Here is a 57,671-nt window from a genome sequence, read left to right on the forward strand (position 1 = left end):
ACTTCGGCGAGCTTGGCGAGCAGGTCCACGTGATCCGCAACGACCAGCTCGATGTCGACGCCATTGCAGCGCTGCAACCCGCGCGCATCGTGATCTCGCCGGGGCCGTGCACGCCTAACGAGGCCGGCGTCTCGCTCGAGGTGATCGAGCGTCTGGGCGCGCGCATTCCCATTCTCGGCGTGTGTCTTGGCCATCAGGGCATCGGCCAGGCTTTCGGTGGCCGGGTGATTCGTGCGAGTCGGATCATGCACGGCAAGACCTCGCCGGTGCATCACCGCGGCAAGGGCGTGTTTGCCGGTCTGCCTTCGCCCTTCGAAGCAACGCGCTACCACTCGCTGGTAGTGGAGCAGGGAAGCCTGCCCGACTGCCTTGAAGTCACCGCCTGGACCGAAAACGCTGACGGCTCGATGGAAGAGATCATGGGCCTGCGCCACCGCGAGCTGCCGATCGAAGGCGTGCAGTTCCACCCTGAGTCCATCCTCACCCAGCACGGTCACGCACTGCTGGCCAACTTCCTCGGCCGGCCGGCCGCGCGCGCCGCCTAAGGCGCAGACCAGAGGCATCGAGCATGCAGGCAGCACGCACCCTCAGCATCACGCCGCAGGCCGCGCTTCAGCGCACCATCGAGCATCGCGAGATCTTCCACGACGAGATGATCGACCTGATGCGTCAGATCATGCGTGGCGAGGTCTCGCCGGTGATGGCTGCGGCCATCCTCACCGGCCTGCGAGTCAAGAAGGAAACCATCGGCGAGATCACCGGCGCCGCCGTGGTCATGCGCGAGCTTTCGGCCAAGGTCGAGGTGGCGGAGTCTCCGAACTTTGTCGACATCGTCGGCACCGGCGGCGACGGCGCGCACAGCTTCAACATCAGCACGGCCAGCATGTTCGTGGTGGCTGCGGCCGGCGGCCGGGTCGCCAAGCATGGCAACCGCAGCGTGTCGTCGAAGTCCGGCAGCGCTGACGTGCTGGAGGCGCTGGGTGCGCGCATCGATCTGCAGCCGGCGCAGGTGGCGCGCTGCATCGAAGAGATCGGCATCGGCTTCATGTTCGCGCCGATTCACCATCCGGCGATGAAGAACATCGCCCCCGTGCGCCGCGAGATGGGCGTGCGCACGATCTTCAACATCCTCGGGCCGCTGACCAATCCCGCCGGCGCGCCGAACATTCTGATGGGCGTGTTCCATCCTGATCTGGTCGGCATCCAAGTGCGCGTGCTGCAGCGCTTGGGCGCCAAGCACGCGCTGGTGGTGTACGGTCGCGACGGCATGGACGAGATCTCGCTGGGTGCGGCGACGCTGGTCGGCGAGCTGCGCGACGGCGTGGTGCGCGAGTACGAAATCGAGCCCGAGGATTTCGGCCTGCAGATGGCCTCCTCGCGCAACCTGCAGGTGGCCGACTCGACGGAATCGAAGGCGCGCGTGATCGAAGCGCTGGAAGGCCATAGCGGCGTGGCCCAGGACATCGTGTGTCTCAACGCGGGGGCGGCCCTGTACGCGGCGGACGTGGCGGCCAGCATCGCCGACGGTATCGCGCTTGCGCGCGCGGCGATCGCTTCGGGCGCGGCCCTGCAGCGCATGCACGATTTCATCGCCACTACGCAGAAGCTGAGTTCGCAGTCCACCTGATTCACGCGTCGATAAAGCATGCGCGAAGCCGCCGCGCAAGGCTGGATTCCTGTCGCACAAGCGGGCACCCTTGCGCCGCCTTGCCGCGGCCCGCGAATTGCAGCGGCTTCTGAACAACCGAACACGCACGCCTGAGCACACAGACCCATGGGCGACATCCTGCACCGCATCCTTGATCGCAAGCGCGTTGAAGTGGCTGAGCGCGCCGATGCCATGCCGCTGGCGGAACTCGAAAAGGCCGCCAAGGCCGCTGCGCCGGCGCGCGGTTTCCACGCGGCTCTGGTCAAACGCGTCGCGGAAGGCGATGCCGCCGTCATCGCCGAGGTCAAGAAGGCCAGCCCCAGCAAGGGCGTGATCCGTGCGGACTTCTCGCCCGCCGAGATCGCGCGCAGCTACGAGCGCGGCGGTGCAGCGGCGCTCTCGGTGCTCACCGACGTCGATTTCTTCCACGGCTCGGACGACTACCTGCGCGAAGCCCGCGCAGCCTGCGCGCTGCCGGTGCTGCGCAAGGACTTCATGGTCGACCCCTACCAGGTGTTTGAATCGCGTGCGCTCGGCGCCGACTGCATCCTGCTGATCGTGGCCGCACTCGACGACGCCCAGCTGCGCGAGCTCTGCCAGCTCGGTACCCGGGTCGGCCTCGACGTGCTGGTGGAAGTGCACGACGGCGAGGAACTGGAGCGCGCGCTGAAGCTGCCGACGCCGCTGATCGGCATCAACAACCGCAATCTGCACACCTTCGCGGTGTCGCTGGACACCACCCTGGATCTCATTCCCGCGGTGCCCAAGGATCGCCTGCTGGTCACCGAAAGCGGTATCCGCACCGAAGATGACGTGATGATGCTGCGCGCCGAAGGGGTGCACACCTTCCTGGTCGGTGAGACCTTCATGCGCGCGCCCGACCCGGGCGCCGAGCTTGAAAAGCTGTTTGGCTGATTCGACGCTGACGGCCGGCCAGCGCGCGGCGGACACCGCCCCGCTGGTGGTGTTCGATTTCGACGGCACGCTGTTCGATGGCGACCTGGGCTTCGAATGGCTACGCTGGCTGCTGTGGCGCTCGCCTCCGCGCTTTGGCCTGCTGCTCCTGCTTCTGCCCCTGTGGGCGCCGCTGTTTCTGCGTCGGCGCTGGGTGCAGCATGGCGTGCGCGCCTGCTTTCTGATCGCCACGCTCGGCCGAGCACACTGTTCTCACTCTGAATTCCTGACGGATCGGGCCGCCGAGCTGCGTGCGCGGCTGTTTCCAGAAGGCCTGGCTGCGCTCGCCGCTGAGCGCGCGTCCGGCCATCGCGTGGTGATCGCTACCGGCGAGCACCCGCCGCTGGTCCATCACCTGCTCGCGCACCTGCCGGGCGGCTGCCCGCCGGTGCTGGGGTCGACAGTGGTCTCGACGCGCTTGGGCCTCGATCTGCGCCATCACCTGCAGGGCCGACGCAAGCTCGATGCGCTGGATGCGGCGGGCTACGGGCGGCGGATTCTGCGCAGCTATACCGACAGCGCCACCGATGCCGCCGTGATTCGCGCCAGTGTTGAGGCGGTGATCGTCAACGTCGCCATCGCACGCCGGCCGGTGTTCGCGGCGCGGGTGGGTTGCCCCGCCACGCCACTGCGCTGGGTGGACTGGGCCGCAGCTTCGGCCTGAGCTTCGATCACGCGGGCTGCTCTCCTGCAGAACGGGCGCGATCTGCCTGCGTTCTGCCCGTGAGTTCCCCGTGAACATCCCGGCTTCCTCCTCGTACCGTCTGCGCTTCGGGTCGAGCATGGCCTCAGAGCGTGTGAAAAAACCCAGACGCCGTAGCGAGGGCGTCTCTGGGCGTTCGCGACAAAGCGCGCGACGTGAATTCAAGGGAGTTTGGCGAGCTAGTGACCGCGGAATTCGCGGAGCGCGCTGCCGCCACGGACGTCCAGAGGCGGCCGCAGTAGGCGGATGGTTCTTTCACATGCTCTCAGCCCGTCGCTGTCGCTGCGGGCTCTGCCATCCACGAGGAGTCGACCATGCTGCGTTGCATCGTTTTCGTCCTGGCGCTTTCCGCCGCCGCCCACGCCCACGCTGTGCCCTGGTGCCATCGAGGGCACATTGTCGAAGTCGCCAACTACAGCCTGGAGGGTGCCCAGCTGACCGCTTTCGCTGCGGCCAATGGCATCACCGATCACTACTGGGCCGGCAGCTTTGCGGCGCATCAGACCTGTCAGGCGCACGTCGGCTGGATCGGTCCGAGCTTCGGCGTACCGGGCGCCGGGACGGTCGAGGGCCTTCCGTATGCGCCTGCGGGCTTGCTGAGCGGCAACGGCTATCACATGAGCCAGGGCGTGGCCTTCCGCTGCATGAAGTGCTTCCCGCTCAGGGTGCTGAAGCAGGTGCGCGATCTGGAGCTGCGTTCAGAGTGAGGGGGGAGGGCACCGCGGCGGTCGCCGCCGGCGCGGTGCCTTCTTGCAAGTCATTGATGTGTATAGCGCTGCGACCCGTGTTCCCGGCTTCTTCCCTGTTTTTTCCTTCGCGCCGGCAGCAGCGCAGCGCTAGCCTGCAGCCACATTCGCCATCGCTGGAGTACGCCAATGAAACTGTCCCTGCTTCTTGCCGGCACGCTCGCCCTGGTGACCGCGGGTGCTGCGCGGGCGCACAGTGAACTGCCCTCGGAAGACTGGTGCGCGCAAGGTCGGCCGGTGCCGGTCGGCAGCTTCGAGGTCTATCCCGAAACCCTGGTGGCCGACCGCGCGCGTGCCGCGACCTGCGGTGCAGGCGGCGGAGGCCTGGCCAAGGACTGCGGGCAGTTCGACGACGATTACGAGACCTCCAGCGATCGCGCGCGGATGATCTGCAGCGCGCATGCCTATGCGGCGACCGGTGATTTCGGTAGCGCGATCGCCGTGGTGCAGTTCCCTGCCACCTACCTGCACGCCGATCACCACCGGCTCTACCGTGCTGAACATGGCCTGCGCGGACTCTGCGTGCGCTGCGAGCGTCCGGTGCGGCCACCGCCGCCATCGCTGACGGCCGAGGAGTGAGGTCGGGATTTAAGGGCCCGACGCCGGCTGCGGGCGCGCGCTCAGCGCGTGTGACAGAGGCCAGACCGCAGCGGGTGTGTCGCCGGGTGTTCGTGGCGAAGCGTTTCGCGGGAGCAAGGGCACTCGGCCGGCGCGTGACATCCGGATTCGCCCAGCGCGCCGCGACCATCGACGGCCACCGTTGGCTGGGACGGGGGCGGGGCGTTCAGTCCTGCTGGCGGGTGTGCTGCAGCAGCTCCTCGACCAGGCCTTCGAGCTGGACGCGATGGCTGGTATCGATGCCGACTTCGGCAAGGAGGAAGTAGGCCGTGCGCAGCACTTCGCGCCAGCGCGGGCGATCGGGAAGGCTGTCGAGGCTCAGGTAGCGGTCCATGGCGCGCACGCGCAGGCGACCGTCGTCGATGGTGATGCGCCATATCCCGCTCGCCTCGGCCAGCTCGACCCGACCCTTGCGGCTGACCCGCTCCCAGGCTTCGAGGGCGGTGCGCATGGTGCGCACAAGCAGGCGCCGGAACACGGTGGGGTCTTCCCCATCCGCCGGTTTCTCGGCGACCGGCGAGGTCTCCTGCGCTGCTGCTGCGGGTGCGGGGGAGTGTGCGGTTCCGGCGCTTTCGATCAACAGGACGCCCAGCTCTTCCTCCATGCTGAGCCGCTGACAGCGAAGGCGCAGCTCGGGCAGCCTCGGGCTGGTGTGCTGCCCGAGGTCCGCTTGAGTTTCGGATTCGCCGGCGAGGCTGGCGGCCTCCACCAGCCCCTGCGCCCAGGTTGAGGTGTCGGCATCCAGCGCGGCTGCGAGCGGCACGCCCTGCAGCGCCTCCGCGCTGCGCCCCAGCGCGTGGGCTGCCGCGGCCGTGGAGGCGCGGATCCGTCCGGCGGCGTCGAACACGATGCAGGCCGACTGCTGGCGATCCAGCAGCCAGGCCATCGAGCGCAGATCGCAGCGCAGCTCTTCGGACGCGCGCCGCGCCTCGGTGATTCGCTGCTCTAGCGTCTGGCGTTCGCGCTCGGCCTCCAGCCGCTGCCGATAGCTGCGGCGTTGCGAGTACAGCGCCAGCAGGGCCAGCGCGAGCAGGCCAATGGCCGCCACACTGAGCGTTTCCAGCCGGCGTCGGGCCAGCTGGAACTCGCGGTGCTCGGCTTCCGCTTCCAGACGTTCGAGATCGAAGCGCACCCGCAGGCTGTCGAAGCGCTCGCCGTGGCGTGCCTCGGCCAGCGCCATCGCTTCCGAATGCAGCTGGCGCTGGTACTGCAGGGCTGCGGCAGGCTGGTCCAGGGTCTCGGCGAGTTCAGCCAGCGCGCTGAGTGCCTGCAGCCGCTGCTGCGGAGGCTGGCCGTCGCCCTGGGTCAGCCGTGACTGCAGCAGGGCGTAACGTTCGGCGCGCGTTTCCCTGCTGGCCAGGCGGGCATCCAGCACCGCGACGTCGAGGCGCTCGGCAGCCTCTTCAGGTGCGGCCGCGCGGGCGCGCGCCAGCCACTCGATGGCCTGAACGCGTGCGCCCGCATCGAACTCCAGCTGCGCGCGCAGCAGGGCCGAGCGCAGCTGATCGCGCGGTGACTGCGCATAGGCCCGCCAGGCTGCGTCGAGCATGGCGCGCGCTTCATCGGTCCGACCGCGGCGCAGGGCGAGCCGCGCCAGTTCCTCCCGTGTGCGTTCCGAGGGCAGCGTGCGACCGTTCACGGCGTGATCCTTGAGCGCTCGCGTCAGGTAGTCCTCGGCGCGCGTGAGATCGCCAAGCTCCAGATACAGGCTGCCGATGTTGGCGAGCAGCGCTCCCAGCGGTGAATGGTCGTTCGCCTCGCGCAGGGCCAGGCTGGCCTCGAAGGCGGCGAGGGCCGATTCGTAGTTGCCGAGGTGCCGATAGACGACGCCAAGGTCGTTCTCGCTGATCGCGCGTGCTCGCGCGTCCTCGGCCGCTCGCGCGCCGGCCAGCGCCTCCAGGAAATACACCAGCGCCTGGCTGGGCAGGCCCTCGCGGTAGGCGTTCAGCCCGCGCCGCCGCGCCAGCCGATGCGCCGCCAGCGGATCGGAGACGCGCGGCAGCAGCACCACCGCAGACTTGAGCGCGGCCTCCGCGCGGGCGGGATCTCCGAGCTGGGACGCAAGCTCGGATGCGTGCATCCAGGCTTCGAACGCCGACTCCGCTTCATTGGCCGTGGCCAACTGGCGCGCGGCGGCCTCACAGCTGACCATGGCGGTCGCTGGATCTTCGCGGCGCTGCTCGCGGCAGTCCCGCAGCGAGGCGGCGAGGGACGTGGGGCTGATCCCCCACAGTCCAATCAGCGCGAGCAAAGCCGCGAGCGACGCGCTGCGGACGGGCGTTGGGGCGTAAGCGGACATGGGCAGTGGTCGGCGGGGGCGACCGCCGAACTTAGCACGCGGGTGCTCTGCGCCAGAACGGTCCGGCGCCAGCGCGCCGACCTGTTCCGGGTCAGACGTCAACCAGGGCGTGAAAGATGAAGTGCTCCACCACCAGGCGCTCGGAGCTTCCGAGTTCCACGAACTGCAGGCCGAAGCGACGGCGCTCGGACTCGCCGAAGCTCTTGATGCCGCGCACTTCGGCCAGCACGCTCAGCACGTGCTCTTCGCCCGCGGCCTCAAGCTTGAAGCCAAGACGCAAACGGTCGCCGCTGTCGGCGATTTCGGGTGGCGCTTCGATCTGGCAGCCGCTGGCGCTCAGGTTCTTCATCACCGCGCCGTGGGGGCGCGGCTCGCCCATCACCGGCCGGCTCAGGTTGACCGCGCTGCAGATGATCTGGGTATCGACCCGCTCATGCGCCCGCATGACGTGGAAGACCACACCCTCCGGATACGAGGCCACCACGTAGGGAAAGGGGGTGAAGTGCACCTTCAGCACCCTGGCCTGGAAGGTCGCCACGCCGCTTGCGGTCAGCACACGCACGAACAGCAGCTCGTTGTCGCGAAAGGGGACGACGCCGCCGTCGGCGTTGACCGCACTGATCAGCACGCCGCCGCCCTCCAGCATGCCGACCAGCCGCAGGGCGACCCGCGGACGATTGGTGGTGCTCAGAAAGTCGACGTAAAGCGTCTTGCCGGGTGAGAGCTTGAGTTCGGAGAGCTTGCGGGTTTCGCGAGCGCCGTCCTCGTCGGTCGACTCCGCCGGGGACTCTGCGGCGTTCGGTTCGGGCACAGAGCCCGCTCGCGCGCTGCGACTCGCATCGTGCTCGGCGAGGTACAGCCCCATCTCATGAAGGGTGTTGAGCTGGCGCTCGGTCTCGATCACCTCGCCCGCCCGCAGCAGAAGCCGCCCCAGTGCGTCATAGACGGGATAAGGCAGCGGGCTGCCGATCTTGATGTCGGTGCGGCGTACGGGCTGCAGTGGCGTCTTCGCCATGGGGAACCGGGCAGACAGGTAAAGGACGGACCCCGCCAGTGGATCAGCCTTGCCGCTGCTTCACAAGCGCCATCGGACCAAGCGCCCGCGCGGCGGTGCTGAGGCCAGGTCAGCGGTCCTGGCGGTATACGACGACCGTTTTGCCGCGGGCGTGCAGCACGCCTTGTTCCTCCAGCTGCTTCAACACGCGGCCAGCCATTTCGCGCGAGCAGCCGACGATGCGCGCCAGCTCCTGGCGCGACACGCGGATCTGCGTGCCCTGCGGGTGGCTCATGGCATCCGGCTCTTCGCACAGGTCGAGCAGAGTGCTGGAGATTCGGCTGGTGACGTCCATGAAGGCCAAGCGGCTGGCCTTGCGACTGGTGTGCATCAGTCGCTTGGTGAGCTGGGCGCCGATCGCGTACAGCAGGCGCGGGCATTCTTCAGCCAGCGGGCCGGCGAACAGGGCATGCAGGCGCTCGTAGCCGATCTCCGCCAGCTCGCACGCAGTGCGCGTGCGCAACAGGACCTCGCGCTGGGGAGCGGCGACGAAGATGCCGGTCTCGCCCACGAAGTCACCCGGGTTGAGGTAGCTCAAGACCAGCTCGCGGCCGTCTTCTTCCTCAGTCATGACGCTGAGCGAGCCCTGCACCACGTAGTACATCGTGCCGGCCGGATCCCCCGGGCGGAACACGTCCGCGCGCGCCGGGTAGCGGCGACGATGGCAGTGGGCCAGGAAGCGCTCGATATGGATGGGCTCGGGAGCCAGCGAAGGGGGCGTCAGCTGGCGCTTGAGCGCGGTCTGCAGCGAGAAGCTGGAGGGGACCATATCCGACCTAAAGTGCGATGGGGCTCAAAGATTAGCGCCCACTGGGCGCTGCTTCAACGCAATATTGCGCCATTTCGCATACGTTTGTCCCCCGCTGTCACGTTCGCGTTGCGATTGCCCGCGCAATCGAACGCATTCAGAGCGTCTCGCTTCCGATCGGCGAGTACACATCCGTGGGGCCCGAGGTTCTGCCCTACATTTCTTTGGTTCATACTAGTCAGCTGGTCCCAGGCCACTGGTACCAGACGCCTGGCGACCGCGCGATGCGGCCGGCCAGTCCTCCATCCGCCCGCACAGGGGATCCGAAACGTGGTCAAGCCACTGCCGCGCCTGAAGCTTCAGGGCTTCAACAATCTCACCAAGGCGCTGTCGTTCAATATCTACGACGTCTGCTACGCGGTCAGCGAAGAACAGCGCCGCCGTTACATCGAGTACATCGACGAGGCCTACAACGCTGATCGTCTCACGCAGATCCTCACCGAGGTGGCCGAGATCATCGGCGCCAACGTGCTGAACGTGGCTCGCCAGGACTACGACCCGCAGGGTGCGTCGGTGACCATCCTGATCTCGGAAGAACCGGTGATCGACAAGAAAGCGGCTGGCAACGTGCTGTCGGGCGCCGTGCGCGAGCACGAAGAAGTCGACGCCAGCGTCGTCGCCCACCTCGACAAAAGCCACATCACGGTACACACGTACCCGGAAACGCATCCCCACAACGGCATCGCGACCTTCCGCGCGGACATCGACGTCGCTACCTGCGGCGTGATCTCACCGCTCAAGGCATTGAACTACCTGATCGAGAGCCTTGAGTCCGATATCGTGATCATGGACTACCGGGTGCGTGGCTTCACTCGCGATGTCAGGGGCACCAAGCACTACATCGATCACCGCATCAACTCGATCCAGGACTACCTTGCGAAGGGCATCAAGAACCGCTACGAGATGTTCGATGTGAATGTGTACCAGGAGAATATCTTCCACACGAAGATGCACGTTAAGGACTTCGATCTGGATACCTATCTCTTCGAGGAGAAGGCCAAGAACCTCTCGTTCAAGGAGCGCCTGCGCATCGAGGCGCAGCTGAAGCGCGAGATCGAGGAGCTGTTCCACGGCCGCAACCTCGACTGACCTGACCGGCCCGAGAGATAAGCGAAGGGCGCGCTCCGCCAAGGGGCGCGCCCTTCGCGTTTCCGAGACTGCGTCTACGCGCTTGGGTTGGCCTCGCCGCGACGCGGTGGCGAGGGAGCGAGATAGCCGACGACCACCAGCAGCACGCCCACCGTCAGCACGGCGCCGATGCCAGGCAGATTGCCGAGATAGACGCGATCGACCAGCACCAGCTTGAGCAGAACTCCGCCCATGAGCGCGGCACCAGCGAGCCACACAGGCCAGTTGCCGCGCCGCGAGCCGGCGACCCACGCGACGACGCCCGCCAGCGCCCAAAGCACGCTCAGCACGCCTTGGGTCAGCGCGCTGTCGAACAGCGCCGGCGACCAGGGCAGATTGGCGTGGTGATGCAGGCTGCGCAGGGCAGCCAGCGTCAGCAGCAGTAGCGCTGCGGCGGCGAGACCGGCGCGCAGCGGCAGCAGATCGCCTCGCGCCTCGCGCGGAAGCGCCTGCCAAGCCAGCAGCAGCAGGCCCCACTGCAGCAGCTCCAGCGGATTCAGCAGCGGCAGATACGGCAGCGGCTCAGCGTCGGCGCTGGAGTACAGCGCGATGAACCAGGCCCCACCCAGAGCCAGAGTCGCAGCGCCGTGCCACAAGCGCGCGTAGCGCTGGAACCGATCGGCCAGCGGCCAGGCGTAGCGCTCGGGGTTTCGCCACAGCGCCCAAGCCAGCGCGGCGAGCGGCAGCACGGCCAGCGTCCAGATCCATGCGCTGCCGAACTCCGCGCGTTCGGCGCGCTGCGCGAAATCGCTGCCCAGTACCAAGGCCAGGGTGGCCAAAGCGCTCAGATGCGCCGCTCCGGTCAGTCGCATCGGCGGTTCACGCAGGGCCTTGAGCGTCCACGCCGCGGCCACGGCGCACAAGGCCCACAGAGCGAGACCGCGGCCATCAAGCCCAGGGCCTGCCTGCTCGATCAACGCACACAGCCCCAGCAGCGGCAATGCGGCGAGCGGCGTCACCGCCAGCCAGCCCAGCCGCGCCCAGCCCAGCCGGCTGCGCAACAGACTCGCTCCGAGTGCGATCAGCATCGCGGCTCCGAGCAGGGTTTCGAAGTGCGCCAGCGCGAACGGCGGCTTCCAGCCCAGGTGCAGCCAGAGCAGGCCGAGCCAAGCCGCGCCCAAGGCAAAGCCCATCCAGACTTCTGCAGCGCTGCGCGCGAAACGCTCATGAAGCTGGCTCGCGAGGAACCCAGCCGCGGCCAGGATCGCCAGGCTGAAGCGCAGCCCGCTGCTGTAACCGTCAGTGTCGAAGCGGTTTTCGTTGAGTGCTTCGCCCAGGTTGATCAGCAGGCTGCAGCCTGCGCCAAGCTGCAGCAGCCAACCGAAGACCAGGCTGAGAGATCGACGCTGACGCAGCCCCAGCCACATCGCGCCCACGCCCTGCAATGCCCACACCGCAGCGGTCTGCTGCGCTGAAAAGGCGAGCGGCACCGCGACGGTGATGAAGCCGACAGCGACCCAGGCGAAACCCTCGCCCTGCAGACGTGCGCGCGGGTTGCGCAGAAGCAGCGCCGCCAGCGCTGCGTAGGCCGCTGCCGCCAGCAGCGCTGACCACGACAGCGCGCTGTGATCGCCCTCCAACAGGCCGCTCTGCAGGGTGAAGGCCCACAGCGGCAGAGCAAAGGTCAACGAGGCCTGCACGCCGTGGTTGGCAGCCAGGCCGCGGCGCACTGCGCCCAGCACTGCGATGCCAAGATAGAACGCCCAGAACAGCAGCAGGAAGACTTGGCTGCTGGCGTAGTCCTCAGGGACGTAGGAGCGCAGCCCCCACACGCTGCCCACGCCGAAGGTGAACAGAAAGCCCATCAGGTTCAGCGCATGCCAGTGTCGCCACCAGGCGACGACGAACACTGCAGCATTCAGAACGGCGTAGTAGCTGAACAGCGCGACCTGGTCGCCGCTGCCGGTGTTGATCAGTACCGGCCCCAGATAGCCGCCGAGGAAGCCCAGCACCGCCAGTGCCGCAGCGTTCTGCCACACCGCCAGCAGCGCCGCGAGCGCCACCAGAGCGACAACCATGCCGAGGGCGACGCTTGGGAGCAGCAAGTCGTACAGCCGGAAGGCACCGAACACGCAGAGCAGCAGCACGCCGATGGCGCCGCCTTGCAATGACAGCGAGAACGCGGGGCGCGCATGGCGCTGGCGCAGGGCGAACAACAGTCCGGCGACTGCCGCCGCGGCGATGCCGACGAATCGCCAGCCGATCGGCAATTGGAACAATCCCTGCTGCGCCGCATAGCGCAGGGCTGCGGCGACGCCGGCAAAGAGCACCAGCACACCCAGCTTGACCGGCAGGTTGCCGCCGAACAGCCAGCCAAGAAGCGTGCCGAGGACCGAATCGGCGGGCGCTTCGACGCGGGATCGCGCGGTGCGTGGTGTCTCCGCTGGCGATACCGCGCGGACGGTCTGCGTTCGATGTGCCGACGTTGGCAAAGGCGGCGGCACCGGACGGGCGTTGGCCGAGGGCGCCATGCTCTCGCTGCTCTCGGCCCTTGCGTTCGAGGCCGTACGCGCCGAATCGGCAGCGGGCGAGGCTGCGGATCTCGGTAGCGCCGGCTCGGCGGAATCACCCATTGATGCGCGCAGCGGCGCGCTTTGTGCAGCAGCGGGCATCACCCGTGCGCCTGGGGGCTCGGGACTCACGGGTGAAGCGTCGGTGGATCGAGGCGCGGCCTGCTCACGCGCGCCTGTGGTCTGCCGATTCTCAAGCTTGCGCAGCCGCTGAGATAGCTCCTGCTGGCTGCCCAGCAGCCAGCCCGCGAGTGTCGCCAGAAGAACCGAAACCAGCGACTCGCTGGCGAGAGCGAGCAGGCCGAACAGCACAGCCAGAACAATCTTCATGCCGCCTTCTCTGTGCTCTACCCGGATTTTCGCAGTGTAGGCACAGTGAAGGCCTGAGAGCAGCCCCGGCGGTCGGCGCGATTCACAGGCCAGCCCGCAGCCGCGATGCAGCGGCGCTGCGCTCTCAGCGCGCCCGACTGCCGCGCGCTTCCGGCGCGCGCTCGAGAGCGGGTTCGTAGCGCCGCGAGCTCGGGCCCGCGGACTTTGCAGCGTGCCTCGATCAGCAGCGGATCTGCGTCCGCGCGCCTGCGAGGGCGCTCTCGCGGATCAAGCCGGTGAGGCGCTTGATCCAGCGAAAGCGATTCCGGCGACGCTGGAGTCGCGACTCCGGATCAAGGTCGGGATGGACTTGACCCGTGTTGTCCTAAAGTCGATAAGCGCCCAGCTTCATGACTTGGCTGACAAGCCACATCACCGTTGGAATCGGCGTCGGCAGTGCTCGCGCGCCAGCAGCATTGGCCTGATCGGCATGCTCGGCCTCTTCCTCCGCCATGCGCTGCAGGATTCGGCGGCTGCGCTCATCTCCCTCGGGCAGCTGGCGGAGATGGTCTTCGAGATGCGCTTCGACCTGCCGTTCGGTCTCGACCACGAAACCGAGGTTGTAGCCATCGCCAGCGAGGCCTGCTGCCATGCCGATGGCGTAGCTGCCGGCGTACCACAGCGGATTCAGAAGGCTGGGGCGGAAGTCCAGTTCGGTCAGGCGTTGCGCGCACCACGCGAGGTGATCCGCTTCTTCTTGCGCGGCCCGCAGCAAGTGCTCGCGCGTGGCTTCATCGCGAGCGACTCGCGCCTGGCCGAGGTAGAGGGCTTGTGCGCAGACTTCGCCTGAATGGTTGATGCGCATCAGACCGGCGACATGGCGGCGCTGTGTTGCATCCAGCTCGACAGACTCGGCGTCGCCGGCCGGGTTGGGTCGTGCAGCAGGCGTTTGCCGCGCGGTGGCGGTCAGCAGGGCGTGGTCGAGATCGGCGATCAGTCGATCCAAAGCAGAGAGTGTGCGCAGCGTGCTCACGGCAGGGCCTCGGCTAACAGTTCCAGCGGATGCCGGAGTTCGACTCCGGCGAGTTCGGCGGCGCCGCCCAGATGCAGGCGACAGCCGAGATTGGCGGACAGCAGTGTAGTGGCACCGCATGCGATGACCGCGTCCAGCAGCGGCCGGCGCAGACGCTCGGCGCGCTCGGGAAATGCCAGCATGTGCGCACCGCCTGCACCACAGCAGCCCGTATCCGGAAGCTCCACCAGCTGCAGGCCTGGAATGCGTCCGAGCAGGATGCGGGTAGCTCGGGCCGATTTCGGCGCAGCGTGCTGCGTGCACGGCAGGTGCAGTGCGACGCGACGCTCGACGCGGCGGAGCACGACCGCGGCGAAGGCGGAATCGTCGATCAGCAGGCTGGCGAGATCGGTCACGGCTGCGTGGTTCGCCAGCGCGGCTGCGTGGGCGGCCTGGCAGCCGCTGCTTGTGCTGACCACGACATCGGGCGCGAGAGTGCTCCACACGCGTCGACTCTGCGCATGCAGCGCTTCGGCGTGCGTACCGAACCCCGCATGCTGGTCGAGTGCGCCGCAGCAGACCTGCCCGGCAGGAACGAGCACTTCATGCCCGCAGGCTCGCAACAGCCGTGCGGCCGCGTCGAGCGCATTGGCTTCCAGCGCGCGTCCGACACAGCCGAGCAGCAGGCCGACGCGCAGATGGGATGCTCCGACGGGTGCGGTGTCGTCCCGGCGATCAGCGTCCTTGAGCTGCGAATGTCGCTGCAGCTGCTCAAGGTTCGCGCTTGCCTGCAGCGCGCGGCGCTGGCGTCGCGGCAGCAGCGCGCGCAGTGGGCGCGCCGCCCGCACGATCGTCGCGGTTGCGACCGGGTGACGGCTAGCCCACAGCAGCGCTCGAACCCGCACGGAGCGCGGTCGCTGCGGCATCTGCTGCCGCGTGAGTCGCATGAGTTCGCCAAAGCGCACCTTGGCGGGGCACACCTGCTCGCAGCGTCCGCATCCGAGGCAGTGTTCCAGGGCTTCGATGCTGCTGGCATCCACGCCATCGGGATCGCGCGCCAAAGCCTGCGCCAGCAGCACGCGTCCTCGCGGTGACTCCGACTCGCGGGCATCCAAGCGATAGGTGGGGCAGTGCGGAAGACACAGACCGCAGAGCACGCAGGCATCGGCCAACGACAGCAGTCGCTGCAGGCTGTGTTCAGCGGGGGGGCTGGCGCTTCGGCTCATTTGCCGCCAGAATACGCGGCTTCGCCGGGCAACGCCCCAGGCTGATCACCCCGAGGCGCGCAGGCTTGCGCCCCTCGATCAAGGCCGCTATGCTTCGCGGTCTTTCGTCCTCGCTTTCCCTTTGGGAGCTGTCATGAAGACCTTCAGCGCCAAGCCGGAGACCGTCAAGCGCGACTGGTATCTGGTCGACGCCAGCGGCAAGACGCTGGGCCGTCTCTGCTCGGAAATCGCGCTTCGCCTGCGCGGTAAGCACAAGCCCGTGTTCACCCCGCACGTCGACACCGGCGATTACATCGTCGTGATCAACGCTGAGAAGATCACGGTCACCGGCAACAAGCTGCAGGACAAGATGTATCACCGGTTCACCGGCTACATCGGCAACCTGAAGTCTGAAACCCTGGGGCAGGCCTTGGATCGCCACCCTGAGCGCGCCATCGAGATCGGCGTCAAGGGCATGCTGCCGAAGAACCCGCTGGGCCGTGCGATGTTCCGCAAGCTCAAGGTTTACAAGGGTGCCGAGCACCCGCACACCGCCCAGCAGCCGCAGGCGCTGGACATCTGAGACAGGACAGGCATCCCATGGCTCTCAACCAGAATTACGGCACTGGCCGCCGCAAGTCCTCCACCGCCCGCGTGTTCCTGCGCAACGGTAGCGGCGCTATCACCGTCAACGACAAGCCGCTCGACCAGTTCTTCGGGCGCGAGACGGCACGCATGATCGTGCGTCAGCCGCTCGTGCTGACCGAGATGTCCGACAAGTTCGACATCAAGGTCACTGTGGCCGGCGGCGGTACGACCGGTCAGGCCGGTGCGATCCGCCTTGGCATCGCTCGCGCCCTGGTCGAATACGACGAGGGCCTGAAGACCCAGCTGCGCCGCGCAGGCTTCATGACGCGCGACGCTCGCGAAGTCGAGCGCAAGAAGGTCGGTCTGCACAAGGCACGTCGCGCTACCCAGTTCTCGAAGCGCTGATCGCGCTTTATACTTGCCGCCCTGCGCGGCAGGTGCGATCCGGTTCTTGGGGGATCGTCTAACGGTAGGACTGCAGACTCTGACTCTGCCTATCTAGGTTCGAATCCTAGTCCCCCAGCCATTCGAAGGGCTCGCGCAAGCGGGCCCTTCGTGTTTTTGTGGACGGAGCTGGAGCGGCCGCGCTCACGCACTCCCGCGCGAATACGGCGAGCGCGTACGGCTCGGCTTGAGCGCTGCGAAGGAAGAAACCGCGTCCAGGGTCGTTGGCCCAGCGCTGACGAGCGGCACCTTTCGGCGGTCACGGTGGAACAGACAGCGGGCCTATAGCTCAACGGTTAGAGCAGGGGACTCATAATCCCTTGGTTCCAGGTTCGAATCCTGGTGGGCCCACCATCCAAACAACGCCTTGAAGCTCGCGCTGATCTGAGCGGCTGCGGCGCCGAAGGCCTGCGCACTCATCGCCGCGGTTTCGCCACCGGCAGCTGCCAGCCGCGCCGCATGGCAAAGAAGCGCAACGTGAAGCAGGCGACCGCGCCTGCCGCAGCCACTGGCGTTGCCGGCAGACCGAGCGTGTCGCCGGCGACCACGATCAACGCGCCTAGCAGGGCGGCCACCGCGTACAGCTCGCGCTGAAGCACCCCCGGTATCTGCACGACCAGCAGATCGCGAGCGATGCCGCCGCCGACACCACTCAGCACGCCCAGCATCACTGCGCCGAGCGGGCCAACGCCGTGCGCCAGCGCCTTGCCGGTGCCGAGCACAGCGAAGAGCCCCAGACCAACCGCGTCGCTGAACTGCACCGGATTGCGAAGGCGGTCGATCAATTCGTAGCGATAGAAGGTGACCAGCGCGGCCACCGCTGACACCACGAAGTAGTTCGGATTGGTGAGTGCCGCGGGCGGTGTGGCGCCCAGCAGGGCGTCGCGAACGATGCCACCGGCGGTGGCCGCAGCGAAGGCCAATACCAGTACACCAAACAGATCGAGACCCTTGCGCACGCCGGCGGTGGCGCCGCTGATCGCAAAAGCAAAGGTCCCCAGAAGGTCGATGGTGATGATGAAGGGCGTGCTCATCTCTTGAGCTCGAATGGAAGGCGGTTCCAGCGGGTGCTGTTGACGCTAAGCGCTTGATTCAGCGGATGCCGTGCCCGCGTTCCCGCAGTACCTGCCCCGCGTTTTTCAGCGCGCCGACGCCGCGAGCGGAGTCCATGCTGCGCTCGCAAAGCCTTAAGGCAGGCGGCTTCCCGGCGAAAAACCGTTGACTTGTGCGCGCAACCGAAGCAGCCTTCGCAACGCGGAGGGCGTAGCGCCTTCCCATTCTCCCCCTGTTGGGCCTCACGCCCCTCCATGCAAGGAAGTTTCCGATGAACAAGGCTGAGCTTGTTGCTGCGATTGCCGACCACGCCGAACTGACCAAGACCCAGGCGGCCGCCGTCGTTGACGCGTTCACCTCGACTGTCACCAAGGCGCTGAAGAAGGGCGACACCGTGACCCTGGTGGGCTTTGGCACCTTCTCCGTGCGCAAGCGCGCGGCCCGTGAGGCCCGCAACCCGCGCACCGGCGAAACCATCAAGCTGAAGGCGAGCAAGGTGCCGGTGTTCAAGGCCGGCAAGGCGTTCAAGGACGCGATCTGATCCTGCCCGCGTCGCCGCGCTGAGTGCGGCGACATTGGCTGAACCCGGCGGGCCCGTGCGCATGCGCGGGCCCGCTGTCGTTTCTGCAAGGCACGTGTCTGCGCGCGGCAGAAGCCGCGCCGTCTGACAATCCACTGCCCTGCCACAGGAGTGCTTGCTGGCGTTCAGGAGGCCGAGTCCGCGTGCTGGCTCAGCCGGATCTCCAGGCCATCGCTACCTTCGGACGCTGTGGCACCCAGCGCGCGCGCGCGCGCCGCGCTGTCCTCGCGCCAGCGCTGAGGTAGCGGCCCGTCCACGCCGATCTGCAGCCACACCTCGGTCGAAGCCTGCCGCAGCCGTATCCGCAGAGTCTCGCCTGCCGGCGTGGTCTCGGCCATGGCCTGCACCCAGCGGAACAGGCTGATCGCCATCCAGCTGGGCAGGGCCCCTTCGGCTGCACGGCTTTCCACGCTGAAATCGAAGCCGCGCCGCTGCGCGATCTGCTCCAGCGTGGAGCGCAGCGCGGCGTCCAGACCGATCTCATCGAGCAGCGGCGGTCGCAGCTGCAGTGAAAGCGCGCGCACGTGCTGAAGCGCGTCGCGCACGCTCTCGGTGACGCCCTCGACCTCATCGGCGGGCAAGCCGCTCGCAGCGAAGAACTGGAGGCTCAGCAGCGCGGCGGTCAGGTTCTGGCCGACCTCACTGTGCAGCACGTGGGCGACGTGCTTGCGCTCGGCCTCCTCCAGCGCGATCAGCTGGGCCAGCGAAGTGGGTGGTGCAGGTAGCGAGGCATCCATGCGGGCACTCAGGCTGGGGGCTGTGTCTTCAAGCCTAGCAGCGGCGGGCGTGGGAGGCGCCGGCGGTCACTGCGCGAGGTCAGCACTCGACCACGTTGACCGCCAGCCCGCCGCGCGAGGTTTCTTTGTATTTGTCCTGCATGTCGCGGCCGGTGTCGCGCATCGTCTTGATGACCTTGTCCAGCGAGACGTAGTGGGTGCCATCCGACCTCAAGGCCATGCGCGAGGCGTTGATCGCCTTGACCGCGCCCATCGCGTTGCGCTCGATGCAGGGGATCTGCACCAGACCCGCGATCGGGTCGCAGGTGAGCCCGAGGTTGTGCTCCATGCCAATCTCGGCGGCGTTCTCGACCTGGTGCATGGTGCCGCCCAGCGCGGCGGTGAGGCCGGCCGCAGCCATCGAGCAGGCCACGCCGACCTCGCCCTGGCAGCCGACCTCGGCGCCCGAGATGGAGGCGTTCTCCTTATACAGAATGCCCACCGCGCCAGCGGTGAGCAGAAAGTCGAAAACGCCCTGTTCGTCGGCCTTCGGCGCGAAGCGCTCGTAGTAGTGCAGCACTGCGGGCACGATGCCGGCCGCGCCATTGGTCGGCGCGGTCACCACGCGGCCGCCTGCGGCGTTCTCTTCGTTCACCGCCAGCGCATACAGGTTGACCCAGTCGAGCACGCTCAGCGGATCGCGCAGGGCTGCCTCGGGGCGATTGCGCAGGTCGGCGGCCATGGCCGGTGCGCGGCGATTGATCTTGAGCCCGCCGGGGAGGATCCCGCCTTCGCGGATGCCGCGCGCAACGCAGGCCTGCATGGCCTGCCAGATCTCGCGAAGGCCGGCGCGAATCTCGTCTTCGCCGCGCCAGACACGTTCATTGGCGAACATCAGCTGGGCGATGCTGAGGCCATGGGTGTCGCACAGCTGCAGCAGCTCATCGCCACTGTGGAAAGGGTAGGGCAGGGCGGTGGTGTCGGCGACGATACGGTCTTCGGCCGCTTCATCCTGGTTGACCACGAAGCCGCCGCCGATCGAGTAGTAGTCGCGGGTGGCGATCAGACTGTCGTCGGCGGCAAACGCCGAGAAGCGCATACCGTTCGTGTGGTAGGGCAGCTTCTGGCGCTTGTTGAACACCAGGTCGCGCTTTTCGACAAAGTCGATCTCGCGGGTGCCCCCCAAGCGCAGGCGCTGGGCGCTGCGGATGCGCTCAAGCGTGGCCGGAATGCTGTCGGGGTCGATGCGGTTCGGCAGCTCACCTTCGAGGCCCAACAGCACCGCTTTGTCGGTGCCGTGACCGCGGCCGGTGAGCGCCAGCGAGCCGTACAGCTCGACGCGCATGCGTGCCACCCGCGGAAGCTCGCCGGATTCGTGCAGCCAGCGCTCGACGAAGCGCGCGCCTGCGCGCATGGGCCCGACGGTGTGCGAGGAGGAGGGACCGATGCCGATCTTGAACAGGTCGAAAACACTGACGGCCATGGGACGTTGACTGGCGAGAGCGGGGGCGCGCTAGTGTACGGTCGCGCCCTCGCCCGACGATGCCGTACGGACTGACCATGCACCTGCTGACGCTGTTCCAGCGCGATGAATGCCACCTTTGCGACCAGGCCGTGATCGTGCTGGTGCAGGCGCGCGCTGGCGATTTCGAGCCGCGCTGGATTGACGCTGACGTCGAGCTGGAGCAGCGCTACGGCCTGCGCGTGCCGGTGTTGCGAAGGGAGGACACAGGCGCCGAGCTGGACTGGCCCTTCGATGCCGTGCGCGTGCGCCGCTTTCTCGTCGACTGAAGGCAAGAGGGCGCGCGGGGGTGCTCAGCGCCCCAAGCGCCAGCCGAGCCAAGTCGCCGGCAGCAGCCACAGTCCATCCAGCCAGCCCAGCTGCGCGCGCAGGTAGAGCAGAACCAGGCCCGGGCTGAGCGCAGGCAGGGCGTGCTGCGCGGGCATGCCCATGCGCATGCCGATCTGGCTGGCGCTGATCAGCAAAGCCGCCGCGAGCGCGGTGAGCAGGCTCACCACGCCCACCAGCAGCAGCCGCGTCCGCCCCGGCGGCATGCCGGCGAGGCGCAGCAGCAGGGCGGCATCCAAGGTCACGATCAGCAGCATCCACAGGCTGGGGCTGCTGAAGTGCAGTGCGACACCAGCCCAGACCGCGGCAAGACCCAGCACCGCGACGCTGCCGCTGATCAGCGCCAGCAGCCAGGTGCCCAGCCCAATTCGGGCGTGCGCGATGGGGGAGACAGCCTTGTTCACGGAATCAGGGCAGGCCAGGGTGGACAGGGCAGGTAGAATACGCGGCCGTCTCGTTGACCGACCCTGACATTCGTCCCATGGCCTACAGCCGCAGCTCCGAGCCCATCCAGTTCTCCCGCGACTGCGAGGTCGTGATGGTGCCGCAGGGCGATCGCGTCACCTTGCCCGCGGGCACGGCCGGCTACATCACCCAGGGGCTGGGCGGCAGCTTTACGGTGTTCGTGGACGGCAACCTGTTTCGGGTGGCCGGCGTCGATGCCGACGCCATCGGCAAGGAGGTCGTGCCGCCGCCCCAGCTACCCGACAACGCCACCGACGAGGACGTCGAAAAGGCCGTCTGGAACCAGCTGCGCACCTGCTTCGATCCGGAAATTCCCGTCAACATCGTCGACCTCGGTCTGGTCTACCACTGCGAGATCGAAACCAGCGATGAGGGCAGCCGTCGTGCCAGCATTCGCATGACCCTGACCGCGCCGGGCTGCGGCATGGGCGAGGTGCTGGTCGAGGACGTACGCGCGAAGGTCGAGCTGGTGCCCACCGTGATGGAAGCGGACGTCGAGCTGGTGTTTGACCCGCCCTGGAACCAGTCGATGATGACCGAGGCGGCCAAGCTGCAGGTGGGAATGTTCTAGGGAAGCTCTGATTTATCAGAGCTTCCCGTGCGCCATGGATGGCGCGCTCGCGAATCAAGCATGCAAGTGCTTGATTCAGCGCGAGTGAGTCCGGACCTGCGCCGGACTCACGACGTCTGAAGAACTGCAGGATGGAATTCTTCAGACCTTCCCTAGCAGGCTGTCGAAAAACAGCGTGCCAGCTCGGCCGAGGAAGGCCGAGTCGACAAAGCAAGCGCATACGCGATTGTCTTGTCGGCAGGTGGTGCGGACCTGTGCCGGACCGCTGACTCGAAAAGCTCCCAGCAAGGGAGTTTTTCGACAAGCTGCCACGGGAGCTCCGATAAACCAGAGCTTCCCTAGCGCCTGCGTCTGCGCGGCTGTGCGTCGAGCTGCATCCAGTCCTTGCGCGGCAGGCCGAGGAAGCTATCCAAGGCTGTGGGCAGAAGGCCGCTCTGCAGCCGGCATTCGCAGTTCACCAGCACCGCAATGCCGAAGCCGCGCTCCGGCAGAAAGCCAATCAGGCCGCGATAGCCCTGCACGGCGCCGCCGTGGAAAATCAGGGTTTCGCCGGCATAGTCGAAGACCCGCCAGCCAAGTCCGTAATGCGCGGCCTCGAGACGCTCGCGTCGCCACGGCGCCGCCCGCAACTCGGAGGGCGTGCTGACCAGGGGCTTCTGGATCTCCGCCAGCAGCTCCGGCGACAGCACGTCCGGGCGTCGACCCATCTGCGCCAGCAGCCACTGCGACATGTCGCGTGCGGTGGCGTTGACGCCGGCGGCCGGTGGCACGCGGTAGTAGTTTTCCTTGGGGCGTAGCGCAACAAAGCGACCACCCGCCATCACGTGCGGTCGCGCCCAGCGGGCGCTGCCCTCCAGGCCCTCACGGCCATAGGTCGCGCCGTACATGCCCAGCGGGTGAAAAATCTTCTTCTCGACCAGGTGGGTGAAGAAGTCGCCGGTAACGGCGAAAGCCAGATCGCCGATCAGGCTGAAGGCGATGTTCTGGTAGGCGTAGCAGCGACCGTCCGGGCACAGCATCGGCGCCTCGCCCAGGCGCTGCGCCAGCAGTGGATAGGGCTGGTCGTCTTCCAGCTCGCGATCGAAGGTGTGGAAGCCCAAGCCTACGGTGTGGCTCAGCAGATCGGCGGCGGTGGTTTCCAGCGCCGTGTCGGCGCGGGCCAGCGCAAAGGCCGGCAGGTGATCGGCCACGCGGGTGTCCCAGCGGAGTGCGCCTTCCTCCACCAGAAGGCCTGCCAGCGTGCCCGCGAAGGCCTTGGACAGGGAGGCCAGACGAAAGGCGGTGTCGGCGTCGACGTTCTCGCTGCGGCCGGCCTGGGTGTGGCCGAAGCCGCGCTCCAGCAGCACCTGGTCGCCGTGCACCACGCTGACCGCCATGCCGACCACTCCGTATTCGCGCACCAGGCGATCGGCGAGGCGCTCGATCGCGCGAGCTGTCTGCTGGGCGCGCGCGCTCTCGGCCGTGATTTCCACGGTCGGCTGGCGCGTCGGCGCCGCGCTGACCTCGGCGCTCGCTGCCGTCGACAGCCAGCCCAGGGCAAGGCCGAATCCAAGCGCGAGGCGCGATGTCACACGGGGCATGCGGTGGGGTCGGTGCGGCACGTCGGGTCCAGGCTGGCGCGGCGAAGAAAGCGCCCGCATTCTAGCCCGCAAGATCCGGTCGACGACCGCGACGCGCGTCCCCCGTTCATCCCTGGAGGAATCATGTCCATCCTGCTTCTGTTCGTGTTGACCGTGTTTGGCGTCGGCATTGCCCTGGTGCTCTGGGGAGTCGGCATCTACAACGGCCTCGTCACTCGTCGCAATGCGTACCGCAACGCCTTTGCCCAGATCGACGTGCAGCTCACCCGTCGCCATGATCTGATCCCCAATCTGGTCGAGACGGTGAAGGCCTACATGCAGCACGAGCGCGACACGCTGGAGGCGGTGATCCGCGCGCGCAACAGCGCGATCGGCGGCTTGAACGCCGCCAAGGGCAACCCCGGCGATCCGGCCGCGATGCAGCAGCTGGCCCAGGCCGAGGGCGCGCTGGGCGGCGCGCTGGGTCGTCTGTTCGCGCTGTCCGAGGCCTATCCCGAACTGAAGTCGAGCGCAAACATGGCGCAGCTGACCGAAGAACTGTCCTCGACCGAGAACCGCGTCGCCTTCGCCCGCCAGGCCTTCAACGATGCGGTGATGGGCTACAACAACCAGCGCGAGGTCTTCCCCGCCAACCTGCTGGCCGGCACGTTCAACTTCCAGCAGGCGGCGCTGCTAGGCATCGGCGAAGAAGAAGCGCACAAGCGCGAGGTGCCGAAGGTGCAGTTCTGACGAGTGAGGGAGGATGAGTGAGGAGAGCGTGGCGAGAGTTCGCAGCCACGGCGTGTCGGGGCCTGCAGTGGATCTCCCGCTGCTCGCTCCTCACTCCTCACTCCTCACTCCTCGCTTCTCACTTCTCACTTCTCACTTCTCACTTCTCAACATGCCCTTCCCGCAGCCCAGTTCTCATCCCTGCCCCGAAAGCTGCCCATGAATTTTTTCGAACGCCAGGCCCAGGCTCGCAGCCAGTCAAAGCGGCTGGTGCTGCTGTTCATCGCCGCCGTGGTCGCGATCATCACTGCGGTCAGCGGCGGTCTGTTTCTGCTGCTGTGGCTGGGCGCTGACGCGCGCGACCTCGAGCGCGTCGGCGGCCCCATCGGGCTGCTCGCCGAGTTCAGTGGCCTGCTGCTGTTCGCTGCTGCGGTCACCGCGCTAGTGATCGCGGCGGCCTCGCTGTACCGCATCGCCAGTCTGCGCGGGGGCGGTGCGGCGGTGGCGCGGGCGATGGGCGGTCGCGAGGTGTCCGAGGACACTCGCGACCCCGAGCTGAAGCGCCTGCGCAATGTGGTCGAGGAAATCGCGATCGCCTCTTCGCTGCCGGTGCCGGCGATCTTCATCATGGAAGACGAGCCCGGCATCAACGCCTTCGCTGCCGGCTATGCGCCAGGCGATGCGGCGGTGGCGGTCAGCCGCGGCGCACTGATGTACTTGAATCGCGACGAGCTGCAGGGCGTGATCGCCCACGAGTTCAGCCACGTCCTGAATGGCGATATGCGCCTCAACATCCGGCTCATGGGCGTGCTGTTCGGCGTGCTCGCGCTGGGCGTGATTGGCGCCCGCGTGCTGGAACTCACCCGCGGCAGCCGCAGCCGCGATGCCGGGCCCATCATCGGAATCGGTGTGGTACTGATGGTGGTCGGCTATGTCGGCCTGTTCTTCGGCCGTCTGATCAAGGCCGCGGTGTCGCGCCAGCGCGAGTTTCTTGCCGACGCCTCCGCCGTGCAGTTCACCCGCCAGACCCACGGCATTGCCGGCGCGCTGAAGAAGATCGGCGGCCTGCCGGCCGGCTCGAAGCTGGCCTCGGCCGAGACCGAAGAAGTCGCGCACATGCTGTTCGGCGAGGGCATGGGCTTTGCCGGCCTGTTCGCCACGCATCCGCCGCTGCACGAACGGATCAAGGCGCTGGAGCCGGGCTTCAACCCGTCCGAACTCAAGCGCCTGCAGGCGCAGTGGTTGAACGACCCGCCGCGCGGTACGGACGAGGACCTCGCCCTCGGCCTGGCCCAGCGCCAGCGCGGCGAGCTGCCGGCGCGAGAGACCGAGGTCGAGCTGCAGGTCGAGCGCGTGATCGAGCAGGTTGGCGCGCCCGATGTGAGGGATTTTCTCCGCGCGGGCGATGCGCGCGCAGCGATTCCGCCCGCCATCGATCTCGCCCTGCAGCAGCCCGAGCGCGCCCAGGCCCTCCTGCTCGGCTTGCTGCTCGATCACGAGGAGCGCCTGCGCGCGCAGCAGCTGCACGCGGTGCGCGAGCTGCTGGGGGCCGGTGCGGCGGAGGAAGCGAGCGTCGAATCGGCCCTCCTGATCGGACTGCATCCGGCGCTGCGCTTGCCGGTGCTGCTGCTGGCGCTGGGCACAGTGCGTCATCTCGGACGCGCCGGGCAGCAGCGTCTGGTGGATGCCGTCGACGCCCTGATCCACGCCGATGGCGAGCTGGAGCTGTTCGAGCACCTCACCGGCATGCTGCTGTCACGGCAGATCGAGGACAGCATCGACCCGCGCGCCCGCGCCCGGCAGCGCATGATCAAGCTTAGCGAGGCTGGCGAAGCGGCGGCGGATCTGCTGGCCGTGCTGGCCTGGTACGGCCACGAGAGCGAAGCGGAGGCGCGGCGCGCCTATTTGTCGGCCCTGCATGCCGCCCTGCCGCAGATGGCCAAGCCCTACGCGCCGCCGCAGGACTGGCGCCACCGTCTGGATCAAGCTCTGCCCGTGCTCGACCGCATCGACCCACCCGGCAAACGCCTGCTGGTCGAAGCCCTGGTGGTCGCCATCACCCACGACCAGCGCGTGAGCCTCGAAGAAGCCGAGCTCCTGCGCACGGTGTGCGCGTACCTGCGGTGTCCGCTGCCGCCGGTGGCCTAGGGGCCGGGATTCGGGATTCGGGATTTGGGATTCGCAACAGCGCGTAGCTTTGAGACTGAGGCAATAGGCGAAGGCCGCGTCGACAGGATTCGAGGAAGCACAGGATGGTCCTGGCTCTTCAACGAATCCCTAATCCCGAATCCCGAATCCCAACGCGCAGCGGACTTCAGCGCGAAGCGATGAAGTCCGCTGCGCGTTCCGCAATCATCACCGTCGGCGCATTCGTGTTCCCGCCCACAAGCGTGGGCATCACCGAGGCGTCGACCACGCGCAGGGCGTCCACACCGCGCACCCGCAGTTCCGAATCGACCACGGCCTCCGCGTCCTCACCCATGCGGCAGGTGCCGACGGGGTGGTAGATGGTCTCGGCCTTGCGGCGGATGAAGTCGATGATGCCGGCCTCGTCCTGCACGGCTTCGCCTGGCATCAGCTCGTGCCTGCGGTGCGGCTTGAAGGCCGCCTGCGCGAGGATCTCGCGTGAGAGCTTGACGCACTCGACCATCACCTTGAGATCGAAGCCCTCGGCGTCGCTCAGGTAATTGGCGTGGATGCGGATCTTGTCCTGTGGATTGGCCGATGCGAGTTCCAGGTGGCCGCGACTCTTTGGCCGCAGGAAGCAGGCGTGCACGGTGTAGCCGCTGCCCTTCAGGCGATTGCGGCCGTGGTCGTCGAGCAGGGCCGGCACGAAGTGGAACTGGATGTCCGGCCGTTCGTCCTCGGCCAGCCGCGAGCGCAGAAAGCCGCCCGCCTCGGCAACGTTGCTGGTGCCGGGCCCTTTGCGGAACAGGTAGTACTGCCAGGCCACCGCGATGTCCGAGAGCGTGTCGTAGCTCAGGTCGTTGCTGGCCTGGGTGAGCGTGCAGATGTCCAGATGGTCCTGCAGGTTGGCACCGACGCCGGGCGCATCCACGCGCACCGCGATGCCCTGCCTGCGCAGCTGCGCGGCCGGGCCGATGCCCGAAAGCATCAGCAGCTGCGGTGAGTTCAGCGCGCCGCCGCAGAGGATCACCTCGCGCTCGGCGCGCGCCTCGCGCGGGCTTGAGCCCTGCAGGTAGCGCAGGCCCACGGCGCGGCGACGTTCGAAGATCAGGCCCTGGGCCTGCGCGCCGGTGACGATGGTCAGGTTCGGACGGTCGCGCACCGGGTTGAGATAGGCGACTGCCGTCGAACAGCGCGCGCCGTTCTTCTGCGTGACCTGGTAGTAGCCGAAGCCGTCCTGGCCTGCACCGTTGAAGTCCTCAGTGCGCGTGTGTCCCGCCTGCAGAGCGGCCTCGATGAAGGCCTCTGACAGCGGATTGGTGTGGATGTGGTCACTGACGCAGAGCGGGCCGTCGCCACCGTGGAAGGTGCTGGCGCCGCGCGCGTTGCCTTCAGCCTTGCGGAAGGCGGGCAGGGCGCTCTGCCAGTTCCAACCGCGCGCGCCCTGCTGCTCCCAGTCGTCGTAGTCGCGCGCATCGCCGCGGGTGTAGCACATCGCGTTGATCGAGCTGGAGCCGCCCAGCACGCGCCCGCGCGGCCACCACAGGCGACGGCCGCCGAGCTGGGCTTCGGGTTCGGTGCTGTAGTCCCAGTTCGCGTTCTTCTTGCCCACCAGCTTGGCGATGCCGGCCGGCATGTGGATGAAGGGGTGCCAGTCGCGCGGGCCGGCTTCGAGCAGCAGCACCTTGCAGTCGCGATCGGCGGAGAGCCGGTTCGCCAGCACGCAGCCTGCGGAGCCGGCGCCGACGATGATGTAGTCGTACATGGGGATGCCTGATGTTGCGCTGCAGCGAGGCGCAGTGAGGGTTTGCGGGGTTTTCTCGAAGTGCCGGGACCGTAGACCCCATGTCTAGAGCAAAGACTCGATCCGCGCCGCGAAAGGCCCGACGTTCGACTATGGTCGCAGGCCTCACCCCGGATGCAGTATGGTCCGCGCCGCCCGCCTGCCGATCCGCAGAGAAGCCCTTGAGCCAGCGCCACGATTCGTCCAAGCCAGCGAACGCCCGTGCCAACGCCCAGGCGGCGCGCGATGACGCCGGCGCCAGCCTCGGCAAGCTCGCCGGCCTGCGCGATGCGCTGCGCGACTTCCCGCCGCTGCTGTGGGCGGCGCTGTACTTCTTCTTCCTCTTGACCGGCTACTACATCCTGCGGCCGGTGCGCGACGCGATGGGCAGCACCCAGAATCTGCAGCTGCTGTTCACTGGGACCTTCATCTCCATGCTGCTGCTGCAGCCGGTCTACGGCGCCATCGTCAGCCGCTACGCGCGGCGCGTGTTCCTGCCCGTGGTCTACCTGTTTTTCATTGCCTGCCTGGTGGGCTTCTGGTGGGTGTTCAACCAGGACTTCGCCTGGAAGAACACGGTGTTCTTCATCTGGGTCGCGGTGTTCAATCTGTTCGCCGTCAGCGTGTTCTGGAGCTACATGGCGGACGTGTTCCGCAATGTCGAGGCGCGCCGGCTATACGGCTACATCGGTGTCGGCGGTACCGCGGGCGCAATCTCGGGCCCGAGCATCACCAAGGCGCTGGTCGAGAGCGTCGGCGTCGCCAACCTGCTGCTCGTTTCCGCCGCACTCATTGGCCTCTGCCTGTATTGCATCGTCCGACTCGCGCCCTATGCGCGCCGCCGCGAGATCGCGGACGGAACGCGCTCGGGCGAGGAGGCCATGGGCGGCTCGATCCTCGCCGGCCTGCGCCTGGTCTGGGAGCGGCCCGTGCTTCGCGCGATGGCGGCCCTGCTGTTCTTCGGCGTCGGCGTCGGCACCCTGCTGTACAACGAGCAGGCGGCGATCGCGCGCACCTATTTCGCCACTCCGGAAGCGCGCACGAGTTACTTCGCGACCTTGGACCTCGCGATCAATCTCACCACGATTCTGGTGCAGGTGTTTCTGACCCGCATTCTGCTGGTGCGCTATGGCATCGGGCCATTGCTGCTGATTCCCGCCGGCGCGATTTTCCTGGGCTACTGCCTGTTGGCCGCCGCGCCGCTTCCCTTGCTTGTCGCGATCGTGCAGGTGGCGACCCGCGCCGGTGAATTCTCGCTGGCCAAGCCGGCGCGCGAGACTGTCTACACCCGCGTCGACCGTGAGTCTCGCTACAAGGCCAAGGCCGTCATCGACACGGTGATCTATCGTGCTGGTGACCTCACTTTCGTCTGGCTGCACAAGGGCCTGGCTACGCTCGGCTCCACCGCGGTGTTTCTGACCGGAGCGGCCCTGGCGGCGGGCCTGGGCCTCGCGGCCTGGTCGCTGATCCGCCTGCAGAAGCAGCCGCTGCCAGAGGAGCAGGCCGCAGCGCGCGCCGTCGAGTCCCGCTGAGCCGGGCTGATGGCCCGGCATGATCGCATCTCAGCCCGCGTCGTCGTGAAAGTGTTCTTCGAGCGCCCGGAGTTGGTGCGCCTACGCTCCTTGTAGGAGCCTGCTTGCAGGCGATCGCAGCCTGCGCCTCGCACCAGCCCTGCGGGTCGCGAGCAAGCTCGCTCCTACAAAGAGCCGGGAACCTGGAACTGGGAGTCGCAAATCGCAAAGCCGCCCACGGTGAGCGAAACGCGCAGTCCCTCGCTCTTTGCAGTTGCCTGCTCGCAAGCGACCGCAGCCTGCGCTTCGAACCAGTCCTGCGGGTCGCGAGCAAGCTCGCTCCTAAAAACGCCTGTGCACGCGGGGGCGATGACGGATCTCGGGCGGGTGTGTGTTCCTCGCGACGGCGGGCGGAATCTTCCGGCACATTCGCGGCGTCTTCACCGGCCTACAATCGCGGGCTTCCACCCACGCTGCGGAGCCCCCATGCGCCTTATCGCCGCCAGCATCGCGCTCGCGATCGCCTCTCCCTCCTTTGCCGCCGAAGGCATGTGGACGCTCGACAATCTGCCGAAGGCGCAGATGCAGGCCGAGTTCGGCTTCACGCCCACCGAGGCCTGGGTGCAGAAGGTGATGCGCTCCTCCGTGCGCTTGGCCGGCGGCTGCTCGGGCAGCTTCATCTCCGGCGACGGCCTGGTGCTGACCAACCACCACTGCATCGTCGGCTGCATCGGCGATCTCTCCAGCGCCGACCAAGACCTGATGCGCGATGGCTTTCTGGCCAAGACCCGCGCAGACGAGCGCCAGTGTCCGAACTTCGAGATCAACCGGCTGGAGTCGATCAGCGACGTCAGCGGTCGCATCCGCGAGGCCACCCAGGGCCTGTCGGGCGAAGACTTCGCCAACGCCAAGCGCGCCGCGCAGTCGGCGATCGAGTCCGAGTGTGCCGGCGAGGATCGCAACACGGTGCGCTGCGATGTGGTTGACCTGTACCAGGGCGGCGTGCAGCACCTCTATCGCTACACGCGCTTCCAGGACGTGCGCCTGTCGTTCGCGCCGGAGTTCGCGGCCGGCTTCTTTGGCGGCGACCCCGACAACTTCAACTTCCCGCGCTACAACCTCGACATGGGCCTGCTGCGCGTCTACGAGGACGGCAAGCCGGTCGCGCTGGAGGATTTCTTCCCGCTGAACCCGGAAGGGGCGGCGGAAGGCGAGCTGGTGATGATCACCGGCCATCCGGGCTCGACCCAGCGCCTGCTCACCGTGGCCCAGCTCGAAGCCCTGCGCGACAAGTCCCTGATCGATCGCCTGCTCAGCTTGGCCGAAATGCGCGGTGTGCTGCTGCAGTTCGGCGCGCTGGGCGAGGAGCAGGCGCGGCAGGCGCAGAACGACCTGTTCGGCGTCGAGAACAGCTTCAAGGCCCTGCGCGGCCGCCAGAGCACGCTCAACGATCCGGCGGTGTTCGAGGCCAAGCGCAAGGAAGAAGAGGCTCTCAAGGCCTTCGTCGCCGCTGATCCCAAGCTCAGCGAGGAGATCGGCGATCCGTGGTCGGCGATCGCCGAGGCCACTCGCGTGTCGCGCGAGATCGAAACCGCCTACGGCATGCTCGAAGGCGCCGGTGCTTTCCGCACGGGCTACTTCGGCCTCGCGCGCACGCTGGTGCGCGGCGCCGACGAGCGCGCCAAGCCGAACGCCGATCGCCTGCGCGAATTCGGCGAGGCCGGTTTGCCGCGCGTTGAGCAGGGCCTGTTCGCCGAGCGTCCGCTGTATCCCGACTTCGAGATCGTCAAGCTCGGTTGGAGCCTGTCCAAGCTGCGCGAGGAGCTGGGCGCCGATCATCCGGTGGTGCGCCAGGTGCTCGGCAAGGACAGCCCGCAGCAGCTGGCCGAGCGGGTGATCCGCGGCACGAAGCTGGGCGACGCGGCAGTGCGGCGCGCGCTGTGGGAAGGCGGCGCCGATGCCATCGCCAAATCGGACGACCCGATGATCGCGCTGGCGCGCGCCGTCGACCCCGCTGCACGCGAGCTGCGTGCGCGCTTCGAGCGCGAAGTGCAGGCGGTGACCCAGCAGGCTGCCGAGAAGATCGCCCGCGCCCGCTTTGCGCAGCTCGGCACCGGCGTGTACCCCGATGCGACCTTCAGCCTGCGCCTGTCCTACGGCGCGGTGCAGGGCTGGGAGTGGGGCGGTCAGACCGTGCCCTCGATGACTTACATCCGCGGCCTGTATGAGCGTGCGACGGGTTCTGATCCGTACAAGCTGGCGCCGAGCTGGGAAGCTTCGCGTGAGAAGCTGAATCTTGATCTGCCGATGAACTTCGTCAGCACCAACGACATCATCGGCGGCAATTCCGGCAGCCCGGTGATCAATGCCAAGGCGGAAGTGGTGGGCCTGGTGTTCGACGGCAACATCCACAGCCTCGGCGGCGCCTTCTGGTACGACGCCCGCATCAACCGTTCGGTGAGCGTGCATTCGGCGGCCATGATCGAAGCCCTGCGCAAGGTGTATGGCGCGAACCACCTGGCGGACGAGATTCTGGACGGCCGCAAGTAAGGGCGCCTGGAATCGGGAATCGACCGACGGTCGGTTCCCCGAGCCCCTGTTGAAACGGCGGCTGTCGTAGCAAAGCGGCAGCTGCCGTATCGCCCAAGCGAAACCGGGGCGAGTGTGGGGCTTGTGGTGGGTCAAGACCCACCCTATGCGTCTGGCCATCGGGTGACCGGGGCGAGTGTGGAGCTCATGGTGGGTCGAGACCCACCCTATGTGTCTGGCGATCGGGTGACCGGGGCGAGCGTGGAGCTCATGGTGGGTCAAGACCCACCCTATGTGTCTGGCGATCGGGTGACCGGGGCGAGCGTGGAGTTCAGGGTGGGTCGAGACCCACCCAATGCGTCTGGCGATCGGGTGACCGGGGCGAGTGTGGAGCTCATGGTGGGTCGAGACCCACCCTATGGGTGAACGATGCTCGGGCATTCGATGTCGCGCCACGCTCGGAACCGGCGGTCGAATCCCCAATCCCCAATCCCCGCTCTCACATATTCACCGCCCTACCGCCATCCACCCGCAGCACCTGGCCGCTGGTGTAGTCGGCGCGCAGCAGGTAGGCCACGGCTTCGGCCACGTCTTCGGGGGTGCCCGGGCGCTTCAAGGTGGTCTTGTCGAGCAGGGCCTGCTGCTCCGCGCTGGGCTTGCCGCCTTCCGGCCACAGCACCGCGCCGGGGGCGACCGCGTTGACGCGCACCTCGGGGCCGAGCTCCTTGGCCAGCGAGAGGGTCATCATCAGCAGGGCCGCCTTGGCCATGCAGTAGACGGTGTGCTCCGCCAGCGGGCGTTCGGCGTAGACGTCCACCAGATTGACGATGCAGCCGCGCGTCGCGCGCAACTGCGGTGCGGCCGCTTGGCTCAGGAAGAACGGCGCGCGCGCATTGCTGGCGAACAGCTGGTCCCAGTCGTCCTGGCGCGCTTCGCCGATCGGCGTGCGGTAGAAGCTCGATGCGTTGTTGATCAGCGCATCGAGGCGACCGAAGCGCGCCAGCGTCGATGACACCAGCACGGTCTCGGCGCCGGGGTCCGCGAGTTCTGAACGGATCGCCAGCACGCTGCCGGGGCGCGCGGCCAGAAGCTCCTGTTCGAGCGCCAGCATCTCGTCGGTCGAGCTGCGGTAGTGCAGGGCGAGGTCGTAGCCGGCCGCGTGCAGGCGCCGCGCGATCACCGCGCCAACGCGGCGCGCAGCGCCAGTGATCAGCGCGACCGGCGCGCCTGAGAGGGGAGCAGACATCGGGGTATCCTTCGTGCGGTCTGGCCGCAGTGTCGATGCTGGCCGCTGAAGATTCCATCACGAGACCGCTCATGATCCCCCTCGATCTGCCAGCGCCCGCCCCTGAGGCGCAGGCCCACAGCGACCGTTTGCGCGCGCTGATCCACGCCGAGATCGCGCGCAGTGGCGGCGCGATTCCGTTCTCGCGCTACATGGAGTTGGCCCTGTATGCCCCGGGGCTGGGCTACTACAGCGCCGGCGCGACCAAGTTCGGCGCGGCCGGTGACTTCATCACCGCGCCCGAGTTGGGCGGCCTGTTTGCCGCCTGCGTAGCCGAGGCCACGGCGCCGGTGCTCCGTCGCTACCGCGGCGCAGGCTGTTTCTTCGAACTGGGCGGCGGCAGCGGTGCGTTCGCAATGCAGGCGCTGCCTGCACTCGCCGCGCGCGATGCGCTGCCGGCCGAGTACCGCATCCTGGAGCCCAGCGCCGACCTGCGCGAACGCCAGCGCCAGCGGCTAGAGGCCGAGCTGCCGTCCGAGATGTTTGCTCGCCTGCGCTGGCTGGATCGCCTGCCCGAGGACGACTGGGTCGGCGTCCTGTTCGCCAACGAGGTGCTGGATGCATTGCCCGCCTCGCGCTTCGTGCTGCGCGCCGGCGAGGTGATGGAGCAGCACGTCGAGCGCGCCGACGGCGGTTTCCGCTTCTGTGAGCGCCCGGCGGACATGCTCACTGGCGGCGCCGTGCGGCACGTGGAGCGCAGTCTGGGCCGCGGCTTCGGCGAGGGCTACACCAGCGAGCTGCTGCCGCAGCTGCCGTACTGGCTGGACGCGGTGTGCGCGTCGCTGGCCGAGGGCCTGGCCCTGTTCGTCGACTATGGCTATCCGCGTTCGGAGTTCTACCTGCCCGAGCGCTCGGACGGCACCTTGTTGTGCCACTACCGTCATCGCGTGCACGCCGATCCCTTCCATCTGCCCGGCCTGACGGACATCACCGCCTCGGTCGACTTCACCGCGCTGGCCGAGGCCGGTCAGCACGCTGGCTTCGAGCTGGCGGGCTACTGCAGCCAGGCCGCCTTCCTGCTCAACAACGGCCTGCAGCAGCACGTGGAGGCGGGCGCCACCGATGTGATCCGTCAGCAGCGCTTGGCGCTGGAGTCCAAGCGCTTGATCCTGCCCTCGGAGATGGGCGAGCGCTTCCAGGTGATCGGGCTCTCGCGTGACGTCGACTGCGAGGCGCAGTTCGCGTTCGGCGACCTGAGCCACCGGCTGTGAGCACGCTCGCATTCGTGGCGGCGCACCGCTCGCGGCTGCAGCGGCTGTGGGTGGTGGGTCTGGCGCTGTATCTCGCCCTGATCGCGCTGCTGTCGCTGATGCCGCCGCCTGAGCTGCCGCTCGACCCGGGCCGCTTCGACAAGCTCTGGCATGGCCTGGGCTATGCCGTGGCCGGCCTGGCCTGCGTGCCCTTGCTGCGGCGTCCCAGTGGCTTTGTGGCGGCGGCACTCGGTCTGTCGGCCTTCGGGCTGGCGCTGGAGTTCCTGCAGGGCGCTGGCGGCGTGCGCAGCTTCGATCTGATGGATGGACTCGCCAACGGCCTCGGCGCGGGTCTTGGCCTGCTGGCGGGCGTTTCCCCGCTGCGCGGCCTGCTGGCCGCATCGCGCTGACGGACTCGTGCTGACAGGATCGCCCTGACGCAATCGCCCCGACGTAATCGCCCCGACGCAATCGCGCTGACGGAAGCGCGCCGACCGTCAGGCGCATGCGGCGGCGCGCCGCTTGCATCAGACGCGGCGCTGTCCTGTCCCCAGGTGCGCCGCCCGGCCATGATCAAGGCCATCCCCATCCGTCTCGCCCGCCCGGGCATGTGGTTCCATCGCCTCGGCGGCGACGGCACCCATCCCGTGTTCGTCCGGCACTCCTTTCTGCTGACCGCGCAGGAAGTCGATGTGCTGCGCCGTGGCGGCGTGGCGGAAATCCTGATCGACAGCGAGCGCGGGCTGGACTGCCCGGATTGGCCGCCGGCCGAGGCGGACGACGGTGCGGAGGCGCTCGCCGAGGTGGCCGACGCCCACCCTGAACCCGAACCCCAACCCGAACCCGACGCTGTCGAAGACGCGCACGAGCCCGTCGTCGCTGACGAACCGCAGCCGCTCGCCCCCGAAGCGCCAGCTGCGCCGGTCGAGGCGACGCCTGTCGTTGCTCCGTCCTCTGCCGCGAGGCCAGTCGCCACCCGTCGCGCCCAGCGCGCCATCGAGGCCGAGCTGCAGTCGGCGCAGAAACTCTGCATGGCGGCCAAGGACAAGATGGTCGAGCTGTTCAGCGAAGCTCGCATGGGCAAGGCCGTCAGCCCGTCTGCGGTCGAGCCTCTGGTCGAGGAGATCAGCGCTTCGGTGACGCGACACCCCGATGCTTTGATCAGCGTGGCGCGCCTGAAGCGCCACGACGACTACACCTACCTGCACTCGGTTGCCGTGTGCGCGCTGATGATCGCCTTGGCGCGCCAGCTGCGACTGCCTGCCGATCAGATCCGCGAGGCCGGCATTGGCGGCATGCTGCACGACATCGGCAAGGCGGCCATGCCGCTGCAGGTGCTCAACAAGCCGGGCGCACTCACCGACGACGAGTTCCGGATCATGAAGGCGCATCCAGTGCGCGGTTTCGAGATGCTCCAGGAGGGGGGCGGTGCGTCGTCGGCGGCGCTGGAGATCGCCCTGCACCACCACGAGAAGTACGACGGTACCGGCTATCCGCACGGTCAGGCCGGTGAGGGCATCGAGCTGCTCTCGCGCATGGGCGCGGTCTGTGATGTCTACGACGCGATCAGCTCCAACCGCCCGTACAAGAAGGCCTGGAGCCCGGCCGAGTCGGTGCGCCGCATGGCCGCCTGGAAGGGTCACTTCGATCCGCAGGTGTTCAATGCCTTCGTGAAGTCGATCGGCATCTATCCCGTCGGCGCGCTGGTGCGCCTGCAGTCTGACCTTCTGGCCGTCGTCACCGAGCAGAACGACGACTCGCTGCTCACCCCGAAGGTGCGGATCTTCTACAACGCCAAGAAGCGCGAGCCGGTGTTCATCCGCGACCTCGACTTGGCCTCGCCCAACTGCGCCGACCGCATCGCCGGCATCGAGTCGCCTGAGGCCTGGTGTTTTCCGCAGCTGGACAAACTCTGGATGCCGGGCTAGAGCGGGGATTGGGGATTGGAGATTCGGGATTCGGGATTCGGGATTCGCAAGAGCGGGCTGCGGCGAACTCGAGATGAACCTCGATCCGAGCGCTGATCAGGGCCGGAGCGTTGTGCGCGAGGGCCGGGATTCGCAATGGCTGTCCGAGGCGTGAGTCAGGGCGGCGCATCCATCGAAGGGCGTCGTGTCGGGTTGAGGATGTCGCCGCTGTGCAAACGCTGTCACGGATGATCCGGGTTGCGCTGCTCTAGCCCAATCCCTAATCCCTAATCCCCAATCCCCGCTTCACCGCCTCCACCCGCGCGCGCTTCAGCGCCTCGCCCACCTCCGGGCCCTTGAGCCCTGACAGGTCGAGGTCACGCGCCTGCACGCTCAGTGCGGCGCGGTGGCAGCGTTCGAGCAGTTCGCGATTGGGGTAGGGCTGGTCGGCAAGGCCGGCGCGGCCGCGCTTGTCGATCTCGCAGACCCAGCCGATCTGGGCGATGCGCTCGGGCCGGCGGTAGCCGTCGCAGCGCTGGATCAGGGCCTCGACGCTGGCAGCGCGCATCTCGTGCAGGCGATGCACGTTCAAGTGTTCGCGGCAGGCGTGCAGAGCGAGGTCGCGGGCGTCGACGGGCATGCGCAGGCGCTCGCAGACCGCGCGGATGGGCTCAAGCCCGCGCTGCTCGTGGGCGATGTGTTTGGGCAACTCGGTGCTCGGCGTCAGCGCCTTGCCGAGGTCGTGCACCAGCACGGCGAAAGCGATCTGCGCATCGCCCGGCTTGAAGCGGGCGGACTGCTCCAGGCAGAGCTCGATGTGCAGGCCGGTGTCGATCTCGGGGTGGAACTCCGGACGCTGCGGCACGCCGTAGAGCGCATCGACTTCAGGCAGCAGCCGAGCCAGCGCGCCGCAGTCGCGCAGCACGCGCAGCATGGCCTGCGGGGCAGGCTCGGCGAGGCCGCGCGACAGCTCCTTCCAGACGCGCTCCGGCACCAGATGGTCGACCTCGCCCGCATCGACCATCTGTCGCATCAGCGCCATCGTTTCGTCGGCGACGCGAAAGCCCAGCGGTGCGAAGCGCGCGGCGAAGCGCGCCACTCGCAGTATCCGCACCGGGTCTTCCGCGAACGCTGCCGACACATGGCGCAGCACGCGCGCTTCGATGTCCGCGCGGCCGCCCCAGGGGTCGATCAGGCGGCCGTCGGGCGCCATCGCGATCGCATTGAGGGTGAGATCGCGGCGCTGCAGATCCTCGTCCAGCCTGACCGCAGGATCGGCATCGACGACGAAGCCGCGGTAGCCGCGGCCCGATTTGCGCTCGGTGCGCGCCAGCGCGTACTCCTCGCCGCTGACGGGATGCAGGAACACCGGGAAGTCCGCCCCCACCGCGCGGAAACCCAGCGCCTCCATCGCCGCCTGGGTGCTGCCGACGACCACCCAGTCGCATTCGCCGACGGGCAGGCCGAGCAGCTGGTCGCGGACGGCGCCGCCGACCAGAAAGGTGCCGGGCGGCAGGGGAGCTGTGCGTTCGGGAAAGCAGGTCATGGCCCGCATGGTAGCGAGCGCGGCGCCTGTCCTGCGGTGTCAGCGTTTTTCGTAGGAGCAGGCATGCCATCGGCTCGCGGATGTCGTTGACATGCCTTCGACGCCGCGCCTACTTTGCCTTCACGCACGCCGCGTGCCTCACGGGGGTGTCGGATGAACGGTGAACCCGGATCGGGCCACCCGCACGCCAGCTATCGCATCGCCATCATCGGCTCGGGGCCGGCCGGACTGAGCGCGGCCGCGCGCGCGGCCGAACTCGATGCCGCCGAGCGGCCGGGTCAGCCGCCCAGCCACGTGCTGCTCGAAGCTTCGGACGCCCACGCGCGCACCATCCAGCGCTACCAGAAGGGCAAGTTCGTGATGGCCGAGCCCGGCTTTCTCGACTTGCGCAGCCCGCTGCGCTTTCGCGCGGGTACGCGGGAAGCGGTGCTGGCGGCCTGGGCACAGGGCATCGAACGCCTGGGCATCCACGTGCGCTATCGCGCCGAGGTGGTCGCCATCCGCGGCCAGCGCGGCGCGTTCGAAATCACGCTGAAGAACGGCAGCAGCGTACGCGCCGAGCATGTGGTGCTGGCGATCGGGCTCGAGGGCCAGCCGAACCGCATCGGTGCGCCGGGCGAGGATTGCGGTCTGGTCCACTACCAGCTCGACGACCCCGAAGCCTGGCGCGGCGAAACCATCGTCGTGGTCGGCGCAGGCGATTCGGCGATCGAGAACGCGCTCGGTCTGTCGCGCAACAACGCTGTGCACATCGTCAACCGCCGCGACGAGTTCTCGCGCGCCAAAGAAGGCAACCTCAACGCGGTGCTGCGCGCGATCAACGACCGCAGGCTCGACTTCCACTGCCACTACCGCGCCACCGTCGAACGGATCGAGCCTGCGAGCGCGGACGGCCGCGGCGCGATCGTGTTGAACACACCCGAAGGCCAGCGCCGCATCGCCTGCCACAAGGTGCTGGCGCGGCTGGGCGGCACGCCGCCGCGCAGGTTTCTGGAAGCCTGCGGCGTGGGTTTTCCCAGTGACCGTCCCGACGCCCTGCCGGTTCTCGATGCGCAATACCAGAGCAGCGTGCCGGGCCTGTACGTGATCGGCTCGCTGGCGGGCTTTCCGCTGATCAAGCAGGCGATGAACCAGGGCCAGGACGTGGTCGACAGCCTGCTCGGCCGCGCGGTGCGCCCGGTCGATCACGTGCTGCTGGCCCTGCAGTTTGCCGGTCTGCCGTATGTGGCCGAGGTCGAGGAGATCCTCGCCCTGTACCAGCAGCGGGTGCCGATGTTCCGGCGCATGAGCGCGCTGGCCTTTCGCGAGCTGCTGATCGAGAGCCGCTTGATTGTCAGCTTCGGCGACGCCGACAGCGTGCGCTCCGCGCGGGCGCAGGTGGAGAGGGGCGTCGCCGCACGTCGCGCTGAGCAGCGTGCGCGGCGCGAGGCCCAGCTGGAGCAGATGCGCCGCGCCGGCGAGAGGCCCAGCGAAAGCGATCTCGCCGATCCGCCCGAGCCACGCGCCACCGAAGTGCTGGAGGCCGACAGCGCCTTGTTCCGCACCGGCGACTACAGCAACGGCTTCTACACCGTGCTGGAAGGCGAGGTGCGTCTGCGCCACAGCGGCAGCAGCAGCGAGCTGATCCTGAAGCCGGGGCAGTTCTTCGGCGAGATGAGCCTGATCTCGGGACGGCCGCGCAGTGGCGACGCTTTCGTCGGCGCCGACACGATCCTGATCGAGACGCCGCGGCGGACGATGGTGAAGCTGCTCAACTCGAACGACGAGGTGCGCGCCGGCGTCGACTGGATCTTTATCGTGCGCGCCCTGCAGGGGCAGTTCGCGCCGGCGCTGCCGGTGGCCGAGCTGCGCGCCATTGCACAGGCCGCCAAGGTGCGCAGCTTCGCCGCCGGCGAGCTGCTCTACAGCGAAGGCGAGACTGGTGACTGCCTGCATCTGGTGCGCAGCGGCACCATCGCGCTGACCCGCGGCGGCGGCCTGGTTGGGCATGCACAGAGCGGCCAGCTCTGCGGACAGATGGCCTTGATGGGCGATCCGCTGCGCCGAGAGACCGCGCGCGCGGCGGTGCGCACCGAGACCATCCAGCTCGGTCGCGCCGAGTTCCTGGAGCTGCTCAAGAAAGATCCGCAGCGGGTCGGCGCCCTGCAGGCCGAGACCAGCCAGCAGCTGCGCAACTTCTCGGTGCTGGAAGCCCTGCCCGAAGGCGGCGAGCTGGTGTCCTTCCTGATGGCCGAAGGCCTCGGCGAGGCGACCAATGCCCTGCTGATCGACGAATCGCTGTGCGTGGGCTGCGACAACTGCGAGAAGGCCTGCGCCGACACCCACGGCGGGCTGTCGCGGCTGGATCGCCACCGTGGGCGCTCACACGCCGCGGTGCACGTGCCGATCTCCTGCCGGCACTGCGAGCACCCGCACTGCATGAAGGACTGCCCGACCGATTCGATCCATCGCGCGATCGGCGGCGAGGTTTTCATCGACGACCGCTGCATCGGCTGCGGCAACTGCCAGACGCACTGCCCCTACGGCGTGATCCGCATGGAATACGCCGCGCCGAAGAAGCCCAGCCTGCTCAGCTGGCTGCTGTTCGCGACCGGCCATGGGCCCGGCGAAGACATCGGCGCGGCCCCCGACAAGGCCGCCAAAGCAGCCGGCAGGAAGGCGGTCAAATGCGACGCCTGCCAAGGCATCGACGGCGGCCCGGCCTGCGTGCGCGCCTGCCCGACCGGTGCCGCGGTGCGCACTTCGCCGGCGGGCTTTGCCGCGCTGGTCGAGAAGCGCCTGCATGGCTGAGCCCGCCTCCAGCTTTCTGGGGCCTTCGGCGCGCCGGCATGCCGCCTGGGCCACGGGCCTGTGCATGGCTTCGATCGCGCTGTACCTCTCGCAGCCGTCCAGCCTGCCGCCCAACGGCGGCAGCTGGCAGGGCTATGTGCTGGGCTCGCTCGGCGCCCTGCTGATCCTCTGGCTGGCCCTGCTCGGCCTGCGCAAGCGCCGCTACCGCAGCACGCTTGGTTCAATGCAGGGCTGGGTCGCCGCACACGTGATGTTCGGCTTGGCGCTGGTGGTGGTGGCGACGCTGCACAGTGCGTTCCAGCTCGGCTGGAATGTTCACAGCCTGGCTTACGTGCTGATGTGCGTGGTGATTGCCAGCGGGGTCTATGGGCTCTACGCCTATCTGCGCCTGCCGCGACGTCTCGCGGAGGTGCATGCCGGGCGCCGCCGCGAGGACTGGCTGACCGCGCTGAACCGCATCGACGATGAAATGCGCCGCGTCGCCCAGCAGGCCGATGCCACCACGCTGGCCGTGGTCGAAAGCGCGATCGACCGCACCACGCTGGGCGGCGGCGTGCTGGCCCAGGTGCTCGGTCGCGATCACTCGCGCATGCTCGATCCCTCCGCGCAGCCGGCGGGCTCGCGCACCTGCGCCAACCGCTTCCAGCAGCCGCTGCTCGACTACCTCGCCGCGCGCGTGCCGCAGGCGCGCAAGCGTGATGAGGCGGCAGCCCTGCAGGGTCTGCTCGGCCTTGCCGCCCAGCGCGCACGCGCGCTGGCCGTGCTGCGCGTCAGCGTGGCGCTGCAGGCGCGCCTGCAGCTCTGGCTGTACCTGCATATCCCGCTCACCATCGGCCTGATCGCAGCGCTGCTGGTGCACATCCTCGTCGTCTTTCTGTACTGGTAGGCCGCCGTGCTGATCCTGCTGCGCCGGGTATACCGCGATCGCAAGGGCGCCGAGACCCTCGTTGAAGCCAGCCACGAGGGCGGGCTGATCACGCTCGGCCATCGCAATGACCAGACCCTGCCCTTGCACGATCCCTCGATCGCGCCGCGCCACCTGACCCTGCAGCCGCTCAGCGGCGGTCGCTTCTCGCTGCGCTGCGTGGGCGCGTCGCGGGTGCAGCGCGAGGGTGAGAGCCTGCAGCGCGTCGTGCTCAGCCCCGGCGAGTCGATCGACATTGGCGCCCAGCAGCTGCGCGTCATCGAGGCCCCAGCCGGCTTCGATGGCGCCCTGCAGCTGACCCAGATCGAGCAGGACCAGGCCTTCGGGCCGGCCACGCATTTCCAGATCGAACTGAAGCAGACCGGCCTGCCGATGCGCCGCTTGGCTTGGGCCTCGGCGGCGTTCGCGCTCCTGCTGCTGGCGCTGCCGCTGGCGGGCTACGTCCACCCCGCGCTGGGCAGCTGGCTGCGCGCGCATGCGCCGCTGCTGTCGGATGCCGTGTGGTCGAGCGGGCCGCTGGCGAACGCCCACCACACGCTGGAGATCGACGTCGACTGCAATGCCTGCCACCTGCGCCTGTTCGAGACCACGCCCGACCGCGGCTGCCTGGACTGCCACACGGGCCTGCCCGGCCATGTCGATCTGGCGGCGCTGTCGGTGCCCAAGCTCGAAGACGCCCACTGCGCCGGCTGCCACAAAGAGCACAACGAGCCGGCCATGCTGGTGCGCGAGGACACGGCTCTTTGCGTCGACTGCCATCAGGCCTTGCCCGAGGTCGCCACGCACCGCGGCATGGCCCGCGCGGAGCAGGCCTTCGCGCAGGCGGTGACGGCGTTCCGGGCCGATGCACACCCGCCGTTCCGCTTCAGTCTGCTGCGCTTCGACGCCGCGGCCTCGACCTGGTCGACCGAGCGCATCCGCCCCGAGCCCGCGCTGCCGCCGCGCGAGAGCTCGAACCTCAAGTTCCCGCACGATGTTCACCTCGATCCCAAGCGCGTCTACGTGCGCGGCGAGGGCGACCGCGCGCTGGGCTGCGTCGATTGCCACCGCTTGAACGTCGACGGCGAGCACTTCGAGCCGATCACCATGGAGAACAGCTGCCGCAGCTGCCACGGCCTGGGCTTCGACGAAGACGAGCCCGAGCGCCAGCTGCCGCATGCGGCGGTGCGCGCGGCCGTGCTGGCGCTGGAGGAGCACTACATCCGCCAGTTCGCGGACACCGCCAAGACCATCGAGGTCGGCCAGCGCAACCGCCGTCGCCCGGCGCAGGCCGAGCGTGACCCCTGTCCCGAGGGCATCCTCGCCTGTGGACGCGAACGCGCCGAGATCGAGGCCCACAACCAGTTCACCCGCTCCGGCTGCGTCACCTGCCACGAGGTCACCGTGCATCCCGAGCGCAGCGTCTACGAGCGCTGGCAGATCCTGCCGGTCAAGCTGGTGGCGGACTTCCACCCGATGGCGCGCTTCGACCACGTCGCCCACCTCACGCGTCGCGACACCTTGGCGCAGGACGACGCCACCTGTCTGGATTGCCACGCGGCCGCCGTATCGGGTGCCAGCAGCGACGTGCTGATGCCGGCCATCGACACCTGCCTCGACTGCCACAGCGAAGAACGCGGCATCCAGAACGTGCAGCTCGCCTGCACCGGCTGCCATGGCTTCCATCTGCCGGGGGCGACGCCGATGCAGGCGGCGCTGCCCGATTCACATCCGACCGCGCGCGCGGCGGCAGGAGGTGGGGAATGATCGGGATTCTGATGCCGCTGCGCGTGGCCTTGGGGTACGGCGCGCGCCTCGCAATGCCCATAGGGTGGGTCTTGACCCACCGGAGCTTCACGCGCGCCCCGGTGATCGCGAAGCCCATAGGGTGGGTCTCGACCCACCATGGCCTCGACCAGGCCGCGCCCTTTCCACGCGCCACGCCTCGCGTGTCCTCGTGTGTCGTCACTGACGTCGTAGGCACCGTAGCGGTGGGTCAAGACCCACCCTATGCAGAAGCGAAGCCCATAGGGTGGGTCTCGACCCACCGTGGCCGCGATCCTGCCGCGGCTTGCTCGCGCGCCACGCGTCTCGCGCCCTCGCGTATCGGCAGCGACGGCGTAGGCAGCGCAGCGGTGGGTCAAGACCCACCCTATGTGGCCCCGAGGTTCATCGGGCGCGCTGGGTGGGGCATCCTGCTGGCGCTCGTCGCGAGCCTCGCCTGTGCCGCCGATCCGCGGCCCGAGCGCGAAGGCGGGCTGCGCGGGCAGGGCGCGGATCTGACAGCGTCGGCGCCCCAGCTGCGCGCCGCTGCTGCGCCTGCGATCTGCGCGTCCTGCGTGCAGGCCGCCGGCCTTGAAGCTTCGCAGACGCTCAGCGCGGCCGAGGTCGGCCAGGTCATTGCCCAAGCGGTGGCGCAGGCGCGCGCCGACACTGCGGTCGCCACGATTGCCGTGGTCGACCGCGTCGGCAACGTGCTGGGCGTCTACGCGATGAGCGGTTCGGCGCGGGATCTGCGCGTTGCGAGCACGGCCACCGGCGCGCCTGCCATCGACGGCGGACTCGAGGGCATCGTCCTGCCCGCCGCTGTGGGCGGCCCCGCGCTCGCAGCAATTGCCAAGGCCGTGACCGGCGCTTACCTGTCCAGCGGCGGCAACGCCTTCAGTACCCGCACTGCCAGCCAGATCGTGCAGCAGCATTTCAATCCGGGCGAGCTCAACCAGCCCGGTGGCCCGCTGTTCGGCGTGCAGTTCAGCCAGCTCGCGTGCTCGGACTTCATGCGCCGCGCCAGTCTCATGCAGGGCATGACCGGGCCCAAGCGCTCGCCGCTGGGCCTGTCGGCGGACCCGGGCGGCTTTCCGCTGTACAAGCAGGGCGTGCTGGTCGGCGGCGTCGGCGTCAGTGCCGATGGCCGCTACACGCTGGACCCCAGCGTCGCCGACTTCGACCAGGATCTCGACGAGCGGATCGCGCTTGCTGCCACCCTGGGCTTCGACGCGCCGCGCGACATCCAGGCCAGCCGCATCACCGTCGACGGCAAGGTGCTGCGCTTCAGCGATGCCTCTGCCGGACAGCTCGCCAGCGGCGTGGCCGGAGCCCGTTTCTCTGCCCTCAACGCAAGCGCCGGCAGCCTGCTCGACGTGCCTGGCTACGGCGGCGGCGCCTTGCGTGGCGGCAGCGCGTTCGGGCTCACCGAATCCGGCCTGCGGCTGGCGCCCGCCGCCCAGTTCGGCGGCAGCGAAGCCTTCGTCTGGGTCGATGCCTTCGATGCACCGCGCCACCCGCCGCGCGCCGGCAGCGAAACCGCGGCTGCGCTCAGCGAAGCCGAAGTCACCGCCCTGCTGGCCGAGGCGCTGACGATTGCCGACGCCAGCCGGGCGCAGATCCGGCGCCCGCTGGGTTCGAATGCACGGGTCTCGATCGCCGTGGTCGACAGCCGCGGCGAGATCCTCGGCATGGTGCGCTCGCGCGATGCGCCCGTGTTCGGCGCCGACGTCTCGCTGCAGAAGGCGCGTTCGGCGGCCTTCTTCAGCGCGCCGAACGCCGGCGATTTCATTCGCAGCCTCAGCGCGCCGACCGTGCTGCTGGACGCGAACCTCGCGCCGCGCCGCACGATCGATCTGCGGCCGGTCGCGGCGGCCTTCGACGCGTTCCTGGGGCGCCCCGCGCTGGACGGCAGCGTGGCTTTCTCGGCGCGCTCGATAGGCAACCTGGCGCGGCCCTTCTACCCGGACGGCATCCTCACCGCCCAGCCGGGGCCGCTGTCGGCGCCGCGCGGTCAGTGGAGCCCCTTCGCCACCGGCTTCCAGCTCGATCTGGCGCTGAACGGCATCGTCCAGCATGTGGCCCACACCGCGGACCTGCCGGGCTTCGCCAACGACACGCCGGACAACTGCGCCGGTGTCGCGCTGGGCAGCGGCGCATCGACGGCGCCCTCGCGCCAGCTGGCCAACGGGCTGCAGATCTTCCCCGGTGGGGTGCCTGTGTACCGCGGCGATCGCATGATCGGCGCGGTTGGCGTGTCGGGCGATGGCATCGACCAGGACGACATGATCGCCTTCCTCGCCGTGCATCGTGCTGGACTGCGGACGGGCGGCGGACTTGGCAATGCGCCGCCGGCGCGTCGCGCGGACCAGCTGGCGCCGCAGGGCGCGCGCTTGCGCTATGTGCAGTGTCCCTATGCGCCCTTCCTCGGCTCGAATGCGCAGAACGTCTGCGCCGGACTGTGAGCATCCCCATGGCTGCCCCCCACGCGCCGCTGAAACGCACCCTGCTGACGCTCGGCGTGCTGCTCGCGCTGCTGGCCGCACAGCGCCTGGCCGCGCAGAACGAGCTGCCGAAGACTGACGGCTTCGAGACGAGCACACCGGAAGCCACTGAGGCCGCGCCACCCGCCTTCAGCCGCAGTCGCGTTCCCGACTGCGAGCCGCTCAAGGCCGAAGACCTGCGCGTGCGCTCGCGGCGGCGGCCCGGCGATGCCGGTCTGGACTGCGTGCCGACCTACGACGAGGCGGCCGATCCGCGCACGCGGTCCCGCCTGCGTGACGAATCGCAGATCGAGCCGCGCGTCGACCACGGCATGCCTTCGCCGCTGGGCGCGCCTTCGCCCGATATCGCGCCGGTGCCTGACCGCTGGCGCATCGTCGACGCCCTGTACGGCGTGAACCTGTGGGATCCGTACAACCGCAACGTGCTGAAGGGCGACAGGCCGGTCCGCAATGGCGACGAGTTCTTCTCCGTCACGGCGATTGCGGACACCGTGCTGCAGACCCAGCGCTCGCCCACACCGGTCGGCTTCCAGAGCACCGAGCGGCCGGGTTCGAACGACGTGTTCGGCAATTCGCGGCAGGAGGTTTTCGTCGAGACGCTTTTGGTCGAGCTGGTGTACCTGAAGGGCAATACGGTGTTCCGTCCGCCCGACTACGAATTCCGCCTGACCCCGGCCTTCCAGTACAACCGCGTCGATCTTGAGGAAACCCTGGCGCTGAACGTCGACCCGCGCCGCGGCACGCGCCGCAGCGATCGCCACTTCGGCCTGCAGGCCGCCTTCTACGACTACCACCTCCGCGACGTGTCGGAGCACTACGACTTCGACAGCGTGCGCGTCGGCATCCAGCCAATGACCGCCGACTTCCGCGGCTTCCTGTTCAACGATGTGCCGCTGGGCGTGCGCCTCTTCGGCACGCGCAGGAACAACGTGTTCCAGTACAACCTCGGCCTGTTCCGGCGACTGGAGAAGGACACCAACAGCGGCCTGAACGACCTCGGCGAGTCGCCCCGCAAGGACGACGTCCTCATCGCCAACCTGTACTGGCAGGACCTCGGCACGCTCGGGCTGACCTCGCAGTTCGCCTTCCTGTACAACCGCAATCGCGAGGACGGCGAGTTCTACTTCGATCGCAACGGCTTCATCGCGCGGCCGGCGAGCTTCGGCGACGAGCGCCCGCGCCGCTACGACGTCGGCTACTTCGGCTACAGCGTCGACGGCCACATCGATCGGCTCAACGTGAGCGGCAGCGCGTACTACGCGGCCGGTCGCGAGAAGAACGGGGCCTTCAGCAGCGAGCCCTCCGACATCCGCGCGGCGTTTGCGGCCGCCGAGCTGTCGATGGATTTCTCCTGGATCCGGCCGCGCCTGTCCCTGCTGTACGCCAGCGGTGATTCCGATCCCTTCGACGATCGCTCGGAGGGCTTCGATGCGATCTTCGAGAACCCGCTGTTCGCCGGCGCCGACACCAGCTACTGGATCCGCCAGTCGGTGCCCCTGGTCGGCGGCGGGCGCGTCGCGCTGTCGGGCCGCAATGGCCTGCTGAACTCGCTGCGATCGAGCAAGGAGCAGGGCCAGAGCAACTTCGTGAATCCGGGCCTGCATCTCATCGGTGCCGGCGTCGATCTGGATCTCACGCCCGAGCTGCGGCTGTCCTTCAACGCCAACGGCCTGTGGTTTGACGCGACCGAGGTGCTGGAAGTCGCACGCCAACAGCCGGACATCCCGCGCCACATCGGCACCGATGTCTCGGCCGCGCTGATCTGGCGACCCTTCATGACCCAGAACGTGGTGATGCGGCTGTCGTACGCGGCCCTGCTGCCTGGCAGCGGGTATCGCTCACTCAATCCGGATCAGGGCCGCCCGCACTCGCTGCTGGCCAACCTGATCCTGACCTACTGACGAGGGCGATCATGATCGCGCAGACATTCGCGGTGATCCGCTCGCTGCAGCGTATCCGGGCGTGCATCGGGTGGGGATCGACCCACCGGAGCCGCGCCCTTCGCCCGTGCATAGGGTGGGTCTTGACCCACCGGTACTTCGCTCTGGCCTCGGTCCCCGCACGAGCACAGGAGGGTGCCTGCGATGGGCGGGGCGAGCGTCGAGGTTCGGTGGGTCAAGACCCACCCTATGGTCCTGCGTTGGCTATGGCAGTGATCAGCCGCGCCGCACCCGCTTTTCCCGCAGCGACCTTCGTCGTGTCGACGGCTTGCCGCGATCACCGACGTAGCGCAACGGTGGGTCAAGACCCACCCTATGCTTTCGCGGTGCCCACAGGGTGGGTCTTGACCCACCGCAGCCGCGCCCTTCGCGCGTGCATAGGGTGGGTCTCGACCCACCGCAGCCGCGCCCTCCGCGCGTGCATAGGGTGGGTCTTGACCCACCGGAGCTCCGCTCTGGCCTCGGTCCCCGCCCAAGCGCAGGAGGGTGCCTGCGATGGGCGGGGCGAACGTCGAGGTTCGGTGGGTCAAGACCCACCCTATGGGCGCGTTTTGCTTTCGGCGGTGCTGATGCTCGCCTCAAGCCTGTGCCTCGCCGCTGGCGGTAACTACGAAGCGGTCGAGCGCAGCGACCCGATGACCGCACCCGCGCCTGCGGGGCAAACCGCGGCGCAGGCGCATGCCAAGTCGGAAGGTTGCCTCGACTGCCACACCAAGACCGACATGCCGACCATGCATGCCAACCCGGCCGTCCAGCTGGGCTGCGTCGACTGCCACGGCGGAGACGCGAGCGTGCGCGTCCCCGAAGGTACGACGGCCGGCAGCGACGACTACACACAGTGGATGCAGCAGGCCCACGTGCTGCCGCGCTTTCCCGAGGCCTGGCCGAGCAGCGCCACGCCCGAGCGCACTTACACCCTGCTCAACGAAGAGCGGCCGGAGTTCATCCGCTTCATCAACCCGTCGGACTACCGCGTCAACGAGTTCGCCTGTGGCGCCTGCCATCAGTCGGTGATCGATGCCACACGGCGCAGTCTGATGGCGACCGGCGCGATGTTCTGGTCGGCGGCGGCCTACAACAACGGCATCCTGCCCTTCAAGCAGTCGATCCTCGGCGAGAGCTACACAGCCGATGGCCAGCCCGGGAAGCTGCTGGCGCCGATCCCACCAACGCCGGAGATGAAGTCGCGCGGCATCCTCGCCGAGCTCCTGCCGCTGCCGGCCTTCGAGACGATCAAGCCGGGCGACAACTTCCGCGTCTTCGAGCGCGGCGGCCGCAACATCCTCAGCCTGTTCCCCGAAACCGGCGTGCCCAACATCGCCGGCAACATCCAGCGCCTGGAAGAGCCCGGCCGCCCCGATATCCGCCAGAGCAACCGTGGCCCTGGCACCGGTGCGCGCATTTCCGTTCCCGTGCTGAACATGCACAAGACGCGGCTCAACGACCCGATGATGTGGTTCGCCGGCACCAACGACCAGCCCGGCGACTACCGCCACTCGGGCTGCGCGTCCTGCCATGTGGTCTATGCCAACGACCGCGACCCGCGCCACTCGGGGCCCTATGCCGCGCACGGCCATGCCGGCATGAGCGCGAGCGCCGACCCGACCATTCCGAAGGACCGCTCGGGGCACGCGATCACCCACGGCTTCACCCGCGCGATCCCCAGCAGCCAGTGCATGGTCTGCCATATGCACCAGCCGAACATGTTCATGAACACCTTCCTCGGCTACACCATGTGGGACTACGAGTCCGACGCTCCGCACATGTGGCCGGCGCAGCAGCAGTACCCGGATGCCAAACGCATGCGCGAGGTGCTGGAGCGCAACCCCGAGGGCGCGGCGCCGCGCGGCAACTGGGCCGACATCGACTTCCTCGCCAAGGTCTGGGATCTGAACCCGCAGCTCAGCGACACCCAGTTCGCCGACTACCACGGCCACGGCTGGAACTTCCGCGGCGTGTTCAAGCGCGATCGCGAGGGCAATCTGCTGGACGCCGAAGGCCAGCAGGTCGCGAACGACGACCCCGAGAAGTTCAAGAAGGCCGTGCATCTGTCGTCCATCCACGTCGACGTTGGCATGCACTGCGTGGACTGCCACCTCAACAGCGATGGCCACGGCAACGGACACATCGTTGGCGAGGTGGCGATGGCGGTCGAAGTCGGCTGCAAGGACTGCCACGGCGATGCCGACAGCTATCCCAGCCTCTACACCTCGAACCCGGCGGCCTTGAACGGCGGCCAGGACCTGCGCCTGCTGCGCACGCCCGATGGCCGACGCCGCTTCGAGTGGGTTGGCGACAGACTCTTCCAGCGCTCGATGCTGGACCCGAACCTCGAATGGGAGATGAGCCTGGTGCGCGACAGCGTCACCCCGGGCAATGCCCACTACAACGCGAAAGCCGCGCGCGCCAAGACGATGTCGACCGACACCGCGACCCAGGCCTTCGGGCCCGAGGTCGCGCCGGCCGACTATGCGCACAGCTCCGAGAAGATGGAGTGCTACGCCTGCCACACCAGCTGGACGACGACCTGCGGCGGCTGCCATCTGCCGGTCGAGGCCAACTGGAAGACCGAGCGCCACCACTACGAGGGCGGGGCAACGCGCAACTACGCGACCTACAACCCGCAGGTCGCGCGCGACGAGGTCTTCATGCTGGGCCGGCACAGCCCGGCCAAGGGCGGCAAGATCGCGCCGGTGCGCAGCTCCTCGGCGCTGGTGCTGTCCTCGACCAATGCCAACCGCGAGCGGATCTACGTGCAGCAGCCGCCGATCGCGGCAAGCGGCTACAGCTCGCAGGCGATGAATCCGCACTACCCGCACACCGAGCGCAAGACCGAGACCCGCGTCTGCAGCGACTGCCATCTGTCGGCCGAGCGCGACAACAACGCGATCCTCGCGCAGACGCTGATGCTCGGCACCAAGTTCATCGATTTCGTCGGCTTCAATGCCTGGGTCGGCGGCGCGGGCGAAGTGGCCGCGGTACAGGTCACCGAATGGGATGAACCGCAGGCGGTGATCGGCAGCTACCTGCACCGCTACGCCTATCCGGACTGGTTCAAGGCGCACGAGGAGCGCGGACGCGAGCTGACCACCCTGCATCGGCACCGCTCGGGCGAGGTCGGCTGCCTGCAGCTGCGCGGCGAGTATCTGTTCGCCGCCGCAGGCGACGAAGGTCTGCGTGTCTATGACGTCGCCAACATCGCCAACAAGGGCTACAGCCAGCGCATCGTCAGCGCGCCCTTTTCGCCGCTGGGTCAGAGCTCGCGGCTGGACTCGGCCAATGCCACCTGCCTCAGTCTGGTCACCACCCAGCCCGTGCATCCGGCGCGCAATGAAGGCGAGCAGATGCGGGTGGACAACCAGGAACAGCCCTTCCACCCGATCTACAGCTACGCCCTGGTGACCGATGCGGTCGAGGGCCTGATCCTGGTCGACATCAACACCTTCGCCGACGCCGAGCCGCGCAACAACCGCATCGAGCGCGCGCTGACCTGGAACCCGGACGGTGCGCTCACCGGCGCGCGGCACATCGAGATGGCCGGCTACCGCGCCTACATCAGCACGCCGCGCGGCGTCGTCGTGGTCAACCTCGATTCGCCGCTGGCGCCCAAGGTGGAGGCCTTGATCTCACTCGTCGGCGCGCGGGCGGCGGCCGTGCAGTTCCGCTACCTGTTCGTGCTCGACGACGAGGGTCTCAAGTCGGTCGACATCACCCACCCGGCCGCACCGCGGGTGATCGCCAACAACACGATCGCGCTGGCCGATGCCCATCGGGTGTTCGTGGTGCGCGACTACGCCTATGTCGCCGCCGGCAGCGAGGGTCTGGTGCTGGTGGATATCCGCCGACCCGAGACCCTGCGCGAGTACCAGCGCCTGGGCGCGGCCGAGGGCATCGCAGATGCGCGCGACGTCGTGGTCGCCACCACCAATGCCTCGCTGTTCGCCTACGTCGCCGACGGCGGCGAGGGCCTGAAGGTGCTGCAGCTGACCTCGCCGGCCAGCCAGCCCAACTTCTACGGATTCAGCCCCGCGCCGAAACCCGAGCTGATCGCACGCTATCCAACCCGGCGGCCGGCGCTGAGTCTGTCGCGCGCGCTGGAGCGCGATCGCGGCGTCGATGAAACCGGCGGCCAGGTCGCGGTGTTCGGGCGGCTGGGTTCGCGTCCGCTGAATCTCGAAGAGATGCAGCGTCTGTACCTCAACAAAAACGGGGAGCCCTGGTATGTCCACGATCAGCTGCCTGAGTAAGGCCGCCGCGCTGGCCCTGCTCGCCTTCGCTTCGGTGGCGCAGGCGCAGCCGCCCGAGCAGCAGGTCAGTCACCAGCACATGGGCCCTGCGAGCTGCGCATCCAGCGCCTGCCACGGTCGCGTCTCGCCCGAGTCGAACGCCAACGTGCGGCTCGACGAATACCGGATATGGTCGCGCGAGGATCGCCACGCCCGCGCCTACCAGACGCTGTTGAGCGACGCGTCGAAGGCGATCGCGCGGCGGCTGGGTATCGGCGAGGCGCACGAGGCCCAGGTCTGCCTCGACTGCCACGCCGACAACGTGCCCGAGGCGCAACGCGGCGAGAAGTTCCAGTTGAGCGATGGCGTCGGCTGCGAGGCCTGCCACGGTGGCTCCGAGGCTTGGCTGGCTTCGCATGCCGAGGCCGGGGCTACCCACGCCGACAATCTCGACAAGGGCCTGTATCCGCTGTCCGATGTCGGCCAGCGCGCCGAGCTGTGTCTGTCCTGCCACTACGGCAACAGCGCGAAGTTCGCCGGCCACGACATGATGGCGGCGGGGCATCCGCGCCTGTCCTTCGAGCTGGTCGCATTCACCGCCAACCAGCCCGCGCACTTCGATTTCGACGAGGACTACGAGCGCCGCAAGAGCCCGCAGCCGGCGATCCGTCTGTGGATCGAGGGTCTGGCATACGCGGTGAAGGCGCAGACCGCCCTGCTGCGCAGCGAGCGCGTGCACCGCGGCGGCCTGTTTCCCGAGTTGGCGGTGTTCGACTGCCACGCCTGCCATCACCCGATGGACGACCGCCGCAATGCGCAGACCGCCGTGCACGCCGGTTTGGGGCAGGGGGCGGTGCGGGTCAATGACAGCAGTGCCCTGCTGCTGATCGCCGCCCTCGAAGTCTTCGATCCCGCGCAGGCGACGGCGCTGCGCGGCGAGCTCAACGCCCTGCACCGCGCGAGCGCGCGCAGCTTGGCCGATCTGCGCACGACGGCCGCGAGCATGGACCGCCGCATGGACGGCGTGCTGACCGCCCTGCAGGGCCGCAGCTTCAAGCCGGAAGACCTGCGCAGCCTGCGCACGGCCCTGCTCAAGCGCGCCGGCGCCGGCGCCTACCGCGACTTCGCCGCCGCCGAGCAGGCCTACTTCGCGATCGAGACCCTGTGCATCGAACTGGGCGAAGGCGAGCGCTTGAAGCCGCAGTTGAACCAGCTGTTCGCCAGCCTGGAAGACGAGCACCGATTCCGGCCGGATCGCTTCTCCACCGCGGCGCAGCGGCTGCCCGGTGCGCCCTGAAGGGCTGGCGCAGGTGCAGGCCGCGGCCGAGAATGCGCGCACTGCGGGCAGTTCAGGACAGGTCGCATGGGCGCTGAGAACAGCGGCTACAAGCTGAGGGCGGAGGCGGACGGCAGCGAGACGCCGATCCGCCACGGCATGGTCGTCGGCCGCGGTGACGACTGTGATCTGGTGATCCAGCTTGGCGTGGTGTCGCGTCGGCACGCGCGCATCAATGTCGTCGATGGCAGCCCTTGGGTGGAGGATCTCGGCTCCACCAATGGCACCACGGTCAACGGCGAGCGTGTCGTCTCGGCGACGCGGCTCAAGCCGTCCGACATCGTCTGCTTTGACGATGTGGCCTATCAGGTGCTGGCTGCGTCAGCCGTGGTCGCAGCCGCGGCCGACCGCGATCGCACGGTGCTCGGCGCGCGCGTGCTGCCGCCGATTGGCGCACAGGAGCCCACGCTGGACAGCGCGCCTGCTCAGGCACGGCCCGCCGCCGCTGCCGAACCGCTGCCTGCGCCCGAGCCGGCGCGACCGCGTTCTGCGGCAGCGCCGGCTGCGATCGAAGGCCTGCCGCTGAGCTGGGCCGATGCGGATCATCTGGAGCCCGCATCGCGTACGCAGGCCTTGCCCATCCTGCTGCGCCAGATCAGCCAGAAGTCGGGCGATACCGAAGGCCTGATCGAGGCCGCACGTCAGCACAGCGCGCGACGACTGCCGCGCTTGATCGGCTTGAACCAGGCCATCGCCGGCCAGGTTTTCGATCTCGATACCGGGCAGGGCCGCAGCAAGTGGGAGCTGGGCCGCGATGCCGGGGCTGACATTCGCATCCCCGATGAGAGCGTGTCCGGGCGACATGCGCAGATCGTCTGCGAGGAGGGGCGCTGGAAAGTGGTCAACCTGATGTCCGTCAACGGCAGCTTCGTCAACGGCCGCAAGGTGCTGAGCGCCTACCTCAAGACCGCCGACAAGATCCGTCTCGGCAACGTCGAGCTCGCCTTCGACGCGGGCGAAGGCGGCGCCGTGCCGCGCGCCGCCTCAGGCGTGGCCGGAGCCGGCCTCTGGGCGCGCCTGCGTGCGGCGCTGCGGCGCCTGTTCGGGCGCGGCTGAGGCGGCGACGCTGGGGCTGGGTCAGGTTGACGCCGAGGGCAGCGAGGCCCAACGCCGCACGCCTCAAGGATCGACACGCGCCGGGGTCCGCGCCGTTGGGCTGCGCTGCGCTTGGCCCAACCTGCGACCGGGCCGTACGGCAAGCGAGGCCCGACAGCGCAACCGCCTCGCCTCCATCTGGCGCGGCCTGCGGCCTTCGATGGCCGTCGCCGATGCCGCACATACGCCAAGGTGTGCGGTGCGCGTCGATATGCGCCTCCCGCATTGGTCGCGGCGACGGTGAGCGCCTATTCTTCCCGGCTCGACTTCCCCGGAGCCTTCGCGATGTTCTTCGAGCTGCAGCCCGCACCCGCCGATCCCATCCTGGGCCTGATGGCCGCGTTCCGCGCCGATCCGCGGCCGCACAAGATCGATCTGGGCGTGGGCGTGTACAAGGACGAGGCGGGCCACACGCCCGTGCTGGCCTGCGTGAAGCGCGCGGAAGCGCGGCGCCTCGAGCGCGAGGACAGCAAGACCTACATCGGCATGGCCGGTGATCCGGGCTTCAACGCCGCGCTGGAGAAGCTCGCCCTGGGCGATGCGCCGGCGCTGGCCGAAGGCCGCGTGGCCACCGCGCACACGCCGGGCGGCACCGGCGCTCTGCGTGTTGCCGCCGAGCTGATCAAGCGCGCGCGTCCCGAAGCCACCGTGTGGGTCAGCGACCCGACCTGGGGCAATCACCCGTCGGTGTTCAAGGCCGCGGGTTTGAAGGTGCGCGAATACCCCTACTACGACGCCGCCACGCAGTCGCTGCGCGGCGAGGCCATTCTGGCAGCGCTGTCTGCGGTGCCAGCGGGCGACGTCGTGCTGCTACACGCCTGCTGCCACAACCCCAGCGGCGTTGACCTCGAAGCGCAGCACTGGCAAGCGGTGGCCGAGCTGGCCGAGAAGCAGGGCTTTCTGTGTTTTGTCGACATGGCCTACCAGGGCTTCAGCACGGATCTTGACAGCGATGCCTACGGTCCGCGCCTCTTGGCGCAGCGCCTGCCCGAGCTGCTGCTGGCCACCTCCTGCTCGAAGAACTTCGGCCTCTACCGCGAGCGCATCGGCGCGGTCAGCGTGATCGGCCACAGCGCCGCGCAGACCCAGGCGACCTTCTCGCAGCTGCTGTCGGCGATCCGCAATGTCTATTCGATGCCGCCGGCGCACGGCGCGATCCTGGTGCGCGAGATCCTCGAAGACGCCGAGCTGCGCGCGCAGTGGCTGCAGGAGCTGGCCGACATGCGCGGCCGCATCAACCACTACCGCAGCGCGATGGTGCAGGCCCTGCGCGAGGCGGGCGTCGAACGCGACTTCGGCTTCATCGAACGCCAGCGCGGCATGTTCAGCTTCCTCGGCATCACACCCGAACAGGTCGAGCGCCTGAAGACCGAGCACGCGATCTATATGGTTGGCAGCAGCCGCATGAACATCGCCGGGCTGTCGGCCGCGAACCTCGCGTACTTTGCCGCGGCGCTCAAGGCGGTGATTTGATCGAGAGCCGGGATTGGGGATTGGGGATTTGCAGCCGCCGAGGCTTAAGCCTCCGCGCAACCCGCTCTCCGGGCTCAGGCGGCAGTGAGCGGAGAGGCGGGCTCGACACTCGCACCGCGCAGCCAGCCTTTGGACGAATCCCGAATCCCGTGCCCTCGCGCGCAGCGCTCGGGCGCTCATCGGCGCGCGGACCCATGGTCCGCAAGCGCGCCTCTTCGCTCCCCAATCCCGGCCCTCAAGGCCGCCCCGACGCTCCGCGATAGCGATCCAGTCGCGACTGCTTGCCCAGCGGGAACAAGATCTGCGGAATCACCGCGGCAACCGGCGTTTTCTCGATCTTGAGGCGGTACAGGCCGTCGATGCCGCCCACGGAATCGGTTTTCAGCGAGAGGAAGTTGTCGGTGGAAAAGGGCTTGCCGGGCACGAAATCCATGGCCAGCGCCTGCAGACGTCCGAGCACGTCGGGCAGCGGGATCACGAGCCGCTTGAGGTGCATGCCGCGCGCGGTGTAGCGCACGATCTCCGCGAGCGTCATCACCTCGGGCCCGTACAGCTCGTAGCTCTGCTGGTGGGCGCTGGAGTCGTCGAGCGTCTGCACCATCGCCGCCACCACATCACCGACGTAGACCGGCGCGAACTTGGCGCCGGCGCGGGCCAGCGGCAGCACCGGCGAGAACGACAGCAGGAACTTGAAGCGGCTGAACAATCCGTCGCCCGGGCCGAAGATCACCGAGGGCTGGTAGATCGTCCAGTCGAGGCCCGAGGCCTTGACCAGTGCTTCCGCCTCGCCGCGCGTCTTCAGGTAGTGGCTCTCACCGCGCCCGGCGTTGAGCGCGCTCATCTGCAGCAGGCGACGCACGCCGGCGGCCTTGCAGGCGTCGATCACGCAGCGGGTCAGCTCGACGTGGGCGCGCTTGAAGCCGGCGCCGCCAAAGCCGGCTTCATTGAGGATGCCGACCAGATTGATGACCGCGTCGGCGCCCTGCAGGGCGGCGCTCAGCGAAGCGCTGTCATAGGGGTTCGCCGCGCGCACCCGCACGCGCGGCAGCACGGCCAGCTGCGGTTTGGCGTCGGCATTGCGGCTGAGCACATCGACCGAGTGGCCGAGCGTGGAAAGGCGTGCGACGAGGTGGCTGCCGACAAAGCCGGTGCCGCCGAGGATGACAATTTTCATGGAATGCAGTCCGAGGAGGCGCGTCGGGCGCGCCGTTGGGGTGCGAAGGGTAGCAAGCGCTGCGCGGGCGGGGGCGGGAACGGGTTGAGAAAGCAGCGACCGAGTCGCTTGGCCTTCGCAGAAGCAGCGACCGAGTCGCTCAGTCTTTGCAAGGAAAGCGACCGAGTCGCTTGGCCCTCGAAAAAGCAGCGACCGAGTCGCCTGGGAGCCTGTCGGGCTTTGGTGGTCGAGGCGAAAGTTCGGCGGCGTGAGGACAGGGTTTCGGCGGTTTGCAGGCCCATTGCAGCGCTATGGTTCAAGAATCGGCGGAAACATGGACTGCGCAGACGGATGTGCAGCCCGGCCATCCAAAGTCCGACGGGCTCCTAGCGCGCTTTGCTGCCGGCGTGGCGCATGCGCTCAAGCCAGCGCGCATGCGCTTTTGCTGAAGGGCTGGCGACCAGGCCGATCAGCGTATGCCGCACGGGCCCAAAACCGACGAAGCGCAGCACGTTGCGCTCAAGACTCTTGAGGCTGTGGGATCGATAGAACCAGCGGTAGACGAAGCCTGGCATGCCCATCGTCACCACCACATGGGCGCTGCGCCCCTGCAGCGGCTTCAACTCGCCCGGGCCGCGGTCGCCGCCCGGCGCGGTGATGCCGGGCCGAAGCACGTGCTCCAGTGCCGCCTTGGTGTGCGCGGGCAGGTCGCCCAGCCACATCGGATAGCAGAGCAAGAGGTGCTGGCACCACAGCAGGTCTTCCTGCAGCGGGCGCAGTGTTTCAGGCACGTGCCCTTGCTCCCATTCGGCTGCGGTGCGCAGCAGCGGCACATCGATGCCGCCGAGATCGAAGCGTCGAACGTCGTGGCCAGCGGCCTGCGCTGCCTCGGCATAGCTCGCCGTCAGCGCGCGGCCGAAGCGGGTGGGATCGGGGTCGGGGTGACCCTGCAGCACCAGAACTCGCGTGGCCATGCGCTGAACTCCTGCAAGCGGGTGCCGTGAGGGTGACACAGCCTGATGGCGAAGGCTGCGACGTCGGCGCTTGCGGGCGATCAAGC

45 protein-coding genes and 2 tRNA genes (2 of these 47 cut by a window edge) are annotated in these 57,671 nt (G+C 68.3%); 30 read left to right on the forward strand and 17 right to left on the reverse strand.

Features of this window, described 5'->3' with window-relative positions; genetic code table 11:
- The 6 genes from H4O13_00240 to H4O13_00265 all read left to right on the forward strand — a co-directional run.
- A protein-coding gene (locus H4O13_00240) for an aminodeoxychorismate/anthranilate synthase component II (GenBank protein MBE5313814.1) crosses the window boundary here: on the forward strand, positions 1-545 show its 3' portion. It extends 52 nt beyond the left edge of the window; the window shows 545 of its 597 coding nt (coding positions 53-597); its start codon lies beyond the left edge, outside the window; the stop codon is at positions 543-545.
- Positions 546-568: 23 nt separating this feature from the next.
- A complete protein-coding gene (trpD, locus tag H4O13_00245) occupies positions 569-1,627 on the forward strand; it encodes an anthranilate phosphoribosyltransferase (protein ID MBE5313815.1) in 1,059 nt (352 codons plus the stop codon).
- A gap of 147 nt (positions 1,628-1,774) precedes the next feature.
- On the forward strand, positions 1,775-2,563 hold the full coding sequence (trpC, locus tag H4O13_00250) for an indole-3-glycerol phosphate synthase TrpC (GenBank protein MBE5313816.1): 789 nt from the start codon (positions 1,775-1,777) through the stop codon (positions 2,561-2,563).
- The gene (locus tag H4O13_00255) at positions 2,556-3,266 is read left to right on the forward strand and encodes a haloacid dehalogenase-like hydrolase (protein ID MBE5313817.1); all 711 of its coding nucleotides are present in this window, start codon (positions 2,556-2,558) and stop codon (positions 3,264-3,266) included. The genes trpC and H4O13_00255 overlap by 8 nt, the downstream gene beginning before the upstream one ends.
- 353 nt (positions 3,267-3,619) lie before the next feature.
- Positions 3,620-4,012 carry a hypothetical protein gene (locus tag H4O13_00260; GenBank protein MBE5313818.1) on the forward strand — a complete coding sequence of 131 codons (393 nt, stop codon included), beginning with the start codon at positions 3,620-3,622 and terminating at the stop codon, positions 4,010-4,012.
- Between the two features lie 168 nt (positions 4,013-4,180).
- A complete protein-coding gene (locus tag H4O13_00265) occupies positions 4,181-4,630 on the forward strand; it encodes a hypothetical protein (GenBank protein ID MBE5313819.1) in 450 nt (149 codons plus the stop codon).
- A 205-nt stretch (positions 4,631-4,835) separates the two neighbouring features.
- Here H4O13_00265 and H4O13_00270 read toward each other — a convergent pair whose 3' ends face one another.
- From H4O13_00270 to crp, 3 genes are all read right to left on the reverse strand, one after another.
- Entirely contained in the window at positions 4,836-6,968 is a 2,133-nt protein-coding gene (locus H4O13_00270; GenBank protein MBE5313820.1) for a tetratricopeptide repeat protein, read from the reverse strand.
- A 91-nt stretch (positions 6,969-7,059) separates the two neighbouring features.
- On the reverse strand, positions 7,060-7,983 hold the full coding sequence (locus tag H4O13_00275) for a flagellar brake protein (protein MBE5313821.1): 924 nt from the start codon (positions 7,981-7,983) through the stop codon (positions 7,060-7,062).
- A gap of 109 nt (positions 7,984-8,092) precedes the next feature.
- A complete protein-coding gene (crp, locus tag H4O13_00280) occupies positions 8,093-8,791 on the reverse strand; it encodes a cAMP-activated global transcriptional regulator CRP (GenBank protein ID MBE5313822.1) in 699 nt (232 codons plus the stop codon).
- 309 nt (positions 8,792-9,100) lie between these two features.
- On the opposite strand from crp, the gene speD reads away from it, so the two are divergent.
- Complete coding sequence (speD, locus tag H4O13_00285; protein MBE5313823.1) at positions 9,101-9,919, forward strand: adenosylmethionine decarboxylase; 819 nt, start codon at positions 9,101-9,103, stop codon at positions 9,917-9,919.
- 74 nt (positions 9,920-9,993) lie between these two features.
- Here speD and H4O13_00290 read toward each other — a convergent pair whose 3' ends face one another.
- The 3 genes from H4O13_00290 to H4O13_00300 all read right to left on the reverse strand — a co-directional run bounded on the left by H4O13_00290 (position 9,994) and on the right by H4O13_00300 (position 15,015).
- Positions 9,994-12,798, reverse strand: coding sequence for a DUF2339 domain-containing protein (locus H4O13_00290; GenBank protein MBE5313824.1), 2,805 nt, complete (start codon positions 12,796-12,798; stop codon positions 9,994-9,996).
- A gap of 364 nt (positions 12,799-13,162) precedes the next feature.
- A complete protein-coding gene (gene coq7 / locus H4O13_00295) occupies positions 13,163-13,810 on the reverse strand; it encodes a 2-polyprenyl-3-methyl-6-methoxy-1,4-benzoquinone monooxygenase (GenBank protein ID MBE5313825.1) in 648 nt (215 codons plus the stop codon).
- The gene (locus H4O13_00300) at positions 13,807-15,015 is read right to left on the reverse strand and encodes a (Fe-S)-binding protein (GenBank protein MBE5313826.1); all 1,209 of its coding nucleotides are present in this window, start codon (positions 15,013-15,015) and stop codon (positions 13,807-13,809) included. Before H4O13_00300 ends, coq7 begins: the two co-directional genes overlap by 4 nt.
- 133 nt (positions 15,016-15,148) lie before the next feature.
- Between H4O13_00300 and rplM the strand changes: the two genes are divergently transcribed.
- From rplM to H4O13_00320, 4 genes are all read left to right on the forward strand, one after another.
- Complete coding sequence (gene rplM, locus H4O13_00305) at positions 15,149-15,577, forward strand: 50S ribosomal protein L13 (GenBank protein MBE5313827.1); 429 nt, start codon at positions 15,149-15,151, stop codon at positions 15,575-15,577.
- A gap of 17 nt (positions 15,578-15,594) precedes the next feature.
- Positions 15,595-15,987 (forward strand): 30S ribosomal protein S9, encoded by a 393-nt coding sequence (gene rpsI, locus H4O13_00310; GenBank protein ID MBE5313828.1) that lies wholly within the window; start codon positions 15,595-15,597, stop codon positions 15,985-15,987.
- A 47-nt stretch (positions 15,988-16,034) separates the two neighbouring features.
- Positions 16,035-16,108: transfer RNA gene (locus H4O13_00315), tRNA-Gln, on the forward strand.
- Positions 16,109-16,304: 196 nt separating this feature from the next.
- Positions 16,305-16,380: transfer RNA gene (locus H4O13_00320), tRNA-Ile, on the forward strand.
- Between the two features lie 62 nt (positions 16,381-16,442).
- On the opposite strand, the gene H4O13_00325 is transcribed toward H4O13_00320, so the two are convergent.
- On the reverse strand, positions 16,443-17,060 hold the full coding sequence (locus tag H4O13_00325; GenBank protein ID MBE5313829.1) for a trimeric intracellular cation channel family protein: 618 nt from the start codon (positions 17,058-17,060) through the stop codon (positions 16,443-16,445).
- Positions 17,061-17,350: 290 nt separating this feature from the next.
- Between H4O13_00325 and H4O13_00330 the strand changes: the two genes are divergently transcribed.
- Entirely contained in the window at positions 17,351-17,620 is a 270-nt protein-coding gene (locus H4O13_00330) for an HU family DNA-binding protein (protein MBE5313830.1), read from the forward strand.
- A gap of 164 nt (positions 17,621-17,784) precedes the next feature.
- Here the strand turns inward: H4O13_00330 and H4O13_00335 are convergent, their stop codons facing one another.
- Together H4O13_00335 and H4O13_00340 are read right to left on the reverse strand one after the other, a co-directional pair.
- The gene (locus H4O13_00335; protein MBE5313831.1) at positions 17,785-18,396 is read right to left on the reverse strand and encodes a hypothetical protein; all 612 of its coding nucleotides are present in this window, start codon (positions 18,394-18,396) and stop codon (positions 17,785-17,787) included.
- Between the two features lie 79 nt (positions 18,397-18,475).
- Positions 18,476-19,858, reverse strand: a complete 1,383-nt coding sequence (locus H4O13_00340; GenBank protein MBE5313832.1) for an L-serine ammonia-lyase — start codon at positions 19,856-19,858, stop codon at positions 18,476-18,478.
- Between the two features lie 77 nt (positions 19,859-19,935).
- Here H4O13_00340 and H4O13_00345 point away from each other — a divergent pair, with 77 nt between their 5' ends.
- Positions 19,936-20,166, forward strand: a complete 231-nt coding sequence (locus H4O13_00345) for a glutaredoxin family protein (GenBank protein ID MBE5313833.1) — start codon at positions 19,936-19,938, stop codon at positions 20,164-20,166.
- A gap of 24 nt (positions 20,167-20,190) precedes the next feature.
- Here the strand turns inward: H4O13_00345 and H4O13_00350 are convergent, their stop codons facing one another.
- A complete protein-coding gene (locus H4O13_00350) occupies positions 20,191-20,628 on the reverse strand; it encodes a hypothetical protein (GenBank protein ID MBE5313834.1) in 438 nt (145 codons plus the stop codon).
- A gap of 77 nt (positions 20,629-20,705) precedes the next feature.
- On the opposite strand from H4O13_00350, the gene sufT reads away from it, so the two are divergent.
- Positions 20,706-21,260: a putative Fe-S cluster assembly protein SufT gene (gene sufT, locus H4O13_00355; protein ID MBE5313835.1), complete on the forward strand. Its 555-nt coding sequence runs from the start codon at positions 20,706-20,708 to the stop codon at positions 21,258-21,260.
- Between the two features lie 338 nt (positions 21,261-21,598).
- On the opposite strand, the gene H4O13_00360 is transcribed toward sufT, so the two are convergent.
- Positions 21,599-22,840: a serine hydrolase gene (locus H4O13_00360; GenBank protein ID MBE5313836.1), complete on the reverse strand. Its 1,242-nt coding sequence runs from the start codon at positions 22,838-22,840 to the stop codon at positions 21,599-21,601.
- Between the two features lie 123 nt (positions 22,841-22,963).
- Here H4O13_00360 and H4O13_00365 point away from each other — a divergent pair, with 123 nt between their 5' ends.
- Together H4O13_00365 and H4O13_00370 are read left to right on the forward strand one after the other, a co-directional pair.
- Positions 22,964-23,569: a LemA family protein gene (locus H4O13_00365; GenBank protein ID MBE5313837.1), complete on the forward strand. Its 606-nt coding sequence runs from the start codon at positions 22,964-22,966 to the stop codon at positions 23,567-23,569.
- 198 nt (positions 23,570-23,767) lie between these two features.
- Positions 23,768-25,696: a M48 family metallopeptidase gene (locus H4O13_00370; protein ID MBE5313838.1), complete on the forward strand. Its 1,929-nt coding sequence runs from the start codon at positions 23,768-23,770 to the stop codon at positions 25,694-25,696.
- 166 nt (positions 25,697-25,862) lie between these two features.
- Here the strand turns inward: H4O13_00370 and H4O13_00375 are convergent, their stop codons facing one another.
- Positions 25,863-27,440, reverse strand: a complete 1,578-nt coding sequence (locus tag H4O13_00375) for a choline dehydrogenase (protein MBE5313839.1) — start codon at positions 27,438-27,440, stop codon at positions 25,863-25,865.
- Positions 27,441-27,571: 131 nt separating this feature from the next.
- Here H4O13_00375 and H4O13_00380 point away from each other — a divergent pair, with 131 nt between their 5' ends.
- Together H4O13_00380 and H4O13_00385 are read left to right on the forward strand one after the other, a co-directional pair.
- Positions 27,572-28,990, forward strand: coding sequence for an MFS transporter (locus H4O13_00380; GenBank protein ID MBE5313840.1), 1,419 nt, complete (start codon positions 27,572-27,574; stop codon positions 28,988-28,990).
- 465 nt (positions 28,991-29,455) lie between these two features.
- Positions 29,456-31,519 carry a S46 family peptidase gene (locus H4O13_00385; protein ID MBE5313841.1) on the forward strand — a complete coding sequence of 688 codons (2,064 nt, stop codon included), beginning with the start codon at positions 29,456-29,458 and terminating at the stop codon, positions 31,517-31,519.
- 478 nt (positions 31,520-31,997) lie between these two features.
- On the opposite strand, the gene H4O13_00390 is transcribed toward H4O13_00385, so the two are convergent.
- Positions 31,998-32,744: a pteridine reductase gene (locus H4O13_00390; GenBank protein MBE5313842.1), complete on the reverse strand. Its 747-nt coding sequence runs from the start codon at positions 32,742-32,744 to the stop codon at positions 31,998-32,000.
- Positions 32,745-32,779: 35 nt separating this feature from the next.
- Between H4O13_00390 and H4O13_00395 the strand changes: the two genes are divergently transcribed.
- The 3 genes from H4O13_00395 to H4O13_00405 all read left to right on the forward strand — a co-directional run bounded on the left by H4O13_00395 (position 32,780) and on the right by H4O13_00405 (position 35,901).
- Entirely contained in the window at positions 32,780-33,994 is a 1,215-nt protein-coding gene (locus tag H4O13_00395) for an SAM-dependent methyltransferase (GenBank protein ID MBE5313843.1), read from the forward strand.
- On the forward strand, positions 33,991-34,383 hold the full coding sequence (locus H4O13_00400) for a VanZ family protein (protein MBE5313844.1): 393 nt from the start codon (positions 33,991-33,993) through the stop codon (positions 34,381-34,383). Before H4O13_00395 ends, H4O13_00400 begins: the two co-directional genes overlap by 4 nt.
- A gap of 159 nt (positions 34,384-34,542) precedes the next feature.
- A complete protein-coding gene (locus H4O13_00405) occupies positions 34,543-35,901 on the forward strand; it encodes an HD-GYP domain-containing protein (GenBank protein MBE5313845.1) in 1,359 nt (452 codons plus the stop codon).
- 259 nt (positions 35,902-36,160) lie between these two features.
- Here the strand turns inward: H4O13_00405 and H4O13_00410 are convergent, their stop codons facing one another.
- Positions 36,161-37,426: a multifunctional CCA addition/repair protein gene (locus H4O13_00410; protein ID MBE5313846.1), complete on the reverse strand. Its 1,266-nt coding sequence runs from the start codon at positions 37,424-37,426 to the stop codon at positions 36,161-36,163.
- A gap of 153 nt (positions 37,427-37,579) precedes the next feature.
- Between H4O13_00410 and H4O13_00415 the strand changes: the two genes are divergently transcribed.
- From H4O13_00415 to H4O13_00455, 9 genes are all read left to right on the forward strand, one after another.
- Entirely contained in the window at positions 37,580-40,216 is a 2,637-nt protein-coding gene (locus tag H4O13_00415) for a cyclic nucleotide-binding domain-containing protein (protein MBE5313847.1), read from the forward strand.
- On the forward strand, positions 40,209-41,102 hold the full coding sequence (locus H4O13_00420) for a hypothetical protein (protein MBE5313848.1): 894 nt from the start codon (positions 40,209-40,211) through the stop codon (positions 41,100-41,102). The genes H4O13_00415 and H4O13_00420 overlap by 8 nt, the downstream gene beginning before the upstream one ends.
- 6 nt (positions 41,103-41,108) lie before the next feature.
- Entirely contained in the window at positions 41,109-42,887 is a 1,779-nt protein-coding gene (locus tag H4O13_00425) for a hypothetical protein (GenBank protein ID MBE5313849.1), read from the forward strand.
- 53 nt (positions 42,888-42,940) lie between these two features.
- Positions 42,941-45,349: a heme-binding protein gene (locus tag H4O13_00430; protein MBE5313850.1), complete on the forward strand. Its 2,409-nt coding sequence runs from the start codon at positions 42,941-42,943 to the stop codon at positions 45,347-45,349.
- A 44-nt stretch (positions 45,350-45,393) separates the two neighbouring features.
- Positions 45,394-47,289 (forward strand): hypothetical protein, encoded by a 1,896-nt coding sequence (locus tag H4O13_00435; protein MBE5313851.1) that lies wholly within the window; start codon positions 45,394-45,396, stop codon positions 47,287-47,289.
- A gap of 608 nt (positions 47,290-47,897) precedes the next feature.
- Entirely contained in the window at positions 47,898-51,575 is a 3,678-nt protein-coding gene (locus H4O13_00440; protein ID MBE5313852.1) for a hypothetical protein, read from the forward strand.
- Positions 51,550-52,851 (forward strand): hypothetical protein, encoded by a 1,302-nt coding sequence (locus H4O13_00445; GenBank protein ID MBE5313853.1) that lies wholly within the window; start codon positions 51,550-51,552, stop codon positions 52,849-52,851. Before H4O13_00440 ends, H4O13_00445 begins: the two co-directional genes overlap by 26 nt.
- A gap of 66 nt (positions 52,852-52,917) precedes the next feature.
- Positions 52,918-53,946 (forward strand): FHA domain-containing protein, encoded by a 1,029-nt coding sequence (locus H4O13_00450; GenBank protein ID MBE5313854.1) that lies wholly within the window; start codon positions 52,918-52,920, stop codon positions 53,944-53,946.
- A gap of 324 nt (positions 53,947-54,270) precedes the next feature.
- A complete protein-coding gene (locus H4O13_00455; GenBank protein MBE5313855.1) occupies positions 54,271-55,458 on the forward strand; it encodes an aspartate/tyrosine/aromatic aminotransferase in 1,188 nt (395 codons plus the stop codon).
- 235 nt (positions 55,459-55,693) lie between these two features.
- On the opposite strand, the gene H4O13_00460 is transcribed toward H4O13_00455, so the two are convergent.
- The 3 genes from H4O13_00460 to H4O13_00470 form a co-directional block, all read right to left on the reverse strand.
- Entirely contained in the window at positions 55,694-56,632 is a 939-nt protein-coding gene (locus H4O13_00460; protein MBE5313856.1) for a complex I NDUFA9 subunit family protein, read from the reverse strand.
- 365 nt (positions 56,633-56,997) lie between these two features.
- Complete coding sequence (locus H4O13_00465) at positions 56,998-57,585, reverse strand: NAD(P)H-dependent oxidoreductase (GenBank protein ID MBE5313857.1); 588 nt, start codon at positions 57,583-57,585, stop codon at positions 56,998-57,000.
- An 80-nt stretch (positions 57,586-57,665) separates the two neighbouring features.
- A protein-coding gene (locus H4O13_00470) for a GNAT family N-acetyltransferase (GenBank protein MBE5313858.1) crosses the window boundary here: on the reverse strand, positions 57,666-57,671 show its final stretch. Its footprint extends 528 nt past the window's final position; the window shows 6 of its 534 coding nt (coding positions 529-534); its start codon lies beyond the right edge, outside the window; it ends in the stop codon at positions 57,666-57,668.

Source organism: Lysobacterales bacterium (assembly GCA_014946745.1).
Classification (GTDB): Bacteria; Pseudomonadota; Gammaproteobacteria; order Xanthomonadales; family Xanthomonadaceae; genus Aquimonas.

Excerpts from the sequence above, each read along its gene's own strand:
- H4O13_00430 (MBE5313850.1), top strand. The coding sequence starts at position 42,941 with ATGCCCATAGGGTGGGTCTTGACCCACCGGAGCTTCACGCGCGCCCCG.
- trpD (MBE5313815.1), top strand. The coding sequence starts at position 569 with ATGCAGGCAGCACGCACCCTCAGCATCACGCCGCAGGCCGCGCTTCAG.
- H4O13_00360 (MBE5313836.1), bottom strand. The coding sequence starts at position 22,840 with ATGCCCCGTGTGACATCGCGCCTCGCGCTTGGATTCGGCCTTGCCCTG.
- H4O13_00335 (MBE5313831.1), bottom strand. The coding sequence starts at position 18,396 with ATGGATGCCTCGCTACCTGCACCACCCACTTCGCTGGCCCAGCTGATC.
- H4O13_00465 (MBE5313857.1), bottom strand. The coding sequence starts at position 57,585 with ATGGCCACGCGAGTTCTGGTGCTGCAGGGTCACCCCGACCCCGATCCC.
- H4O13_00415 (MBE5313847.1), top strand. The coding sequence starts at position 37,580 with ATGAACGGTGAACCCGGATCGGGCCACCCGCACGCCAGCTATCGCATC.
- H4O13_00395 (MBE5313843.1), top strand. The coding sequence starts at position 32,780 with ATGCTGGCCGCTGAAGATTCCATCACGAGACCGCTCATGATCCCCCTC.
- H4O13_00365 (MBE5313837.1), top strand. The coding sequence starts at position 22,964 with ATGTCCATCCTGCTTCTGTTCGTGTTGACCGTGTTTGGCGTCGGCATT.
- H4O13_00455 (MBE5313855.1), top strand. The coding sequence starts at position 54,271 with ATGTTCTTCGAGCTGCAGCCCGCACCCGCCGATCCCATCCTGGGCCTG.
- H4O13_00370 (MBE5313838.1), top strand. The coding sequence starts at position 23,768 with ATGAATTTTTTCGAACGCCAGGCCCAGGCTCGCAGCCAGTCAAAGCGG.
- H4O13_00440 (MBE5313852.1), top strand. The coding sequence starts at position 47,898 with ATGCTCGCCTCAAGCCTGTGCCTCGCCGCTGGCGGTAACTACGAAGCG.
- H4O13_00445 (MBE5313853.1), top strand. The coding sequence starts at position 51,550 with ATGTCCACGATCAGCTGCCTGAGTAAGGCCGCCGCGCTGGCCCTGCTC.
- H4O13_00375 (MBE5313839.1), bottom strand. The coding sequence starts at position 27,440 with ATGTACGACTACATCATCGTCGGCGCCGGCTCCGCAGGCTGCGTGCTG.
- H4O13_00390 (MBE5313842.1), bottom strand. The coding sequence starts at position 32,744 with ATGTCTGCTCCCCTCTCAGGCGCGCCGGTCGCGCTGATCACTGGCGCT.
- trpC (MBE5313816.1), top strand. The coding sequence starts at position 1,775 with ATGGGCGACATCCTGCACCGCATCCTTGATCGCAAGCGCGTTGAAGTG.
- H4O13_00345 (MBE5313833.1), top strand. The coding sequence starts at position 19,936 with ATGCACCTGCTGACGCTGTTCCAGCGCGATGAATGCCACCTTTGCGAC.
- rpsI (MBE5313828.1), top strand. The coding sequence starts at position 15,595 with ATGGCTCTCAACCAGAATTACGGCACTGGCCGCCGCAAGTCCTCCACC.
- H4O13_00405 (MBE5313845.1), top strand. The coding sequence starts at position 34,543 with ATGATCAAGGCCATCCCCATCCGTCTCGCCCGCCCGGGCATGTGGTTC.
- H4O13_00330 (MBE5313830.1), top strand. The coding sequence starts at position 17,351 with ATGAACAAGGCTGAGCTTGTTGCTGCGATTGCCGACCACGCCGAACTG.
- H4O13_00385 (MBE5313841.1), top strand. The coding sequence starts at position 29,456 with ATGCGCCTTATCGCCGCCAGCATCGCGCTCGCGATCGCCTCTCCCTCC.
- H4O13_00300 (MBE5313826.1), bottom strand. The coding sequence starts at position 15,015 with ATGAGCCGAAGCGCCAGCCCCCCCGCTGAACACAGCCTGCAGCGACTG.
- H4O13_00450 (MBE5313854.1), top strand. The coding sequence starts at position 52,918 with ATGGGCGCTGAGAACAGCGGCTACAAGCTGAGGGCGGAGGCGGACGGC.
- sufT (MBE5313835.1), top strand. The coding sequence starts at position 20,706 with ATGGCCTACAGCCGCAGCTCCGAGCCCATCCAGTTCTCCCGCGACTGC.
- H4O13_00340 (MBE5313832.1), bottom strand. The coding sequence starts at position 19,858 with ATGGCCGTCAGTGTTTTCGACCTGTTCAAGATCGGCATCGGTCCCTCC.
- H4O13_00460 (MBE5313856.1), bottom strand. The coding sequence starts at position 56,632 with ATGAAAATTGTCATCCTCGGCGGCACCGGCTTTGTCGGCAGCCACCTC.
- H4O13_00325 (MBE5313829.1), bottom strand. The coding sequence starts at position 17,060 with ATGAGCACGCCCTTCATCATCACCATCGACCTTCTGGGGACCTTTGCT.
- H4O13_00270 (MBE5313820.1), bottom strand. The coding sequence starts at position 6,968 with ATGTCCGCTTACGCCCCAACGCCCGTCCGCAGCGCGTCGCTCGCGGCT.
- H4O13_00260 (MBE5313818.1), top strand. The coding sequence starts at position 3,620 with ATGCTGCGTTGCATCGTTTTCGTCCTGGCGCTTTCCGCCGCCGCCCAC.
- H4O13_00265 (MBE5313819.1), top strand. The coding sequence starts at position 4,181 with ATGAAACTGTCCCTGCTTCTTGCCGGCACGCTCGCCCTGGTGACCGCG.
- H4O13_00420 (MBE5313848.1), top strand. The coding sequence starts at position 40,209 with ATGGCTGAGCCCGCCTCCAGCTTTCTGGGGCCTTCGGCGCGCCGGCAT.
- H4O13_00410 (MBE5313846.1), bottom strand. The coding sequence starts at position 37,426 with ATGACCTGCTTTCCCGAACGCACAGCTCCCCTGCCGCCCGGCACCTTT.
- H4O13_00275 (MBE5313821.1), bottom strand. The coding sequence starts at position 7,983 with ATGGCGAAGACGCCACTGCAGCCCGTACGCCGCACCGACATCAAGATC.
- H4O13_00380 (MBE5313840.1), top strand. The coding sequence starts at position 27,572 with ATGGTCGCAGGCCTCACCCCGGATGCAGTATGGTCCGCGCCGCCCGCC.
- rplM (MBE5313827.1), top strand. The coding sequence starts at position 15,149 with ATGAAGACCTTCAGCGCCAAGCCGGAGACCGTCAAGCGCGACTGGTAT.
- crp (MBE5313822.1), bottom strand. The coding sequence starts at position 8,791 with ATGGTCCCCTCCAGCTTCTCGCTGCAGACCGCGCTCAAGCGCCAGCTG.
- H4O13_00290 (MBE5313824.1), bottom strand. The coding sequence starts at position 12,798 with ATGAAGATTGTTCTGGCTGTGCTGTTCGGCCTGCTCGCTCTCGCCAGC.